Source organism: Nocardia sp. NPDC004711, assembly GCF_053601595.1.
Genome location: NZ_JBSGCB010000016.1, coordinates 1 through 57671, shown reverse-complemented (window position 1 = coordinate 57671; position 57671 = coordinate 1). Strand labels below are relative to the sequence as shown.

Annotated in this window: 54 protein-coding genes and 1 pseudogene (1 of these 55 running past the window's edge); 25 read left to right on the top strand and 30 right to left on the bottom strand. The window is 68.5% G+C overall.

From position 1 onward, the window contains the following. The 4 genes in view from ACWEKS_RS17960 to hypF are tightly spaced (at most 9 nt apart) and all read left to right on the top strand, a layout consistent with a single transcriptional unit that may run on beyond the window. Positions 1 to 286 carry the 3' end of a hypothetical protein gene (locus tag ACWEKS_RS17960; protein ID WP_452341229.1) on the top strand. The gene continues 467 nt to the left of window position 1, outside the view, so only the last 286 of its 753 coding nucleotides appear in the window; the start codon falls outside the window, past its left edge; the stop codon is at positions 284 to 286. Next, on the top strand, positions 229 to 888 hold the full coding sequence (locus ACWEKS_RS17955; protein ID WP_452341121.1) for a cysteine hydrolase: 660 nt from the start codon (positions 229 to 231) through the stop codon (positions 886 to 888). Before ACWEKS_RS17960 ends, ACWEKS_RS17955 begins: the two co-directional genes overlap by 58 nt. After that, the gene (gene hypE / locus ACWEKS_RS17950) at positions 885 to 1901 is read left to right on the top strand and encodes a hydrogenase expression/formation protein HypE (RefSeq protein ID WP_452341120.1); all 1017 of its coding nucleotides are present in this window, start codon (positions 885 to 887) and stop codon (positions 1899 to 1901) included. Before ACWEKS_RS17955 ends, hypE begins: the two co-directional genes overlap by 4 nt. A gap of 9 nt (positions 1902 to 1910) precedes the next feature. Beyond that, a complete protein-coding gene (gene hypF / locus ACWEKS_RS17945; protein ID WP_452341119.1) occupies positions 1911 to 4220 on the top strand; it encodes a carbamoyltransferase HypF in 2310 nt (769 codons plus the stop codon). Between the two features lie 33 nt (positions 4221 to 4253). On the opposite strand, the gene ACWEKS_RS17940 is transcribed toward hypF, so the two are convergent. Further along, positions 4254 to 4748, bottom strand: coding sequence for a protein-tyrosine phosphatase family protein (locus tag ACWEKS_RS17940; RefSeq protein WP_452341118.1), 495 nt, complete (start codon positions 4746 to 4748; stop codon positions 4254 to 4256). A 145-nt stretch (positions 4749 to 4893) separates the two neighbouring features. On the opposite strand from ACWEKS_RS17940, the pseudogene ACWEKS_RS17935 reads away from it, so the two are divergent. Both ACWEKS_RS17935 and ACWEKS_RS17930 read left to right on the top strand, forming a co-directional pair. Continuing rightward, positions 4894 to 5050, top strand: a pseudogene (locus ACWEKS_RS17935) (IS982 family transposase); the annotation flags it as partial. A gap of 228 nt (positions 5051 to 5278) precedes the next feature. Further along, positions 5279 to 5638, top strand: a complete 360-nt coding sequence (locus tag ACWEKS_RS17930) for a nucleotidyltransferase domain-containing protein (protein WP_452341117.1) — start codon at positions 5279 to 5281, stop codon at positions 5636 to 5638. Between the two features lie 135 nt (positions 5639 to 5773). Here ACWEKS_RS17930 and ACWEKS_RS17925 read toward each other — a convergent pair whose 3' ends face one another. The 3 genes from ACWEKS_RS17925 to ACWEKS_RS17915 all read right to left on the bottom strand — a co-directional run bounded on the left by ACWEKS_RS17925 (position 5774) and on the right by ACWEKS_RS17915 (position 8267). Further along, positions 5774 to 6295, bottom strand: a complete 522-nt coding sequence (locus ACWEKS_RS17925) for a hypothetical protein (RefSeq protein WP_452341116.1) — start codon at positions 6293 to 6295, stop codon at positions 5774 to 5776. A gap of 7 nt (positions 6296 to 6302) precedes the next feature. Continuing rightward, positions 6303 to 7304, bottom strand: coding sequence for a methyltransferase (locus tag ACWEKS_RS17920; RefSeq protein WP_452341115.1), 1002 nt, complete (start codon positions 7302 to 7304; stop codon positions 6303 to 6305). 96 nt (positions 7305 to 7400) lie between these two features. Then, entirely contained in the window at positions 7401 to 8267 is an 867-nt protein-coding gene (locus ACWEKS_RS17915; RefSeq protein ID WP_452341114.1) for a helix-turn-helix domain-containing protein, read from the bottom strand. 198 nt (positions 8268 to 8465) lie between these two features. Between ACWEKS_RS17915 and ACWEKS_RS17910 the strand changes: the two genes are divergently transcribed. From ACWEKS_RS17910 to ACWEKS_RS17900, 3 genes are all read left to right on the top strand, one after another. After that, positions 8466 to 9365 carry an alpha/beta fold hydrolase gene (locus ACWEKS_RS17910; protein ID WP_452341113.1) on the top strand — a complete coding sequence of 300 codons (900 nt, stop codon included), beginning with the start codon at positions 8466 to 8468 and terminating at the stop codon, positions 9363 to 9365. Between the two features lie 103 nt (positions 9366 to 9468). Then, positions 9469 to 9786, top strand: a complete 318-nt coding sequence (locus tag ACWEKS_RS17905; RefSeq protein ID WP_452341112.1) for a hypothetical protein — start codon at positions 9469 to 9471, stop codon at positions 9784 to 9786. Then, positions 9786 to 10367, top strand: a complete 582-nt coding sequence (locus ACWEKS_RS17900; protein ID WP_452341111.1) for a carboxymuconolactone decarboxylase family protein — start codon at positions 9786 to 9788, stop codon at positions 10365 to 10367. Before ACWEKS_RS17905 ends, ACWEKS_RS17900 begins: the two co-directional genes overlap by 1 nt. A gap of 263 nt (positions 10368 to 10630) precedes the next feature. Here the strand turns inward: ACWEKS_RS17900 and ACWEKS_RS17895 are convergent, their stop codons facing one another. From ACWEKS_RS17895 to bioB, 3 genes are all read right to left on the bottom strand, one after another. Next, on the bottom strand, positions 10631 to 11347 hold the full coding sequence (locus ACWEKS_RS17895) for a DUF2567 domain-containing protein (protein ID WP_452341110.1): 717 nt from the start codon (positions 11345 to 11347) through the stop codon (positions 10631 to 10633). Next, the gene (gene bsaP, locus ACWEKS_RS17890; protein ID WP_354843205.1) at positions 11347 to 11562 is read right to left on the bottom strand and encodes a biotin synthase auxiliary protein BsaP; all 216 of its coding nucleotides are present in this window, start codon (positions 11560 to 11562) and stop codon (positions 11347 to 11349) included. Before bsaP ends, ACWEKS_RS17895 begins: the two co-directional genes overlap by 1 nt. A 101-nt stretch (positions 11563 to 11663) precedes the next feature. Further along, a complete protein-coding gene (gene bioB, locus ACWEKS_RS17885) occupies positions 11664 to 12701 on the bottom strand; it encodes a biotin synthase BioB (RefSeq protein WP_354842846.1) in 1038 nt (345 codons plus the stop codon). A gap of 111 nt (positions 12702 to 12812) precedes the next feature. On the opposite strand from bioB, the gene ACWEKS_RS17880 reads away from it, so the two are divergent. After that, the gene (locus tag ACWEKS_RS17880; protein WP_354842849.1) at positions 12813 to 13397 is read left to right on the top strand and encodes a TetR/AcrR family transcriptional regulator C-terminal domain-containing protein; all 585 of its coding nucleotides are present in this window, start codon (positions 12813 to 12815) and stop codon (positions 13395 to 13397) included. 45 nt (positions 13398 to 13442) lie between these two features. On the opposite strand, the gene ACWEKS_RS17875 is transcribed toward ACWEKS_RS17880, so the two are convergent. The 8 genes from ACWEKS_RS17875 to ACWEKS_RS17840 all read right to left on the bottom strand — a co-directional run bounded on the left by ACWEKS_RS17875 (position 13443) and on the right by ACWEKS_RS17840 (position 21827). Then, complete coding sequence (locus ACWEKS_RS17875; protein ID WP_452341109.1) at positions 13443 to 14591, bottom strand: alpha/beta fold hydrolase; 1149 nt, start codon at positions 14589 to 14591, stop codon at positions 13443 to 13445. A 162-nt stretch (positions 14592 to 14753) separates the two neighbouring features. Then, positions 14754 to 15221 (bottom strand): SRPBCC domain-containing protein, encoded by a 468-nt coding sequence (locus ACWEKS_RS17870; protein ID WP_452341108.1) that lies wholly within the window; start codon positions 15219 to 15221, stop codon positions 14754 to 14756. Positions 15222 to 15251: 30 nt separating this feature from the next. After that, positions 15252 to 16649 (bottom strand): sensor histidine kinase, encoded by a 1398-nt coding sequence (locus ACWEKS_RS17865; RefSeq protein WP_452341107.1) that lies wholly within the window; start codon positions 16647 to 16649, stop codon positions 15252 to 15254. Beyond that, on the bottom strand, positions 16646 to 17305 hold the full coding sequence (locus ACWEKS_RS17860; RefSeq protein WP_452341106.1) for a response regulator transcription factor: 660 nt from the start codon (positions 17303 to 17305) through the stop codon (positions 16646 to 16648). The genes ACWEKS_RS17865 and ACWEKS_RS17860 overlap by 4 nt, the downstream gene beginning before the upstream one ends. A 26-nt stretch (positions 17306 to 17331) precedes the next feature. Beyond that, on the bottom strand, positions 17332 to 18588 hold the full coding sequence (locus tag ACWEKS_RS17855; protein ID WP_452341105.1) for a DUF1501 domain-containing protein: 1257 nt from the start codon (positions 18586 to 18588) through the stop codon (positions 17332 to 17334). 16 nt (positions 18589 to 18604) lie between these two features. Beyond that, entirely contained in the window at positions 18605 to 19828 is a 1224-nt protein-coding gene (locus tag ACWEKS_RS17850; protein WP_452341104.1) for a DUF1800 domain-containing protein, read from the bottom strand. A gap of 155 nt (positions 19829 to 19983) precedes the next feature. Next, the gene (gene bioD, locus ACWEKS_RS17845; protein ID WP_452341103.1) at positions 19984 to 20676 is read right to left on the bottom strand and encodes a dethiobiotin synthase; all 693 of its coding nucleotides are present in this window, start codon (positions 20674 to 20676) and stop codon (positions 19984 to 19986) included. Continuing rightward, a complete protein-coding gene (locus ACWEKS_RS17840; protein WP_452341102.1) occupies positions 20673 to 21827 on the bottom strand; it encodes an 8-amino-7-oxononanoate synthase in 1155 nt (384 codons plus the stop codon). The genes bioD and ACWEKS_RS17840 overlap by 4 nt, the downstream gene beginning before the upstream one ends. 105 nt (positions 21828 to 21932) lie before the next feature. On the opposite strand from ACWEKS_RS17840, the gene ACWEKS_RS17835 reads away from it, so the two are divergent. Further along, on the top strand, positions 21933 to 22226 hold the full coding sequence (locus ACWEKS_RS17835) for a hypothetical protein (protein WP_452341101.1): 294 nt from the start codon (positions 21933 to 21935) through the stop codon (positions 22224 to 22226). Positions 22227 to 22283: 57 nt separating this feature from the next. On the opposite strand, the gene ACWEKS_RS17830 is transcribed toward ACWEKS_RS17835, so the two are convergent. The 4 genes from ACWEKS_RS17830 to ACWEKS_RS17815 form a co-directional block, all read right to left on the bottom strand. Continuing rightward, positions 22284 to 23024 (bottom strand): ABC transporter permease, encoded by a 741-nt coding sequence (locus ACWEKS_RS17830; RefSeq protein WP_364616535.1) that lies wholly within the window; start codon positions 23022 to 23024, stop codon positions 22284 to 22286. 64 nt (positions 23025 to 23088) lie between these two features. Continuing rightward, complete coding sequence (locus tag ACWEKS_RS17825; protein ID WP_452341100.1) at positions 23089 to 23898, bottom strand: ABC transporter ATP-binding protein; 810 nt, start codon at positions 23896 to 23898, stop codon at positions 23089 to 23091. Beyond that, the gene (locus ACWEKS_RS17820; protein ID WP_452341099.1) at positions 23895 to 24395 is read right to left on the bottom strand and encodes a MarR family winged helix-turn-helix transcriptional regulator; all 501 of its coding nucleotides are present in this window, start codon (positions 24393 to 24395) and stop codon (positions 23895 to 23897) included. Before ACWEKS_RS17820 ends, ACWEKS_RS17825 begins: the two co-directional genes overlap by 4 nt. A gap of 55 nt (positions 24396 to 24450) precedes the next feature. Then, positions 24451 to 25698 carry an adenosylmethionine--8-amino-7-oxononanoate transaminase gene (locus ACWEKS_RS17815; protein ID WP_452341219.1) on the bottom strand — a complete coding sequence of 416 codons (1248 nt, stop codon included), beginning with the start codon at positions 25696 to 25698 and terminating at the stop codon, positions 24451 to 24453. 193 nt (positions 25699 to 25891) lie between these two features. Here ACWEKS_RS17815 and ACWEKS_RS17810 point away from each other — a divergent pair, with 193 nt between their 5' ends. The 3 genes from ACWEKS_RS17810 to treY are packed head-to-tail and all read left to right on the top strand — an operon-like array spanning position 25892 to position 31405. After that, the gene (locus ACWEKS_RS17810; protein WP_452341098.1) at positions 25892 to 26863 is read left to right on the top strand and encodes a bifunctional helix-turn-helix transcriptional regulator/GNAT family N-acetyltransferase; all 972 of its coding nucleotides are present in this window, start codon (positions 25892 to 25894) and stop codon (positions 26861 to 26863) included. 10 nt (positions 26864 to 26873) lie between these two features. Next, positions 26874 to 28985 (top strand): glycogen debranching protein GlgX, encoded by a 2112-nt coding sequence (glgX, locus tag ACWEKS_RS17805; protein WP_452341097.1) that lies wholly within the window; start codon positions 26874 to 26876, stop codon positions 28983 to 28985. 11 nt (positions 28986 to 28996) lie between these two features. Beyond that, complete coding sequence (gene treY, locus ACWEKS_RS17800; RefSeq protein ID WP_452341096.1) at positions 28997 to 31405, top strand: malto-oligosyltrehalose synthase; 2409 nt, start codon at positions 28997 to 28999, stop codon at positions 31403 to 31405. 12 nt (positions 31406 to 31417) lie between these two features. On the opposite strand, the gene ACWEKS_RS17795 is transcribed toward treY, so the two are convergent. Then, positions 31418 to 32590: a DUF2235 domain-containing protein gene (locus tag ACWEKS_RS17795; RefSeq protein ID WP_452341095.1), complete on the bottom strand. Its 1173-nt coding sequence runs from the start codon at positions 32588 to 32590 to the stop codon at positions 31418 to 31420. 189 nt (positions 32591 to 32779) lie between these two features. On the opposite strand from ACWEKS_RS17795, the gene ACWEKS_RS17790 reads away from it, so the two are divergent. Then, positions 32780 to 33457: a response regulator transcription factor gene (locus tag ACWEKS_RS17790; RefSeq protein WP_452341094.1), complete on the top strand. Its 678-nt coding sequence runs from the start codon at positions 32780 to 32782 to the stop codon at positions 33455 to 33457. Between the two features lie 66 nt (positions 33458 to 33523). Here ACWEKS_RS17790 and ilvA read toward each other — a convergent pair whose 3' ends face one another. Continuing rightward, complete coding sequence (gene ilvA, locus ACWEKS_RS17785) at positions 33524 to 34861, bottom strand: threonine ammonia-lyase IlvA (RefSeq protein WP_452341218.1); 1338 nt, start codon at positions 34859 to 34861, stop codon at positions 33524 to 33526. Between the two features lie 142 nt (positions 34862 to 35003). Further along, positions 35004 to 35441 (bottom strand): nitroreductase family deazaflavin-dependent oxidoreductase, encoded by a 438-nt coding sequence (locus tag ACWEKS_RS17780; protein WP_452341093.1) that lies wholly within the window; start codon positions 35439 to 35441, stop codon positions 35004 to 35006. Between the two features lie 86 nt (positions 35442 to 35527). Here ACWEKS_RS17780 and ACWEKS_RS17775 point away from each other — a divergent pair, with 86 nt between their 5' ends. After that, entirely contained in the window at positions 35528 to 35752 is a 225-nt protein-coding gene (locus tag ACWEKS_RS17775) for a hypothetical protein (protein ID WP_452341092.1), read from the top strand. A 167-nt stretch (positions 35753 to 35919) separates the two neighbouring features. On the opposite strand, the gene dnaE is transcribed toward ACWEKS_RS17775, so the two are convergent. After that, on the bottom strand, positions 35920 to 39474 hold the full coding sequence (gene dnaE, locus ACWEKS_RS17770; protein WP_452341091.1) for a DNA polymerase III subunit alpha: 3555 nt from the start codon (positions 39472 to 39474) through the stop codon (positions 35920 to 35922). A gap of 115 nt (positions 39475 to 39589) precedes the next feature. Then, positions 39590 to 40849 carry a serine hydrolase domain-containing protein gene (locus tag ACWEKS_RS17765; protein WP_452341090.1) on the bottom strand — a complete coding sequence of 420 codons (1260 nt, stop codon included), beginning with the start codon at positions 40847 to 40849 and terminating at the stop codon, positions 39590 to 39592. 179 nt (positions 40850 to 41028) lie between these two features. Here ACWEKS_RS17765 and ACWEKS_RS17760 point away from each other — a divergent pair, with 179 nt between their 5' ends. After that, positions 41029 to 42420 (top strand): alpha/beta hydrolase family protein, encoded by a 1392-nt coding sequence (locus ACWEKS_RS17760; RefSeq protein ID WP_452341089.1) that lies wholly within the window; start codon positions 41029 to 41031, stop codon positions 42418 to 42420. Positions 42421 to 42482: 62 nt separating this feature from the next. After that, positions 42483 to 43097 (top strand): class I SAM-dependent methyltransferase, encoded by a 615-nt coding sequence (locus ACWEKS_RS17755; protein ID WP_452341088.1) that lies wholly within the window; start codon positions 42483 to 42485, stop codon positions 43095 to 43097. 37 nt (positions 43098 to 43134) lie between these two features. Here the strand turns inward: ACWEKS_RS17755 and ACWEKS_RS17750 are convergent, their stop codons facing one another. From ACWEKS_RS17750 to ACWEKS_RS17740, 3 genes are all read right to left on the bottom strand, one after another. Next, a complete protein-coding gene (locus ACWEKS_RS17750) occupies positions 43135 to 43524 on the bottom strand; it encodes a VOC family protein (protein WP_452341217.1) in 390 nt (129 codons plus the stop codon). 161 nt (positions 43525 to 43685) lie between these two features. After that, positions 43686 to 44369: a response regulator gene (locus tag ACWEKS_RS17745; RefSeq protein WP_452341087.1), complete on the bottom strand. Its 684-nt coding sequence runs from the start codon at positions 44367 to 44369 to the stop codon at positions 43686 to 43688. After that, a complete protein-coding gene (locus ACWEKS_RS17740) occupies positions 44351 to 46339 on the bottom strand; it encodes an ATP-binding protein (protein WP_452341086.1) in 1989 nt (662 codons plus the stop codon). Before ACWEKS_RS17740 ends, ACWEKS_RS17745 begins: the two co-directional genes overlap by 19 nt. Before the next feature lie 161 nt (positions 46340 to 46500). Between ACWEKS_RS17740 and ACWEKS_RS17735 the strand changes: the two genes are divergently transcribed. The 3 genes from ACWEKS_RS17735 to ACWEKS_RS17725 are packed head-to-tail and all read left to right on the top strand — an operon-like array spanning position 46501 to position 49294. Then, positions 46501 to 47361 (top strand): ABC transporter ATP-binding protein, encoded by an 861-nt coding sequence (locus ACWEKS_RS17735; protein WP_452341085.1) that lies wholly within the window; start codon positions 46501 to 46503, stop codon positions 47359 to 47361. After that, a complete protein-coding gene (locus tag ACWEKS_RS17730; RefSeq protein WP_452341084.1) occupies positions 47351 to 48238 on the top strand; it encodes an ABC transporter permease in 888 nt (295 codons plus the stop codon). The genes ACWEKS_RS17735 and ACWEKS_RS17730 overlap by 11 nt, the downstream gene beginning before the upstream one ends. Positions 48239 to 48241: 3 nt before the next feature. Continuing rightward, positions 48242 to 49294: an ABC transporter substrate-binding protein gene (locus ACWEKS_RS17725; RefSeq protein WP_452341083.1), complete on the top strand. Its 1053-nt coding sequence runs from the start codon at positions 48242 to 48244 to the stop codon at positions 49292 to 49294. Positions 49295 to 49342: 48 nt separating this feature from the next. Here the strand turns inward: ACWEKS_RS17725 and rarD are convergent, their stop codons facing one another. After that, positions 49343 to 50209 carry an EamA family transporter RarD gene (gene rarD, locus ACWEKS_RS17720; protein WP_452341216.1) on the bottom strand — a complete coding sequence of 289 codons (867 nt, stop codon included), beginning with the start codon at positions 50207 to 50209 and terminating at the stop codon, positions 49343 to 49345. Between the two features lie 217 nt (positions 50210 to 50426). Between rarD and ACWEKS_RS17715 the strand changes: the two genes are divergently transcribed. Further along, positions 50427 to 52862, top strand: a complete 2436-nt coding sequence (locus tag ACWEKS_RS17715; protein WP_452341082.1) for an HAD-IC family P-type ATPase — start codon at positions 50427 to 50429, stop codon at positions 52860 to 52862. 184 nt (positions 52863 to 53046) lie between these two features. Further along, positions 53047 to 53874: a PhzF family phenazine biosynthesis protein gene (locus ACWEKS_RS17710; protein WP_452341081.1), complete on the top strand. Its 828-nt coding sequence runs from the start codon at positions 53047 to 53049 to the stop codon at positions 53872 to 53874. Positions 53875 to 53879: 5 nt separating this feature from the next. On the opposite strand, the gene ACWEKS_RS17705 is transcribed toward ACWEKS_RS17710, so the two are convergent. Next, a complete protein-coding gene (locus ACWEKS_RS17705) occupies positions 53880 to 54791 on the bottom strand; it encodes an ADP-ribosylglycohydrolase family protein (protein WP_452341080.1) in 912 nt (303 codons plus the stop codon). 201 nt (positions 54792 to 54992) lie between these two features. On the opposite strand from ACWEKS_RS17705, the gene ACWEKS_RS17700 reads away from it, so the two are divergent. Next, complete coding sequence (locus ACWEKS_RS17700) at positions 54993 to 55778, top strand: acyl-[acyl-carrier-protein] thioesterase (protein ID WP_452341079.1); 786 nt, start codon at positions 54993 to 54995, stop codon at positions 55776 to 55778. A gap of 69 nt (positions 55779 to 55847) precedes the next feature. Continuing rightward, the gene (locus ACWEKS_RS17695) at positions 55848 to 56369 is read left to right on the top strand and encodes a pyridoxamine 5'-phosphate oxidase family protein (protein WP_452341078.1); all 522 of its coding nucleotides are present in this window, start codon (positions 55848 to 55850) and stop codon (positions 56367 to 56369) included. Positions 56370 to 57355: 986 nt separating this feature from the next. Here the strand turns inward: ACWEKS_RS17695 and ACWEKS_RS17690 are convergent. Beyond that, positions 57356 to 57671: HNH endonuclease signature motif containing protein (locus tag ACWEKS_RS17690; RefSeq protein ID WP_452341077.1), on the bottom strand; the 316-nt coding region annotated here is incomplete at its 5' end.

The window sequence follows — 57671 nt, the reverse complement described above, 5'->3', positions numbered from 1 at the left end:
CGATCGGCCGGCACCCGCTTCGCCGCCCGAGAAGCCGGCGGATCTCGGCGCCCTGCTGGCCCTGCTGGCCCGGGACCCGGCGCTGCGCATGAGCGCCAGCGGCCGCGACCTCCTGCGCTGGATGCATCAGCACGCGGTGAAGACCACCGATATCGAGAAAATAACCGACGCCATGCTCCCGCACACCCGGGACCACATCATCGAATTCGCGTATCAATGCGCGGTCAATTGGTCGAATATCGCCCAGGATCTGCAAAATCGCTCGGGCACGGCGCAGAACAACTAATTACTGGAGTAGTCGACATGTCAAAGATTGCAGTCCTCACGAGCGGCTTGCAGTACGATATCGTCGGAAAGAATCCGGAACGTCGGGCGGCGATCGCCGCGGCGACCGCACATGTGGCGGGATTCTTGTCCGATCTGCGGAAACGCGGCTATCCCGTCTTTCACCTGCAGCTCATCAACGAACCCGACGATCCCCTCGCCGAGCGGTACGACGGCCGCGTCCCCGCGCTGCGCGGCACGGCGGGCGCCGAGGTGATCCGGGACTTCCTCGAGCCGGAGGATATCGTTCAGGAGCGGAGCAAGGACAGCGGATTCTACGAGACCGATCTGCACGAGCGGCTCCAGGCAATCGGGGTCGAGACCCTGATTCTCATCGGTCTGCAAACCCAGATCTGCATTCAGACGACGGCGGCCGACGCATTCTTCCGCGGATACATTGTCGGCGTGCCGAGCGACTGCGTATTCTCCGCCGTCGAAGCCGACCGGCAGCGCGCACTCGAATGGCTCGAGGGCTACTGCGCCACGGTCGCCGATTCCGCGGAGATGCTGCGGACGATCGATGAGAACGGCGGTCTCCCCCGGAAGGAGACCAAGACACCGTGACTCTCGCAACCCAGCAGATCCAACTCGACCACGGCACCGGCGCGACACTGTCGGGCGAACTCGTGGCATTCATCGCGGAGACCTTGGGCGACGTCTATGTGGGCGAGATGGAGGACAGCGCCGTCCTCGCGGTGGAGGGCAGCCGGATCGCGATGACCACGGACAGTTTCGTGGTCGACCCGCCGTTCTTCGGCAATGGCGACATCGGAAAGATCGCGGTGTGCGGGACCGTCAACGATCTCGCGGTGTCGGGAGCGGCTCCGCGGTATCTCACGCTCGGAATGATCCTCGAGACGGGACTGCCGTTCGACCGCCTGTCCCGTGTGCTGACCTCGATCAGGGACACTGCTCGCGAAGCCGGCGTGCAGATCGTGTGCGGCGATACCAAGGTCGTGCGCGCCGGGGAAGCGGATCAGTTGTACCTCAACACAAGTGGGGTCGGTTTCTTCGCCCGGGAGCCGCTGCGGATGGACGCCGTGCGCCCCGGGGATGCGGTCATCCTGTCCGGTCCCCTCGGTAATCACACCGTGCATCTGCTGTCGATCCGGGAGGGTCTCGGCTTCGAAAGCCGGGTCCTCAGCGATTGCGCGCCCCTCAACACCATGATCGACGGCGTGTTCGCCGCGGTGCCGACCGGATCGATTCGCTCGATGCGCGATGTCACCCGCGGCGGACTCGCGGCGGTGCTGCACGAGTACGCGGGCAAGCTGGACAAGACAATCCGGATCGAGGCTCCGGCATTGCCCATTCAGCACGAGACCGCGATGGCGGCGGACATGCTGGGGATCAATCCACTGCACTGTGCCAACGAGGGCTGCGTGGCGATCTTCATCGACCCCGAGGCGACCGATCGGGTGCTCGCCGCGCTCCACGCGCACGAGTACGGCCGGCACGCCGTGGCGATCGGCGAGGTGACCGCCCTCGATGGCGCGGCGGTCGTTCTCCGGGATTCCGCCGGCCGCGAATCCACGCTGCAACCTCTCCGCGGCGCCGAGCTGCCCCGGCTGTGTTGAACCGGTGTCATGACCGAGTATGCGACCTGGAAAATCAGGGTTACCGGCGTTGTTCAGGGCGTGGGCTATCGCCCGTTCGTCTACAAGCTCGCCCGTGAGCTGGACTTGGCCGGATGGGTTCGCAACGATCCCGAGGGCGTGCTCATCGAGGCGAGCGGCCACGAGTCCGTGCTGCGACGCTTCAGCGAGGAATTGGCGAGCAAGGCTCCGGAGTTGGCCCGCGTCGATGGGGTGGTAGCTCTCGGCCGATCGTCGGGGCGGTCGGCGGCCACCGATTTCGAGATCGTGCACAGTGTGCACAGCGGAGCGAAAGTCGCTCTGGTGCCCGCGGATACGCATGTGTGTGCCGACTGTCTGGCCGAGTTGCGCGATCCGGCCGATCGCCGTTACCGGTACCCGTTCATCAACTGCACGAACTGCGGTCCACGGTATTCGATCATTCGCGCACTTCCGTACGACCGGTCGCAGACCACGATGCGCTCGTTCACCATGTGCGAGAGGTGCGACCGGGAGTATCGGGATCCGATGAGCCGGCGCTTTCACGCGCAGCCCAATGCCTGTGCCGACTGCGGACCTCGTCTGTTCCTCGCCGACCGGCAGGGAGCGGTTCTCGAAGGCGAGGACGCATTGCGCCGGTGCGCACGGGAATTGGCAGCGGGGCGGGTCGCGGCCGTCAAGAGTGTCGGGGGCTTCCATCTTGCCGTGGATGCGCGCCGCGCCGAGTCGGTGGCCTTGCTCCGCGAGCGCAAACGCCGGGATTCGAAACCCTTCGCCGTCATGGTTCGGGATCTGGCCGCCGCCCATCGGATCGTGGAACTGTCCGCGGCGGAGGAAGCACTGCTGCGGTCGCCCGCGCGGCCGATCCTCTTGGCGCGCAAGCGTTCCGGTGCGCTCCCGGAGAACATCGCCCCGAGGAATCCGAATCTGGGCCTGATGCTGCCCTCGGCACCGCATCATCACCTGCTATTGGACGAATCCGGCCTGGACACGGTGATCATGACGAGTGGAAACATCTCCGGCTATCCGATAGTCCATCGCAACGAGGATGCGCTCCAGCAGCTTTTCGAGATCGCCGACGTGATCCTCTACCACGACCGCGAAATCGAGATCAGGGTCGACGATTCCGTGGTCCGGTTGTCCGCCCACCCCGAGTTGGACGGGCCCCTGATGACGTTCCTCCGCAGAGCGCGCGGGTATGCGCCGTACCCGGTGGACGTCGGCCGTCCGCTGGCTCCGCTCGTCGCCTATGGCGCCGAACTCAAGACGACGGTGGCCCTCTCCGCCGGATCCCGGGTCTTCCTCAGCCAGCACGTCGGCGACCTGAAGAACGACGAAACCTTTGCCGCTCATCGCAAGACGGCGGCACACCTGGCGTCGCTCTATGATCTGGAGCCCGCTGCGGGTGTCTACGATATGCACCCGCAGTTCCGCTCCAGCAGTGTGCACGAGGGCATCGGCGAACCGGGCGATCCCGTGTTCGTCCAGCATCATCACGCTCATATGGCCGCGTGCATGGCGGAGAATCGGCTCAGCGGACCAGCCATCGGTGTGGTGTTCGACGGAGCCGGCTACGGCACCGACGGCACCATCTGGGGCGGGGAATTCCTGGTGGGCGACTTCGAAAGATTCGAGCGGGCAACGCATTTGCGGCGCTTGGCACTGATCGGCGGTGACCGAGCGGTGCACGAACCGATTCGAACCGGGGTATCGGTCGCCCTGGACGCATTCGGCGATATCGACACGGTCGTCAAGGCGTTCCCGGCGATCGGCCGGCTCGAGCCGGATCGCTGGCACGTGTATTCGACGATGCGAGCGCAAGGAATCAATTCGCCCCAGGTATCGAGCATGGGCCGGCTCTTCGACGGAGTCGCCGCCCTCCTGGGTATCTGCTGCTACGCCGAGTACGAGGCGCAGGGACCGATCGAGCTGGAGGGCCTGCTCGAGCGCGACCTCGCCATGGTTGACGGATACGAGTTCGACTACACCACAACCGAAGTCGACTTCGGACCGGTGATCCGCTCGATCGCCGGGGACCTCGCCGCCGGCCTACCGCTCCCGCAGATCAGCCGGCGGTTCCATTCCGGCGTGGTCACCATGGTCCGACGGCAATGCCGCGAGATCTCCCGTGCCACCGGCATCCGGCAGGTCGTCCTCTCCGGCGGCGTATTCCTCAACGAATTCCTCCTGGTCAACTCCCTCACGATCCTCGAGCGCGACGGATTCGACGTCTACAGCCACCGCCACGTCCCCCCGAACGACGGAGGCATAGCCCTCGGCCAGCTGCTTGTCGCGGACCACCGGCGCACCCTGGATGAGTGATTCGAAGGGGTGTGGTGGATCTCCAGCTGCTGGTCAGGACAGCGGCCGTTGAGGCAGTTTGTCGGTCCATTCGCGTTGCTCGGGGGTGTCGGGGACGGTGAGTCCACGAGCTTGTTCGAGTCGATTCCATGCTGTGTCGGGGTCGGTGCCGTTGATGACGAGGAGCGCGGCGGCCAGCAGCGATGCGCGGCCGATGCCGAAGCGACAGTGGGTGAGGACGTGTGCGCCGTCGTTCAATTCCGCCGCGAGGTGCTGGAGAGTCGGCAGCACGCTGGCCCGGTCGGGGACGCCGCGGTCGACGATCGGGATGGAAACGAACCTCAGGCCCGCCTCGCGTGCCGTACGCTCTTCGGCTCCAAGGTCGCACTCGTAGAGTTCAGCGGCGGTGAGCGCGCAGACCAAGTGGTCGACGCCGGACGCCTTCAGAGCAGTCATCTCGTCTTCGAGCCACTCTCCGCCGCGTGGCTTGGCCATGATGCTCAGCCGTCCGGGACCCCGATGGTCAACGGTGTAGAAGTTGGGGTGCATGCGCATGTTCATTGCCTCAGGTTGTGGTGGTTGCTTGCAGACGTCGGCGGCGCGAAGCCAGGCTGATCATGAGAGATGTTGCCGGGCAAGGGTTTTGCGCACCTTCCGGCGTGATTGCGGGGCGAGGGTGCCCAAGATCAAGGGTGTGAGCAATGACATCGGCACCCTCGCCACTGCACTGTATGTCACCACCGGCGACCTGTTGACCCGCCCGCCCGGATCTGCGGCCGTAGCGACCGCCGATCGGGTTCACCCCACGGTTGACCGACGCCGAGCTGGTGACTCTGGCGGTGATGCAGGCTCACCGCCGCGATCTGGCACAACGACAAAACCGGCGCACCGCACACCGGTCGCTGACCGCTTACGACCACTAGCAAAGTCAGGTAAGCCGCACCACGGCCCACCCGACCTTGGAATCACTCGTCTAGGGAACGGGCCGGTCGGGTGAAGGCCGATGCGTCGGTGGCGGACTCGCGCCCGCCGCGCTGATCGCCGCCCTGCACCGACCGCGCTGCCCTACGCTGACCCGCATGGAAGCAGCCGACGTCCTCGACCTGCACCGGGCCTGCGCCCGGGCCGGCATCACCATCTGGATCGACGGCGGCTGGTGTGTGGACGCGCTACTGGGCGAGGAGACCCGCCCGCACAGCGACCTGGATATCGCGGTGCGCCGCTGCCAGGCCGATCGGGTGCGCGAAATCCTCACGGGGATGGGCTATCTCGCCGACCCCGGGCCGGACCACACGGCGTGGAACTACGTCATGGCCAAGGGCCCGGACACCTCGGTCGACATTCACGTGTTCGACCACGACGCCGATGGTCGTGTCACCTACGGCATCGAATATCCCGCCGATTCCCTGACCGGCACCGGCACCATCGACGGTGAATAGGTCGACTGCATCGCCGCCCCATGGATGTTCACCTTCAAAACCGCCTACCCGCCCGCCCCCAAGGACCGCGCCGATGTCCAGGCACTCGCCGCCAAATTCGGCTTCGCCATCCCCGACTCGCACCGATAGCCGGAACTACCAGCGGACCATGGGCATCGGGCGCGTCGGATGGGTCAGCGCATAGCGAGCGGCTTGCCGGGCCAGGAATGCGTGGAAGCCGACATAGGGCAACTGTGCGACAACAGCTTTCACCTCGGCCCGGGCCACTGGTCGATGAAGCAGCCCGTGCGTCACATCGATCCGATCAGCGACGCGGAAGGTCTCGGCCAACCGATCGTCGACGCCGCGAAGCCGATGATGCTCGAGCACCATCCGACGTACAGCCTCGACATCGTCGATCCCGAATTCAGCAGCGTGACAGCCCACCAGATCCGCCGACGCATCCACATAGTCCCAGCTTCCCGCCGTCCAGATCCCCAGATCGTGCACCGCCCACGCCAGCGCCGCGACATCCGGCACCGCCTCCCCCAGCAACAACCGCTGATAGTTCAAACAGCGCAACACATGATTCCGATACACCGGCAACGAATCACCGATCTCCCGCCGGTGCCGATCGAGCACGGCATCCACAACCGGATGAGAACCCAGGATCTGCATCCGATCATCATGTCGCATCGACCCTGAATTCGAGGAGGCAGCGCTGGTCGGTCAGGTCGGTGATCGCGTCCAGCGCGAGGCCGTGGGGCGTGCACAGTGCGCGGAACTCGTCGACCCGACGCTCCCGGCCGCCATACATCACCAGCATGGCGAGGTTGTATTCGCTACCTGCCCAACGATCTCCGACCGGTTCCACGATCAGTAGCCGCCCGTCCGGACCGGCGGCTTCGACGCACCGGCCCACAATGCGGTGGGCGTGCTCGTCATCCCAGTCGTGCAGGATGTCGACGAGCAGGTATGCCTCCGATCCGGCGGGGAGTGGATCGAAGAAGCTACCGGCCGTAACCTCGGTGCGCCCTGCGAGGCCGTGAGCCTGGAAGGTGCGATCGGCTTCGGCGGCCGTCGGTGCCAGGTCGACCAGATGGCCGCGCATCTGGGGGTTCGCGGCCAGGATCGCCGCGAGCACACTTCCCCGGCCGCCACCGACATCGACAAGGGTGCCGAACCGGGACCAGTCGAACCCCGCGACCAGTCGCGGAATCTGCTCGCGCATCCGCTGCGTCATCTGGCGGTCGAACGACTGGCGCAGCCTGGGATGGTCGGCCAGGTCGGCCCAGAAGTCCTGCCCGTATCGGCGGGAGTAGCCCGCTCCACCGTCGCGGATACTGTGTGCGAGTTCAACGAACGCCAATTCGGCCCGTCCACCTGCGTTATTCAGATGCAGCAGCTCGGTCAGTCCATTGCCCGCGTCAGCGCGGAGGTTGGCTCCGAAATCCGTTGTCCGGTAACCAGTGTCGGTCTGTTCGACGACTCCGAGCGTCACCAGATGGTCGAGCAGCAGTCCGAGAGCGACGGGATCGGCACCGACCGCCAGCGCCACCTCCTCGACCGAACTACCTTCCCCGGCAAGCCGATCCGGCAATTCCAGGGTCACCGCTACTCGGAGCGCCATCGGCGTGGCCAGCCCGGCCATCCGGCGGATCGATTCGACATCGTCAGTACCTCCCATGAGATCAACTGTGCCGTGGCCTGTTCCCGGTCGGGCGGGCGGGAGGTCCGACGGCTCCCCGAGCCGGTGATGAACAAGTACGCGAAGGCGGCTCCGCTAGATCTGAACCGCGGTCCGGAGGTCCATGGCCTGTTGGTGGAGCGCGGTGGTCGGCCAGGCGATGTCGTCGACGGCGAGCCAGGAGGTTACGGCGACGGCGGTGGGGGTGATGCCGGAGAAGGCGACTATGTCGCGGTGGAGGTGGGATTGGTCGGCGTAGCCGGATTCGGCGGCGACGCGGGCCGGGTCGGTGCCGGCGGCGAGGCGGTGGACGGCATGGTCGAAGCGAATCAGGGTGGCGGCTCGTTTGGGGGGCAGGCCGAGTTGGGTCTGGAATCGGGACCACAGGCGTTTGCGGGTCCAGCCGAGTTCGTCGGCGAGGGCGTCGACCCGGACCAGGCCGTGACCGGAGCGGATCCGGCGCCAGGCCCAGACCACCTCCGGGTCGGCCGATGGCGCGTCCGCGTAGCGGCGGGCGAGCAGGGCCTCGATCAGTGCGAAACGTTGGTCCCACGACGGGGTTTCGGCCAGTTGTTCGCGGATCAGCGCGGACTCGCGACCCCACAGGGCGTCCAAAGGCACCAGGGCGTCGGACAATTCGGCGAGGGAGACGCCCAGGAGCGGACCCGCGATCAGGGGAGACAGGCGCACCTGCACGCATTCGATCTGCGCGCCGCGCACACGCCGGGTGCCGGTCCCGAGCCCGCCGACCAGGCTGCCCCCGCAGCGGCCCGCGGCGTCCTCGACGGTGACCGCGCCGGGGCCGAACTCCAGCAGCAGGGTGATGTCGGGATGCGGCAGCGCCAGCTGATCAACAGGATTCACCCCGTGATCGCGGAAGCCGGCCATGCGGATACCGGGGAGCCGGCCGGGCCGCGAGGGGCAGACGACATCCCAGACAGGTTCGGCTGCGGTGACGCGCACGCCTTCATGGTGGAGGCCGCGGAACATTTGTTCAAGCCGGAGGGGTGCGGCGACGGCGACAGTTGGTGCGTGAATTCCTCAGCCTCATGCCCCGACCATTCGCAAGAAACTCCGACCCGACTCCCCGGCCACGAGCAAAGAAAGCAGCCCCGCCACCGGCGGGAACAACGTGGCCGCAGGTACGGCCCGCGACGCCCGGTGGCCGCGGCCGTCGTCAGCGTGCTTCTGGTGCTGGGCTGCGCCGCGGTGGCGACACCACAGAGCGCCGCTGCCACAGGCGATTCGACGCTGACCGTCGACGGCCAGGACATCCACATCAGCCAGGACGGCCCGGCCGATGATCCCGCTCTGGTGCTGATCCACGGCCTCGGCGCGTCCGCGCACTGGTGGGACCAGGTGGTGCCACTGCTGCCCGGCTATCACGTCATTCGCGTCGACCTGCTCGGCCACGGCGGATCCGCGAAACCCGCCGGTGACGAGTATTCGATTCCGCAGCAAGGACATCGGGTCGCCGGTGTGCTGGACCAGCTCGGCATCCGGCACGCGCTCGTCGTCGGCCACTCCACCGGCGGCGCGGTCGCCACCTCGGTCGCCGAACAACGCCCCGACCTGGTGACCGGCCTGGCCCTGATCGACGCCGGCCCCGCCATGAGCGACGACACCTCCGAAAGCCCGGCCTCCCAGCTGCTCACCACCCCCGGCGTCGGCGACCTGCTCTGGCAGGTTCGCACCGACGACCTCCTGCGTCAGGCCCTGCACAGCGCCTTCGCCACCGACACCTACCCGATACCCCAGCAGTTCGTCGACGACCTGCGCGGCATGACCTACCACGCTCTCATCGCGACCGACGCCGCCAGCACCGACTACATCACCCGGCGCACCCTCCCGGACCGCCTCACCGACCTCGGCAAACCCCTCCTGGTGATCTTCGGTGACCAGGACCGCCGCTGGCGCCCCGACACCGCCACGGACGAATACCGCAGCGTCCCCGGTGCGACAGTGTTGACCATCCCCGACGCAGGACACTCCCCCTTCGTCGAAAACCCCTCACGCACCGCCGAAATCCTGTTGCCCTTCACCAGGATTCACACCTCGTGACCGGCCCCGAACCCGGCACGGGAGGAGCACGCGACGCCGGGATCGAGCGCGGTCCTATGGTGGTCACAGGGAAACGCAGGTAGCTGAGCCGACGGAGGCGGTCGTGGCAACCGAGGACAGGAAACGAGCAGCACACCGCGCACTGGTGGACCGGGTGCTGAGCGGGACGGGCACGGCGCCGGAAGACCTCCGCGCCCGCGCCTTTCACAACGCCGATCTTCCGCCCCCGTTACGCGAGCTCATCGACAAGGTCGCCACCAGGCCGACACAGACCGCCGACGCGGACTTCGCCGCCGCCGAGGCCGCGGGCTACAGCCAGGATCAGCTCTTCGAGCTGGTTGTCTGCGCGGCGGTCGGCCAGTCGGCCCGGCTGTACGAGGCCGGTCTCGCCGCCCTGGCAGCCGCAGCGGAGGACGCCTGATGCGCCCGGATGTTCTCAACGGCGGCTACCGCCCGGCGACCAAGCTCCTGTTCGGCCTCATCAGACTGTTCTCCCGCCAACCCGTGCCGGATGCCGCCAAGCTGGTCTTCTACCGCCCCGACTTCTATGGCGCGCAGGCGAAAACCTTCACGCATGAGGCCATGCGTGGCCCCTCGGCCTGGTCGATCGCCGACCGGGAACTGATGGCCGCGTATGTCTCCAAGGTCAATGAATGCGACTTCTGCATCGGCGCGCACACCGCCACCGCCGCCCAGGCCTACGCGGATGACGAGCGTGTCCGATCGGTGCTGACCGATGTGGATTCGGCGCCCATCGAGGACGGTCTGCGGGCAACCCTCCGGATGCTCGGCACACTCACTCGCAAGGGCACGGTGACCAGCGCGGACATGCGCAACGTGCTGTCGGCCGGCGTCACACCGCAACAGATCGAGGACGCCCTGGCGGTCTGCGTGGCATTCAATACGACCAACCGTCTCGCCGATGCCTTCGACTTCGCACTCCTCACCCCGGCTGCATTCCAAGCGGGTGCCGAGTACCTGCTCAAACGTGGATACCGCTAGGCGATCACCGGTCCTGGGAACGATCGCGGTGTTTTTCGGTGCGCTTGTAGCGGCGGCCGCTCGGGATCGGTTGGGACGCATTGGATCTGCGGAGTTCGTGGCGCTGACGCCACGCGGTGAGGTCGGGGCGTTCCGCCGGTGCCGAGCCGGCATGATCGGCAGGTGCGGGCTTCATGGGGTCCCCCTGGGTGATTCGGATCCGTGGACGCGAACACGGTAGGGGGTACAACGCCCGGGCTCCAGCGAATATTGCCGGAGCCGGGTCAGCGGGTAGCGCCGGAATCCGGCAGCGAACCGGGAGCGTCGAAGGGCACCACGGGTTCTCGCACGCCCATGGCCTGTTGCGCGCTGCCGGGGTACGGACCGTAGCTGATGGCGGAACCGTACTGGGGCCCGGCGAGCACGGCCGGATCGGGGCGGCTGCCGCCGAACGGGAGGAATTGGCCGCTACCGAGATCGTCGGAGGTGCTGAGGGCGGTCAGCAGGAGCGCCACCACGGCCGCGGCCAGCGGCTGGGCGATCAGCGCGGCCCAACCCTCCACGGCGGGAGCGAAATCCACGATGGAGTGGAGGGCAGGATGCTGGGGGCGGGTGTGCAACTGCTCGGCGACGACCTCCCCCACCACCTTCATCAGGAAGGCGCCGCCCAGCGAGCCGAGCAGAATGCCCGACAGCAGCACGGGGCCCCGCGCCCGGCGCCAGCGCCAGGCCGCGGCCGTGCCGAGGACACCGAGCACGATGCCGATCAGCACGAAAATGGCGAGGGCATCGAAACGATGCATGCTCTCGCCGGTGAGGGCGGTGCCGCGGTCGGGTTCGACCACCAGCAGCTGCTCGGCGGGAGCGAGGAACGCCCACACCACCCCGGCCAGGGCGCTCACCGCGACGAGGACGGTGCACACCACCGCCGCCGCGCGCACTTCCCGCATCAGTACGTCGACGCGAAGTCCGCCCGGCCCGGCGGTGAGTGTGGTTGCCACTAGCGGTGTTCCAGGCTCGTGGAGTCGAGAACACCGTGGCGGGAGCATTTCGCCCACCAGCCGTCGGGGCTGACCTGCACGATCATGCGGCGGCCGCACTGTTCGCAGAAGCGCGGGGGCTCGAGGCCCAGAGCGGCGGCCGCGGGAACCGGATCATCCAGACCCGGCACGATCCGCTTACCCGTGAAAGGGTTGTAGCGCTCCTCGATGTCCACGATCACCTCGATGGATCCTTCGTGTCTCAATAGCAGTGCACGGTAAAGCGGGCCGGAGAGACCGTACCGCCACGGTACCGGTTTTCCATAGCCCGCTCGTCTCAGAGAGTTTCGTTGAGCGCCTTGATCGGCATCTTGAGCTCACCGAGCAGATCGATGTCGGCCTCGGCGGGACGGCCCAGGGTGGTCAGGTAGTTGCCGACGATGACGGCGTTGATGCCACCGAGGATGCCCTGCTTGGCGCCCAGGTCGCCGAGGGTGATCTCACGGCCGCCCGCGAAACGCAGGATGGTGCGCGGGAGGGCCAGGCGGAAGGCGGCGACAGCGCGCAGGGCGTCGGCGGCGGGCAGCACCTCGAGGTCACCGAAGGGAGTGCCCGGGCGCGGGTTGAGGAAGTTCAGCGGGACCTCGTCGGGCTCCAATTCGGCCAGCTGCGCGGCGAATTCGGCGCGCTGCTCCAGGGATTCACCCATGCCGAGGATGCCGCCGGAGCAGACCTCCATGCCCGCCTCGCGCACCATGCGCAGGGTGTCCCAGCGCTCGTCGTAGGTGTGGGTGGTGACCACGTTCGGGAAGTGCGAGCGCGCGGTCTCGAGGTTGTGGTTGTAGCGGTGCACGCCCATGGCGGCCAGCTGATCCACCTGCTCCTGGTTGAGCATGCCGAGCGAGCAGGCGACCTGGATGTCGACCTCGTTGCGAATGGCCTCGACGCCCGCGGCGACCTGCGCCATCAGCCGCTCGTCCGGACCGCGTACCGCGGCCACGATGCAGAACTCGGTGGCGCCGGTCTTGGCGGTCTGCTTGGCCGCCTCCACCAGCGACGGGATGTCCAGCCACGCCGCGCGCACCGGGGACTGGAAAAGTCCTGACTGCGAACAGAAGTGGCAGTCCTCCGGGCAGCCGCCGGTCTTGAGCGAGATGATGCCCTCGACCTCGACCTCGGGACCGCACCACTTCATGCGCACGTCGTGCGCCAGGCCGAGCAGCTCCTCGAGCCGGTCGTCGCCGAGGCGCAGCACCTCGAGGGTCTGGTCCTGGGTCAGGCCGACGCCGCGCTCGAGCACCTGCTCGCGGGCGATGGCGAGAATGTCATCGCCTGCTGTGGTCACAGCATCGGTGGTGACGGCTGCCTGAGTCATGTCCGCGCGAATCCCTTCGTCCGACCGGTGTGGCCGAGCAACTTGAACGGTGTTCAGGGTAGGCTAGCAGTCCGGTACGTGAGCCGGAACACGAGAGGGTCGGGTTTTTCAGTGCAACTCCATCGCACGGACGTGGTCGACGGGGCCATCGCCATTCTCGACCAGTACGGTCTGGCGGATCTGACCATGCGCCGGCTGGCAAGCTCGCTGCACGTCCAGCCCGGTGCGCTGTACTGGCACTTCCCCAACAAGCAGGCGCTGCTCGGTGCGATCGCCGACCGGATTCTCGCGCCCATGGACGAACCGGTCCGGGCCGACGAATGGTCCAAGCAGATGACCGAATTGGCGCACCGGCTGCGCGAATGCCTGCTGGCCTATCGCGACGGCGCCGAATTGGTCTCGGCCACATACGCTTCCCGCCTCACCACCAGCAAGGGCCGGGAACGCCTGGCCAGCGCCGCGATTCGCGCGGGGATGACGCGCGAGGAAGCCGAGCTCGCCGCCTACACGCTGCTGTACTACGTGCTCGGCCAGACGGTGGACGAGCAGTCGCGCATCCAGATGGATTCCGCGGGCGCGCTGACCGAGGAGAACTCGCCGCTCTACGACATGCCCGACGCCACCGCCCGTTTCGACTTCGGGCTGCAGCTGTTCGTCAGCGGCGTCCGCCACCTGCTGGGCAGCCGCATCCGCTGATCCGCCCGGCCGCTGACGACGCGGTGCGCTGACTCGCCGATCGGGTCAGCGCCCGAGCGAGACCACCGCCGCCTCGTCGGCCTGCACCTGCCGCACGAACGGCACCACCTGCTGCTCGATGACCATGTTGTACTCCTGCGGCCGCTCGATCGGGTTGGCGTGCCCGGTGGTTCGCGTGGTCACCACCAGCAGCGTCCCGTTCACGCCGCCGACCTGGTCGATCAGCACCTTGTGCGAGTACTCCACATCCACGATCGGATCGTCGTACGGGTTGTGCGGCCGGATGAACACGATGGCCGGACGGGGTTTGCCCGCAACGGGTTTGGACAGCGCCCGCAGATCGTCGACCGCGCCGCCGGCCACGATGGCCTTGAACTGGGCCTCGATCAGGCCGTTGCTGGCGGCATCGGTGTTCAGGATCTTGTCGCGCAGCACGTTCCGCACCGCTTCGCGGAACTCGTCGCCACGGATCACATAGCGTCCGCCGACGAAACTCTCATGGCGCGCATACGTTTCCACGATCAGCCGCAGCAGCCGGCTCTCCCGCGCGCCGGGCACCCAGCCCATCCAGCGCAGCATTTCCTCGCCCTGGTCGCGGCTCTCGGGGCGGACCGCGTTCAGATCCACCGGAGTGCAGTCCAGGATCACCGCCCGCACCCGCTTCCTGCTGTCCTGGTGCAGGTGCTTGGCGATCTCCAGCGCGATGACCCCGCCCATGCTGTGCCCGGTCAGCACCACATTCGGCACCTTGGCCGCGTCGGTGACCTTCACGATCAGATCCGAGATGACCTTGGTGTCGATACCGGCATTGTCGTAGCGCACCGCCCACACCGATCCCAGCCGCCGCAGCGACGGCAACGCCCGGGCGGTGTCACTGGCGTCGAGGACACCCAGCCCGACCAGATCGAAGACGGCGGTGTCGCCGGCCTGCGCATCCGACGGGCCCGCGATGGGCAGCACCGCGGGTTCGGTGCGCGCCAGCCGCGCCTGCTCCGGCAGCACGTCCAGACCCATGTATTCGGCGAAGGCGCCCAGCGCCACCAGCGGCACCAGGCTCAGCCGCAGGACCAGCAGCCGGGCCCGCCGCCAGCGGACCCAGCCGACGCCCGAACGGGTCGCGCGCAGGCGCGCGCGACGCCGCCGGTCGTCGTAGTCGGCGACGCCGGACGGATTCGGAAAACCCGGCAGCGCCATACCAATCAACTGTACGAATTTCCGGCTGGTCATCCAGGCTTGTTCTGCCGGTCATCTCCTGGTAGCGCACAGGTCATCTCGGTGGGCAGCGGTCGTCGCCGCGCAATGCCGAGGGATCGACGGCGATTTCGCGGGCGGTGCCAGTGGATTTCGCGGGCGGTGTCAGTCCTCGGCGGCCTGCTCGGCGTGCTCGGCGAGTTTGGCCAGGGCCGCGCGGAAGCCGATCTCGTTCTCGTCGGGCGAGAGTCCCGGCGGCAGGTTCTCGTGGCACGCGGTCACGCGGGTCCCGCCCGGGACGTCGTCGAGGGTGTAGGTCACCGTCATCTCGCCACGCAGATCCGGGTCGTCCGTTTCGAATTCGAGGGTCTGCACCACCTCGCGATCGGGCACGACCCGGGCGAACACACCGTGGAAGGTGTCGGTGTGCGGGGCCGTCTTCCCCGCCCGGGTGTGCAGGTCGTAGGTCAGCGAGATCCGGATCCGCCCGCCGACGCGGGGATCGAACTCATGGATGCGACTGGTCATGCCGTCGGGAACCATCCACGTGCGCACCGAATGCGCATCCAGGAGCGCCCGGAAGACATTCGGACGCGGGGCACCGACGAACTTCTCGACTCGAGTGGAAGGCACCGCGCCACCCTACGCCCGATGTGATGAAGATCACGACAACTCCGCCGAGCTGCCCGGCACATCCTCGGGCGCGACCGGCAGCGCGAGCGTGGCGAGGGTGCCGCCGCCCGGCGCGGGAGCGAGGGTCACCGAACCGGAATGGACGGTCGCCACCCATCGCACCAGTGACAGGCCGATGCCGTGGTGTCCGCGCGCTCCGACCGCGCCATGCCGGAAGGGATCGGTGAGCGCGGGATCCAGGCCGGGCCCGTGATCGCGCACCAGCACCTGCCCCGCCGCCACCCGCACCTCCACGGGCGTGCCGCCGTGCACCAGGGCATTGTCGATGAGATTGCGGACCGCCAGCGCCAGCAGATCCGGATCCGCCCGCACCGCAGTGGGTTCCGCGGTCAGGGTGACGTCGCCGCCGCATTCCGCGACCACGCCCTCCACCAGCTGGTCCAGGTGCAGGCGCTGCCGATCCAGTTCGCCCACACCGGTTTCGGCGCGGGTACGGGCCAGCAGCCCGGCCACCATGCGGCCCATGCGGTCGGTGAGCGCGCGGGCATCGGTGACCGCGCGCCGGGTGTCGGCCGGATCACGCAGCGCGGCATCCAGATAGAGCCGCAAAGTGGCCAAGGGCGTGCGTAATTCGTGCGAGGCCTCGGACAGGAAGCGCTCCTGCTGGTCGAGCATGCGCACCGCCGGGCGCATGCTCACCCCGGACAGCAGGTGCCCGGCCAGGGCGGCCAGCGCCACCAGGGTCAGCCCGCCGCCCCACAGGGCCACGACCAGGCTGCGGTGGTCGCCCTCCCCCGGCGCCGGGTCGCCGCCCGCGAAAACGACGGCGCCGACGGTGGAGTCGTTGTCCCAGGCCGGGGCCGCCGCCAGCCGTACCGGATTGCCGTCGCGGTCGGTGCGGCTGTGCCACTGGGTGTCCTCGGCATCGGCGGCCTGCTGCGCGAGCCCGGTCAGGTCCGCGGGCAGCCCGGATCGCCTGTGCACGAACAGTTCCTGCCAGTGGCCGTTCTGGTCGCGGACCAGAATCGCGACGGCGCTGGGGCCGCTCGCCAGATCGTCGTCACCGCGCACGGTCTCCAGGTCGATGCCGCCGTCCTCGTTCCAGTACACCTCGCGCGCCAGCCCGGTCACCACCCGGTCGACGCCCGCGTCCAGGGCCTTCTCCCGCGAATGCGCATCGATGGAGGCCGCGAGGGACGCGAGCACGATCAGGCAGACGGCGGTCAGCGCGGTGAACAGCCCGGTCAGCAGCCACCGCGTGCGCCGCAGCCGGCCCGGAGTGGTGGGTTGCGACGTAGGCCTGCTTCGCCGCCAGCGCGCGAGCCGGCCGCGCGAATCATGGTCGGCCGCACCAGGATCGGCGTTCGCCGGTCGCGCGCCCGCATCACCGGGGCGACCGTGGGATGTCGTGCGCCGCCGGAACTTCACGGCGTGATGGTGAAACCGGCGCCGCGGACGGTTTCGATGAGGGGCGGGGCGCCGAGCTTGCGGCGCAGCTGGGCTACTACAACGTCGACCACGTTCGACGCGGGTTCGGCCATTTCGTCCCAGCAGCATTCGATGAGTTCGGCGCGGGTCACGACGGTTCCGGCGCGGACCGCGAGGAGCTCCAGGACACCGAACTCCTTGGGGGTCAAGGTGAGCAGCGTGCCCGCGCGGTGGACGCGGCGACGCGGCCGGTCCACCACGAGGGTGCCGACGACCGTGCGGGTGGGTGCGGGCAGCTCCCGGCGGCGGCACAGCGCGCCCACACGGGCGGCGAGCTCGTCCATCGCGAACGGTTTCACGAGGTAGTCGTCGGCGCCGTGGGCGAAGCCGTCGAGCCGGTCGGCGAGGGCGTCGCGGGCGGTGAGCATGACGACCGGGGTGCGCTGCCCGGAGTCCCGATGGGCGCGCACCAGGTCGAGGCCGTCGCCGTCGGGCAGGCCGCGGTCGACGACCAGGCAGTCGTAGGTGTTGACGGTGATCTTCAGGTCGGCGTCGGCGCAATCGCGGGCCAGGTCCACCGCGAAACCGGCCGCGCGCAGCCCGGCCGCGACCTCGTCGCCCAGATTCCTGTCGTCCTCACACACGAGTACCCGCACCTGCGCAATTACAGCATCCGTACCGGTCACGCGGCCACGACCCCGGGCAGCGGGCGCGGGGAGCCGGGCAGGACGTCCCCGGCCGGGACGCCGAACCAGCTCTCGGCGAGGGTGGCGTAGAACTCGGTCATATCGACCGTCGCGCGCAGATTGCCGTCCGCGTCGAGGTCGCGCAGTGACGGCGTTTCCCCGAAGACGCCGGGATTCGTCGGCCCGAGCAGCAGGGCCGTCCCGGCCGCGCCGTGGTCGAGACCGTCCGAGTCGTTCACCGGGACGCGGCGGCCGAATTCGCTGTACGCGGCCACGAGCACGCGATCGGCGATGCCGCGGGCGGCCAGGTCCCGGCGGAAGGCGGCCAGCGCCGTGTCGAGCTCCCGCATCAGGGTCTCATAGCGGCGCGGGTGCTTCGCATGGGTGTCGAAGTCCGCGCCCATGGGGACGTGCACGATGCGCAAGCCATGGTTGTCGTCGGCGAGCAGCCGTGCGGCCAAACGCAATTGGACACCCAGGTCACTGCCCGGATAGCCGTCCGCGGCCGCCGGGAGGGTGGCCGCCACATCCGAGAATCTCAGTGCGGCCGCGCTGCCCGCCCGGGCGGTGGCGAAGAGCGGTGCGTCGGAGCGGTCGGGGTGCGCCATGGCCCGCTGGGCTGCCAGCCAGGCGGCGCGGACGTTCTCGTCCTCGAAAACCGGGAACAGGCCGTCGTTTCCGGCATCCACGGACAGTGTGGTGACCCGTTCGCAGGCGAGCGCGAGTGTGGCGCCGACGCCCAGCGACACGCCCACCGCGGGTGCGGCCGGGTCGCCGAGGTGGTCGCAGAGCCGCCCGAGGAATCCGGTGTCCGGGCGGGCAGTGCCCTCGGGATCGCCGGTCTGCCAGCGGTGCAGCATCTCGAAGTGCGACAGATCGGGCTTGGCGGTGCCCACGCCCGGAATCACCGAGACGCCTATGGCTGCCAGTTCTCTCAGCTGCGGATGCAAGCCGAGCGCGCCGTCGATGGCGTGCACGTGCTCGGCGGCGATGGCGGCGCCGCGCCGCAGGTCGCGGTAGCGGGAGTCGGCATAGGGTACGGCCATCGACAATCCGTCACTGCCCCCGGCCATTTCGATCACCACCAGCCGCCGCTGGCCGAGCGCCGCCGCCCGTACCGGCGCGGGCGGATGCCAGACCTCCGGCGCACCCGACGAGCCGAGCAGCCGATGGCTCGCCACCCCGCCGACCGCGGCCACCGCCCCGGCGCCGATACCCGCTCGCAGCACGGTGCGCCGATTCAACGAGACCATGGGAAGTCCTTCCGGTTCATGCCAGCGTGAATTCCGGCGAGGTGATGACCAGGGCCAGCAGAGCCGTCGCGGCCTGTTCCGGGTACCGGCGCAGTTCGAACGCCAGATCGCGGGCGGCGGTGCGGGTTCCGGGGCTCGGGTCGAAGATCGAGGCGCGGGTGAACGCCGCCGCGACCTGGTCGCCGGCCCCCGCGATCTCGGTCAGTGCGGGCGCGTTCACCGCCAGCGCCGCTCGCGCGACGGCCGTACCCGGCGCGACCCACCGATTCCCCGGCGGCCAGCCCGCCACATTCGGCGGATAGAACGGCGATTGACCGAGCGCGGTCATCGTCTCGAAAGCGGTTGCCGCATTGTCGATCCCGCACACGGCGAGGGCGGCGGTGACCCATTCGACCGGATAGCGCGGGCGCGTGTACCTCGCCTCCGCGAACGACGGATCGTGCAGGATCGCCGCCACCAGGGGCCGAATCTCCAAGCGCGCCTGCGTGAATACCGCGGCCAGCTCGGCCACCCGCTGCTCCGAGGCGACCCGGCCGACCAGGAATTGGTGCAGTTTCGCGGCGATGAACCGCGCGCTCTCGGGCCGATCGCACAGCACGTCGACGGCATCGCGGACGGTGGTCACCTGGCGTCCCAGCAGCTCCACGGCCCGCTGATTCCCGGATTCCGGATCGAATGCCACCGACCCGTGGTCGTCGACACTCCACCCGGACAACGCGACCGCCGCAGCCTCCACATCACGCTGCGCGTAATTCCCCCGCCCGAGGGTGAACAACTCCATGAGCTCTCGCCCATGATTCTCATTGGGCGCCTGCGCCACCGACCCGGCACCGTCCAGCCACTGCAGCATGGCCCCGTCCACTGTCACCGCCTGCGCCAGCTCCCGGAAATTCCCCAGCGCGAATTTCCGGAGCAGCAGCTGCTGTCGCCACATCAGGTCCCAGGTGTCGACCTTGTCATGACTCGACGTGAAATGCCCGTGCCAGAACCACACCATCTTCTCGTGCACCCCGGCCGCCGGATCCGCCATCGCCCGCAGCCACGAACCAACCGGCCCATTCGAAGCGGCATCCGACTCCTCGTCGAACACCGGCGTCGCCGGCACCACCGGAGCGGCGGCCAGCACGCTGTCGATGACACCCCCGGCACCACCCCGGTCCACGAGGGCCGCCACCCGCCCCGGAAACGGCCCGAAGGTGGTGCGCCGCAACACATGCGCGACCGCCGCCAACTCATCCATGCCCCCAGCATGGGGAACCACCCGTTAGAAATTCATGAGGCAACTCACCCGCCAGTCGTCATCAGCAACGGGCTCGCGGTACTTCGAGTCGCCGGCGCGGCTAGCAGACGGCGAGGATTGCGGCTCTGCGAGGCACCGGCCCACCCCACCGATCGCTAGGCGCGGGTGAGGAGGTGGCCCGCGGTCCAGGTCGGGTCGAACCAGGTGGGGGCGGCGGTGGTGAAATCGGGGGCGGGCCAGGAGCCGGCGCCGGAGGGGATGGAGCCGATGAGGTCGACGCCGGTTACGGCGGGGAGGTCGCTGCGGTTGCACTCGGAGGCGAGATCGGGGGTGGCGGGCCAGGATCCGATGACGAGTCCTGCGCAGGGGACGCCGGCGGCGGTCAGGGCTCTGGTGGTCAGTTCGCTGTGGTTGAGGGTGCCGAGGCCGGGGGCCGCTACCAGTAGCACCGGGGCGCCGAGTTTTTGGGCCAGGTCGAGGAGGGTGAAGTCGCCGATGCGGACGAGCAGGCCGCCGGCGCCCTCGACCAGGACGAGATCCGCGTCCGCGCAGGACTCGATGCCGGCGATGGTCTCGGACAGGGTCAGCAACGGTTGGCCGCAGCGCCGGGCCGCGGTGTCGGGAGCCAGGGGCTCCGGGTAGCGGGCCAGTTCCAGGGTGCGGGTGACCCCGCTCAACCGGGTGATTTCGGCGAGGTCGCCGGGTTCGCCGGGGGCTACGCCGGTTTGGGCGGGTTTGCAGACGGCGACGTCCAGACCCGCGGCGCGGGCGGTTGCCGCCAGGGCCGCGGTGACGATGGTCTTGCCGACATCGGTGGAGGTGCCGGTGATGAACAGGAAGCGGCTCATGCCGGGACCACCTGCCGCCCACGGGCTTCGGCGAGGACCTCGCCGAGAACGGTTGCGATGGTGGCCAACTCGGCCTCGGTGAGGTCGGCGCGGGCGGTCAGGCGCAGGCGGGAGGTGCCCTCGGGGACCGACGGCGGGCGGAAGCAGCCCACGCTGAGACCGCGGGCGCGGCAAGCCTGGGCGGCGTCGTAGGCGACCTGGGCATCGCCGAGGATGACCGGGACGACGGCCGAATCTGGTTGGCCGACACCGGCGATGCGGGCCAGATCGGCGGCGCGGTCGAGCACCCGCTGGGCCATCTCGGGATCGCGGCGCAGCAGCCGCAGGGCCGCGCGGGCCGCGCCGACGGCGGCGGGCGCCAGGCCGGTGTCGAAGATGAAGGTGCGGGCAGCGTCGATGAGGTGGGCGCGCACCCGTTCGCTGGCCAGCACCGCGCCGCCCTGGGCGGCAAAGGCTTTCGAGAGAGTGGCGGTGATCACCAGGTCGGGCTCGCCGGCCAGCCCGCACTCCTGCACCAGGCCGCGGCCGCCGTCGCCGCGCACCCCCAGGCCGTGCGCCTCGTCCACGATGAGCACCGCGCCATTGGCCCGGGTCACCCGGTGCAGTTCGGTCAGCGGCGCGAGATCCCCGTCGGCGCTGAACACCGAGTCCGTCAAGACCAGTGCACGTTCCTCGGTGCGCTCGGACAGCAGACGGTCCACGGCCGCCGGGTCGCAGTGCGGTGCGATCTCCACCCGCGCCCGCGACAGCCGGCAGGCGTCGACCAGCGAGGCGTGGCTGCCGGCGTCCGAAACCACCAGTGCGCCACGGCCGGCCAGCGCGGTGACCGCGCCCAGGTTCGCGGCGTAGCCGGAGGCGAACACCAATCCGGCCTCCGCGCCGACGAATTCGGCGAGTTCGGTCTCGAGCTGTTCGTGCTCGGCGGTGGTCCCGGTGACCAGGCGCGAGCCGGTCGCGCCGGCGCCCCAGTACCGCACCGAGGCAACAGCGCCCTCGATCACCTCGGGGTGGCGGACCAGCCCGAGGTAGTCGTTGGAGGCCAGGTCGATGCTCACCGTGTCGGAGGTGCGGGGGCGCAGTTCACGGCGCAGCCCGGCGTCCACGCGCTCGGCGGCGCGCGTGTCGAGCCAGCTCAGGGGATCGGCAGTCACAGCTCGGAAGCATACTTGAACACCGTTCAGGGGGCCATGGGTGTCGGTACACGGCGCTATGCTGGGAAGTCGTAAGGAGGCTGCGCGATGCCACGATGGGCAATAGTGGTCGAGCAGACGACCGGCTTCGGCGACAGCAAAACCTGGAGTCCGAAGATCCTCATAGAGGTGGTGGGAACCCGCGAACAAGCCCTCGCGAAAGTCCCGGACCTCGTCTCGAAATTCCAACCCGATCATCCGAAGTTGATCAGCCGCCGCACCATCCTGCGCGACGGCGACACCTTCATGTTGATCGCCCGTGGCTGGTCCGACGACTATCACTGCGTATTCAAGGTCTGGGAAGTCCTGTCAGACAGTGACAATTCAGACAAGGTGCGCGAAAGACGGGCCAACCGTTGACGGCTCGCACCGCGCGAGCCGGCACGGCACCACACCGGTAGCCGAGACCGCGTCGGCCTACCGGACCAACCGGCCCAGCAGGGCCGAGGCGGTGGCGACGCCGAGGGTGGCGGCCCCGGCCAGTACACCGAAGTCCAGCCAGAGGTCGGCCTGTGTGCCGATCAGCAGGCCGCGCAGTGCGTCCACCTCGTAACTGAGCGGGTTGACGTGGCCGACGACCCGCAGCCACGTCGGCATGAGGTCCACGGGGTAGAGCGCGTTGGAGGCGAAGAACAGCGGCATGGTGATGGCCTGGCCGATGCCCATCAGCCGATCCCGGGCGCGCACCAGCCCGGCGATGGTCATGGACAGGCAGGCGAAGAAGGCCGTGCCGAGGAAGACCACGGGAACGGTGGCGAGCACGCGCAGCGGGTTGCCGGTGAGGGCCACACCCATGAGCAGCGCCACGATCACGATCACCAGGATCTGGGCGATGGCGCGAACGCCTGCGGCGAAGCACTTTCCGGCGATCAGCGCGGCCCGCGGGGTCGGGGTGACGAGCAATTTGGTGAGAATGCCCGCATCCCGGTCCCAGATGATCTGGATGCCATAGAAAATCGCGATGAACAGCGCCGACTGGGCGATCACGCCGGGGGCGAGGAAGTCCAGGTACGGCACCGAACCGGTGGGCAGGGCGTGCAGGCGGGAGAAGGTGGTCCCGAAGATCACCATCCACAGCACGGGCTGGATTGCGCGGGTGAGGACTTCGCTCTGGTCGTGGCGCAGCTTCTGGATCTCCACCAGCGCGAAGGTGCCCATGCGGGAGGCCAGCCGGGGCAGGCGCGCCCAGCCGCGCGGGGCCAGGACCGGCGTGAACGCCGTATCAGCCCGCGCGCCGGGCGGTCCGGCGAGTGCTTCGGACATTGCGCATGTTCCCTTCGGTCACATCGTCGAGGCCCTCCCCCGCGTGATGCCGGAAGACATCCTCGAGGGTCGCCCCGGGGCCGATCCCGGCCTTCAGGTCGGCGGGCGAACCGGTCGCGCGCAGCACGCCCTTGTGCAGCAGTGCGATTCGATCGCAGAGCGCGTCGGCCTCGGCCATGTAGTGGGTGGTGAGCAGCACGGTGGTGCCGTAGCCGGCGCGCATCTCGGCGACCCGCTCCCAGACGCTGTCGCGCGCAATGGGATCCAGCCCCACCGTCGGCTCGTCCAGCACCAGCAGAGCGGGGCGGTTCACCAGGGCCTGGGCCAGTTCGAGGCGGCGGATCATGCCGCCCGAGTAGCCGCCGGCCAGCCGGTCGGCCACGTCCAGCAGGTTCATGGCGTCGAGCACCTCGTCCACCCGCTCGGCCCGCTCGGCACGCGGCACGTCGAACAGCCGGGCGAACCAGGCCACATTCTGCCGCCCGGTCAGCCCGGCCTCGATCGAGAGTTGTTGCGGCACATAGCCGAGGTTGTAGCGGACATCGGCGGCGCGGGTCGTGACATCGAGCCCGAACACCCGGACTGTGCCGGACTGGATGGGCATGAGCGTGGTGAGCAGCTGAATTGTGGTGGACTTGCCCGCGCCATTGGGGCCGAGCAGGCCGAACACCTCACCGCGCTCGATGGTGAGGGCGAGATCGTCGACCACGGTGCTGGTTCCGTAGCGGTGGGTCAGGCCGACGCATTCGACGGCGGGCACGCTGGTCATCGGTCGCCTCCGCGGGAGTGCTCGCGTTCGTGCAGCAGATCGGTGAGGCGCGTCATGGCCGCCAGACCGTTGCGCAGTTGCGCGCGTTCGGTTTCGGTGAGCTGGTCGAGCGCCTCGGCAACCACGGCGTGCCGCTGCCGCCGTGTCTCGTCGGCGATCCGCTGCGCGTCCGGGGTCAGCGACAGTCGCATCGTCCGCCGGTCCCGCGGATCCGGCTCACGCACCACGAGCCCCGCCTTGACCAACTCGGTCACCAGCGTCGACACACTGTTCGCCGCCGAACCCAGTTCTCCGGCAGCCTCTTTCACCGAGATCCCCGGCCGCCGCCCCACCAGCCGTAGAAACTCCGACTGCGCCCCGGACAGCCCCGGCTCATCGAACGACCGCCCGGCCAGCCGACCGACCTGCCGCCGCAGCCGACCCATAGAGCCGAACAGCAGCGTCATCAGCTCGGCATAGCCGTCGCTGTCGGTGTTCTCCCGGGGAGTCTCGGACACGCTCCCACAATAGCTCTGTTCCAGAGGTATTTCGACAGGAGCGCGAATCCGGTGGTCAGACGGCTGCGGCGGCGTACATGGCGGCGGCTATGCGTCGGACGTCGTCGGGGGTGCTGATGAAGGGCGGCATGCAGTAGATGAGGTTGCGGAAGGGGCGTAGCCAGACGCCGGATTCGACTGCGGCGTGGGTGGTTTTGCGCATGTCCACTGGGCGGTTCAGTTCGATGACTCCGATTGCGCCGAGGGTGCGGACATCGGTGACGGCGGGGAGGTCACGGGCGGGGGCCAGGCCCTCGGCGAGGCCGGCGTGGATGTCGCGGACCTCGCGCTGCCAGTCGCGCGAGAGCAGCAGTTCGATCGAGGCCACCGCGACCGCGCAGGCGAGGGGGTTGCCCATGAAGGTCGGGCCGTGCATGAGGCCGCCGTGCGAGCGGCTGATGGTTTCGGCGATCTCGGTGGTGCACAGCGCGGCGGCCAGGCTCATGTAGCCGCCGGTGATGGCCTTGCCCACACACATGACGTCGGGCCGGACACCCGCATGCTCGGCGGCGAAAAGTGTTCCGGTGCGTCCGAATCCGGTGGCGATCTCGTCGAACACCAGCAGGACGTCGTGCTCGTCGCACAGCCGGCGCAGATCGGCCAGGTAGCGCGGATCGTGGAAGCGCATGCCGCCCGCGCCCTGCACCACGGGTTCCACGATGACCGCGGCCAATTCGTGCGCGTGCGCGGCGAGGGTCCGCTCCAGCTCCGAGACATACTGCGGCTCATAGGCTTCCGGCGGCGGGCCCGCGAAGATCTGCGGGACCAGGACATCGGTCCACAGCGAGTGCATGCCGCCCTCGGGATCGCAGACGCTCATGGGGGTGAAGGTGTCGCCGTGGTAGCCGCCGCGCCAGGTCATCAGCCGGTGCTTCTCCGGCCGCCCCAGCGCCCGCTGGTACTGCAGGCACATCTTCACCGCGACCTCCACCGACACCGAGCCGGAGTCGCAGAGGAAGACCTTGTCCAGGCCCTCGGGCGTGAGCTCGACCAGCAGCTGCGACAGCCGCACCGCCGGCTCGTGGGTGAGCCCGCCGAACATGACGTGGCTCATCTTCCGCGACTGGGCGAGCAGGGCGGCGTCCAGCACCGGGTGCTGATACCCGTGCACGGCGGCCCACCAGGAGCTCATGCCGTCCACCAGTTCCCGGCCGTCGGCCAGGGTGAGCCGGGTGCCGGACGCGGAGGCGACCACCAGCGGCGCGGTGGTGGCCGGGAAACCACCGTAGGGATGCCACACGTGGGCGGCGTCGATCGCGGTGATCTCGCCGGAGGGCTGCGCCCCGACAGGCTCGGTCGGTGCCGCAACAGTTTCGGCGAGTGCCGCAACAGGCTCGGTCGATGCCACGAGAAGTCCTTCGAGGAGCGGGCTTGAACGGCGTTCAAGTTACCACGAACCCGGACACCCACCGGCACCCCGGCGTATTCTTTGACTCGGTCAAAGGATTGGAGCCGGCATGGCCGTCGAGACGACCGATCGCCCGGTCGAGGCACGGCACATCGCCGCCGTCCGCGCCTTCAACCGGCGCTACACCCGCATCATCGGCGTCCTGCAGGGCGAGATGCTCGGCACCGAGTACTCGCTCACCGAGGGCAGAATCCTGTTCGAGCTGGCCCATTTCGGGGCCACCGAGGTGGTGGACCTGCGGCTGGCCCTGGATCTGGACCCGGGATACCTGAGCCGCATCCTGGCCCGGTTCGAAGAGCGCGGCCTGGTCGCCCGCCGCCGATCCGACGCCGACGGCCGGCGGCAGGTGGTGGAGCTGACCGAGGCGGGCCGGGCGGCCTTCACGGTGCTGGACCAGCGCACCCAGGACCAGATCGGGGATCTGCTGGTCCCGCACTCCCCGGTGGTGCGCACCCGGTTGGTCGGGGCCATGCGGACCATCGAGCAGATCCTCGACACCGACTCCGAGCCCGACCCCGCCGGTGTGATCCTGCGCGAACCCCGGCCCGGCGACCACGGCTGGGTGATCGCCCGCAATGCCGTGCTCTACGCCGAGGAGTACGGCTGGAACGCCGAATACGAGGCGCTGGCCGCCTCCATCGTCGCGAACTGGCTGAGTTCCCATGACCCGCAACGGGAACGGGCCTGGATCGCCGAATACGAGGGCAGCCCGGTCGGCTGCGTCTACTGCATGCGCGAGGACGACACCACCGCCCGGCTGCGACTGCTGCTGGTGGAACCGTCCGCCCGCGGGATCGGCGTGGGCAGCGCACTGGTCGGCGAATGCCTGCGCTTCGCCACCGCGGCGGGATACACCGAGATGGTGCTCTGGACCAACAGCGTGCTGGACTCCGCGCGCCACATCTACCAGCGCGCCGGATTCGAACTGGTGGAATCGAATCCGCACCACAGCTTCGGCGTCGATCTGGTCGGGCAGACCTGGCGACGGGGACTCGGCGGGGAGGACGATCCGGCCCGCTAGGGTCTGGATCATGCCTCCCGCGACTCCCGGCACCACCGCACTCGGTGTCTGGCCGGGGACCGCCTATCCGCTGGGCGCGACCTACGACGGCGCCGGAACGAACTTCTCGGTGTTCTCCGAGGTGGCCCGGCGGGTGGAACTGTGCCTGATCGACGCGGACCACCGCGAGACCCGGGTACCGCTCGACGAGGTGGACGGCTATGTCTGGCACGCCTATCTGCCCGGCGTCGGGCCCGGGCAGCGATACGGTTTCCGGGTGCACGGCGGCTTCGATCCGGAGCGGGGGCTGCGCTGCGATCCCAGCAAGCTGCTGCTGGACCCGTACGGCAAGGCGTTCGAGGGCGATTTCGGGACCGCCACCGCGCCCTACAACTTCGGGCAGAACTCGCTCGGGCACACCATGACCGGGGTGGTCATCAACCCGTACTTCGACTGGGCCCACGATCGCGCGCCGAAACGGCCGTACCACGAGACCGTCATCTACGAGGCGCACGTGAAGGGCATGACCGTCACGCATCCGGACGTGCCGCCGGAACTGCGCGGCACCTTCGCGGGCATGGCGCATCCGGCGATTCTCGAACACCTGCGGGGGCTGGGCGTGACGGCCGTGGAACTCATGCCGGTACACCAGTACCTCGACGACCGCATTCTGCTGGACCGGGGACTGCGGAATTACTGGGGCTACAACAGCTTCGGCTATTTCGCGCCGCATCGCGGCTATGCCGCGGGCTCCTCCCCCGCCGCCGCGGTCACCGAATTCAAGACCATGGTGCGCGCCTTCCACGCCGCCGGTATCGAGGTGATCCTCGACGTGGTCTACAACCACACCGCCGAGGGCAATGAATTCGGGCCGACCATCAGCTTCCGCGGCATCGACAATGCCGCGTATTACCGCCTGGTGGACGATGATCCGCAGCATTACATGGATTACACGGGCACCGGCAACAGCTTCAACATGCGCCACCCGCACGCCCTGCAACTGATCATGGATTCGCTGCGCTACTGGATCCTCGACATGCGCGTGGACGGATTCCGCTTCGACCTGGCGGCCACCCTGGCCCGCGAATTGCACGATGTGGACCGGCTTTCCACCTTCTTCGACCTGGTGCACCAGGATCCGGTGGTGAGCCAGGTGAAGCTCATCGCCGAACCCTGGGATGTCGGCGAGGGCGGCTATCAGGTCGGGAATTTCCCGGTGGCCTGGACCGAATGGAACGGCAAATACCGTGACACCGTGCGGGATTACTGGCGCGGGCAGCCGGCGACACTGGGCGAGTTCGCCTCCCGGCTCACCGGGTCCTCGGATCTGTACGAGGCCACCGGCCGCCGGCCCAGCGCCAGCATCAATTTCGTGACCGCGCACGACGGATTCACGCTGGCGGATCTGGTGTCCTACAACGAGAAACACAACGACGCCAATGGCGAGGGCAATCACGACGGCGAGAACTACAACCGCTCCTGGAACTGCGGCGTCGAGGGCCCGACCGAGGATCCGGAGATCCTGGCCCTGCGCGCGCGGCAATCCCGTAATCTGCTCGCCACCCTGATGCTCTCCCAGGGCACCCCGATGCTGTTGCACGGCGACGAATTCGGCCGCACCCAGCGCGGCAACAACAATGTCTACTGTCAGGATTCACCGCTGTCGTGGATGGACTGGACGTTCATGGACACCAATGCCGATCTGCTCGAATTCACCAGGCGCGCGGTCGCGCTGCGCGCCGCGCACCCGGTGTTCCGGCGGCGCCGCTTCTTCGATCTGGCGCCCGATCCCGATGATCTGGGCGATATCGCCTGGTTCACCCCCGGCGGCGCGGCCATGACCGACACCGACTGGGAGACCGGCTTCGCCCGCTCGCTGGCGGTGTTCCTCAATGGCGACGGCATCAACGAGCCGGGCCCGCGCGGGCAACGCATCGCCGACGACTCGTTCCTGCTGTGCTTCAACGCGCACGACCAAGCCCTGGATTTCGCCCTCCCCGACGCCCGGCACGGTAATGCCTGGTCGGTCGCCCTGGACTGCGCCACGCCCACCGGCCGCCCCGCCGCCGACACCGTCCTCCCCGCTGCGGCAACGGTGCAAGTGCCCGCACGCTGTCTACTCGTGCTGCGCCGTACGGCATGATCGATACCGCCATGACCAGCTCGCCCGAACACCTCACCGGACCCATCGCCCGGCAGACGCCCGTGCGCAGCACCTACCGCCTGCAGCTGCGGCCCGACGCGCTCACCTTCACCGACGCGCGCGCCATTGCCGAATACCTGCAGCAACTGGGCATTTCGCATCTGTACCTGTCGCCCGTCATGACCGCGACGCGCGGCTCCACCCACGGCTACGACGTCACCGACCCGACCACGGTGTCGGCCGCGCTGGGCGGACCGACCGGGCTCAAGGCCCTGGCCGACGAGGTGCGCAGCCGCGGTATGGGACTCATCGTCGATCTGGTGCCCAACCATGTGGCGGTGGCCGATCCGCGGCAGAACCAGTGGTGGTGGGATGTGCTGCGGCAGGGCAAGAAGTCCAAGTACGCCACCTGGTTCGATATCGACTGGACGCCGGGCAATGGCGCGGGCGGGCGCATCGCGCTGCCGGTGCTGGCCGGGGAGAACGATCCGGCGGCGCTGACCGTGGACCGCTCCGGGCCCGAACCGATGCTGGCACTGCACGATCTGCGCTTCCCCATCGCGCCCGGCACCGACGGCGAGAACGCGCTGCGCATTCACGACAAGCAGCACTACCGCCTGGTCAACTGGAAGTCGGGGCTGTGCGGATACCGCCGCTACTTCACCGTGGGCGGGCTGGCCGCCATCCGACAGGAGGAGCCGGCGGTCTTCGAGGCCACCCATCGGGAGCTGGCCGCCTGGTGCGAGCACGACCTCATCGACGGTGTGCGCGTGGATCATCCCGACGGACTGGCCCAGCCCGCCGAGTACCTGCGGCGGCTGCGCCAGCTCATCGGTCCGCAGCGGCTGCTGCTGGTGGAGAAGGTGCTCTCCAATCGTGAACCGCTCGACGCCACCCTGCCCATCGACGGCACCACCGGCTACGACTCCCTCGCCGACATCGGCGGCGTGCTCATCGACCCGGACGGCGAGAAACAGCTCACCGACCTGTCGCGGCAGTTCACCGGGCACGGCAGCGACCGGGCCTGGTTCACCGAGCAGGAACACCGGATTCGCCGCGCCGTCGCCGAGACCATGCTGGTGCCCGAGGTGCGGCGGCTGGTGGCCGCGGTCAAGCGGGACGCCCGCGCCGACGCCTTCGACACCATGGCGCTCACCAATGCCGCCATCGAGGTGCTGTCGTTCATGCCGGTCTACCGCACCGACTACGCGCCGCTGGCGGGCATGGTCGGGGCCGTCGTCGCCGAGGTGGCACGGCGCAACGCCGAGCTGACCGCGCCGCTGCAGGTACTGGTGACCGCGCTGGCCACCGGCGGCGAGGCCGCCACCCGCTTCCACCAGGTGGGCGGGGCGATGAGCGCGAAAGCCGTGGAGGACACCATGTTCTACCGCGCCGCGCGGCTGGTGTCGCTGCAGGAGATGGGCGCGGACCCGGCCCGCTTCGGCTGCTCGCCCATCGAGTTCCACCTCGCCAATGCCGAACGCGCGCAACGCTGGCCGGCCGGCATGACCGCGCTGTCCACCCACGACACCAAGCGCGGCGAGGACGTGCGCGCCCGCATCGGCATGCTCTCGCAAGTGCCCGACATCTGGGCGCGCTCCGTCAGCACCTGGGAGGAGATCGCACCCGGACCCGACGGCGCGACCACACTGTTCCTGCTGCAGAACATGTTCGGGGTGTGGCCCGCCGACGGCCGCCCCGCCGCGACCGTGCGCGGGCTGCGCGAGCGGCTACATCAGTTCGCGGAGAAGGCCGTTCGCGAGGCCGGCACCCAATCCTCCTGGGAGGAACCGGATGTCGAGTTCGAGACGGCGGTGCACCGCTGGATCGACACCGTCATCGACGGACCGGTCGGCGCCGAACTGGGTGAGTTCGTGGCCGATCTGGCCGGCCACGCCTGGACCGACGCGCTGGCGCAGAAGCTGCTGCAACTGTGCGGCCCCGGCATCCCGGACATCTACCAGGGCTGCGAGCTGTGGGAGGACTCGCTCGTCGATCCCGACAACCGCCGCCCGGTGGACTTCACCCACCGTTCCCTGCTGCTGCAATCCCTCACCGGCACACCGGATCTCGACCCGACCGGTGCGGTCAAGATGTGGATCGTGGCGTACGCGCTGTGGCTGCGCCGCGAACGCCCCGACTGCTTCGTCGGCGGCGCCTACATCCCGCTGTTCGCGGCGGGCGACCGCGCCCAGCACCTGCTCTCCTACGCCCGCGGCCGCACCGGGGAGACCCCCGAGGTGATCGTGGCCGTCACCCGGCACAGCATCCGGCTGGACGAGGCGGGCGGCTGGGCCGACACGGTGCTGGATCTGCCGCAGGGACACTGGACCGACCGGCTCACCGGCCACACCTTCTCCGGGCGCGCGCGGCTGGAGAAGCTGTTCGCCCGGCTGCCGGTGGCCCTGCTGGTGCGCTGAGCGGCCGGCCGATCAGGCGGCGGATGCTTCCGGACCGCCGCCCGCGCCGTCACCGGCGGCGCGCGGCACCTGGTCGACGGGCTCGATGAGATCCGGCGGCACCGGACCGCCCCGATGCTCGCACCAGCGGTGAATATTGGCCGGGCGGTAGCCCTTCCGGTCCGGGACGCTGGCGGCCAGGAAACTGTCCTGGTCCTCGGGCTGCAGCAGCTTGCGCCAGGAATCCCAGTAGAAGCGCGGGCTGCGCCAGCCGGTCGCCAGGCGGGCGTAGTTCAGCACCCGGAAACCCAGGCTCAGCGAATCGTGCAGATGCGTGGCGTCGAACGGGCAGCTGCTGAGCAGGGTGTCGAGGCGGTCGTGATCGAAGGCCAGTCCCTCGGCCTCGGCCTCGGCGATCATCCAGCGCAGGGTGATGTCGGACAGCCCGCAGTCGGCGTAGCCGCCGCCGATGTCGCTGTGCACGCCCTCGAACCAAACCTGCTTCACCCGGTCGGGACGGTTGTAGAGCTCGCGCTGATCGGCGGGAATCTCCCACAGGCAGGGCGCGAAGGCGCGCCGCCGCTCGTCGATGGCCAGCGCCTGACGCGCGCACAGCACGATGCGCGAGAGCCGCACATCGTGGAAGCTGTGCAGCCACGAGGTGATACCCGGGACGCCCATCGCGCCCACGGTGTCGAAGACGCCGAGGAAGTTGATGACCGGCCTCTCGGGGTGGCAGTTCGCGGCGCGGAAGGCCGCCCACTCCGGCGGATCCGGATCGTCGGGGTTCTTCTTGCGGGTCTTGTAGATCTCCAGCGCCTTCGGGTACTTACCCCCGATGATGGCCTCGTAGGTCAGGATTCCGAGCCGGTTGATCATCCCCGCGAGGCTGCGGGCGGTGTACGCGCCGCGGCTGAAGCCGAAGATGTAGATCTCGTCCCCGGGCTCCCAGTTCAGGGCCAGCTGCCAGTAGGCGGCCGACAGATTGGCCTCCAGGCCCAGACCGAACGCGCCGCCCAGCACCTTGTCGGACATGAAGCCGCGCGAGCCCGGACCCGAGACATAGTTGATGCGCTGACCGACGGACTTCCCCTCCTTGTCCGTCCCGGTCAGCTTGACCGCTTCCGCGATCTTCACGATGTTCGACACCGTCGAGCTCGACTCGGCCTTCCAGGTGCCGTCACAACACACGACCAGCCTTTTCATGAACGTCAGCCTCCCTCCCTGACCGTTCGGTTTCACGCGTAGTGAACTACCCGATCATCGCGCCCGGGCCATGCGGTCGTTAACCCCGGCGCGTGCCCCCACAAGTACCCCGCCCCGCGGCGTTAACGTCCCGCGCTCGCCCGGCGATCGCTCACGATTCGTTCACGATCCCTGTGGCACGGTGGCGGCATGTCCGACGATGGAGTGAGCGCCCGCAGCGTATGTGTCCTGGTGTGCGAGGACGATGAGCGGCTGGGCGAGCGGGTCGCGGACGGACTGCGGGCGGCCGGATTCATCGTCGATCTGACCCGCAACCTCACCGACGCCGCCGAGCAGTGCGGGGTGCGGATCTACGACTGCCTCATCGTGGACCGCGGGCTACCCGACGGCGACGGACTGGAACTGGTACGGCGGCAACGGGAATCGGGTGATCGCACCCCGGCATTGCTGATCACCGCGCGCGACAGCCCGGCCGATCGCCGCGAGGGCTACGCGGGCGGCGCGGACGACTATCTGGCCAAACCGTTCTCGCTGGGCGAGCTCGCAGCGCGGGTGCGGGCGCTGTGCTCGCACCGGCGCTCGCCGCACTCGCCCGTGCTCACCATCGGGGATCTGGTGGTGGACCGAATACGCCGGCGGGTGCGCCGCAGCGGAATCCTGCTGACCATGACCACCCGCGAATTCTGTGCGCTGGAACTGCTGGCCGCGCGCGCCGGAACCCTCGTCACCCCGGCCGAGATCGCCGCCTTCTGCAGCGATTCCACCTCGACCGCGGGCGTGGACGAGGTGATCACCCGGCTGGACCGCAAGCTCGGCCGGCCGCGGATCATTCACAGCTCGGCGGCGGGATACCTCCTGCACGCCTGAAAGCCCCACCGGGGCAACCGGACCCGTGTGATCCGAGCGAGGGGTCGGATCACACGGGGTCACCGGTCAGGTCAGGTACCGGTAGGCGGGCGAGTTCGGATCCAGCCGCTCACACTGGATCGGCGACTTGTCCATCCGCTCGAGCAACGGTTCCAGGCCCGCCGGGGTGCCCAGTTCGATACCGACCAGGGCGGCGCCGGTTTCGCGGTTGTTGCGCTTGACGTACTCGAACACGGTGATGTCGTCATCGGGGCCCAGGACCTCGTCCAGGAAGCGGCGCAGCGCGCCGGGCTCCTGCGGGAAGTCCACCAGGAAATAGTGCTTCAGGCCCTGATGCACCAGCGAACGCTCGATGACCTCGCCGTACCGGGAGACATCGTTGTTGCCGCCCGAGAGCAGCACCACCACCGTCGCACCCGGCTCGATCTCGACCTCGCGCAGCACCGCCGTCGCGAGCGCGCCCGCCGGCTCGGCGACGATGCCCTCGTTCTGGTACAGCTCCAGCATGGCGGTGCAGATGGCGCCCTCGTCCACGTGCATCATGCGGAAAGATCCTGCGCCCGAACCGGTTTCGGTGCTCGTCAGCAGGGGCAGCGAGGCGTGCGAGCGGACCTGGCCGCCGAAGCGCACCACCGCCTGGTAGCCGACCCCGCCGACCCGGCGCACGGCGGCGCCGTCCACGAACGGGTCGATCTCGGGCAGCGTCACCGGGCCGCCGGCCACCAGCGCGGCCGTCATGGACGCCGCGCCCGTCGGCTCCACCGCGAGAATCGCGGAGTGCGGCGACCGTTCCCGCAGATAGGTGGCGATACCCGCCAGGCAGCCACCGCCACCCACCGGAACCACCACCAGATCGGGCTCGCGGCCGAGCTGTTCGAGGAATTCGGCGGCGATGGTGCCCTGACCGGCCGCGGTGCGCGGATCGTCGAAGGGCGGGACCATGGTCGCCCCGGTGCGCTTCACATCGTCGGCGGCGGCCGCGGCGGCCGCGTCGAAGGTGTCGCCGACCGCGATGAGTTCCACGAATTCGCCGCCGTGGACGCGGATTCGGTCGCGCTTCTGCTTCGGGGTGGTGGTGGGCACGTAGATGCGGCCCGTGACGCCCATGGCCTTACACGCGAAAGCCACGCCCTGCGCGTGGTTCCCGGCGCTGGCGGTGACCACGCCGGCGGCCTTCTCGGCGTCGGTCAGCTGCACCATGAGGTTGTAGGCGCCGCGCAGCTTGTAGGAGCGGACGGCGGTGAGGTCCTCCCGCTTGAGGTAGACCTCGGCCCCGGTCAGCGCCGACAGCCGCGGAATCCGTTGCAGCGGCGTCGGCTCGATAATGTCCGAAATTCGCTTCGCGGCCGCATCGATCTCGTCCGCTGTCAACTCGGGCAGCGAACCGGACACTCTCTCGGCGATAACAAGCGGATCAGACACCCGAACATGCTAGCTGGGAGCATGCGGCGGGCCTGCGGCAGCGCCACGAAAAGGTCCCGGTCACCTCGGACCGGGACCTTCTCTCACCGACCGCCGCGCTTCCCGGTGATACGGCGGGCGGCGCTCAGGGGCGCGGGGTGAGGACGAACAGCGGGATCTGACGGTCGGTCTTCTTCTGGTATTCGGCGTAGTCGGGCCACACCTCGACCGCCCGCTTCCACCAGAGAGCCTTCTCGTCGCCGGTGACCTCGCGGGCGTCGTAGTCCTTGACCGCGTCCCGGTCGCGCAGTTCCACATGCGGATCGGCCTTGACGTTCCAGTACCAGACCGGATGCTTGGGCGCGCCGCCCAGAGAGGCGACCACCGCGTACTCGCCATCGTGCTCGACCCGCATGAGCGGGGTCTTGCGGAGCTTGCCGGACTTGTTGCCGCGGGTGGTCAGCAGGATGATCGGCACACCTTGCAGGAGGTTGGCCTCCGCGCCCCCGGAGTTCTCGTACTGCTCGGCCTGTTCTCGCGACCAGTCGGACGGGCTGGGTTCGTACTCTCCGATAAGTGGCATGAACTGGGTAACCATCCACAATCATGTGTTGTTCCCGACAGAGGTTTCGGTTGCCCGAACTTTGGATCACCGTCTACCCTTACCGTATGGCAGTGGTTCACCCTACGGACACCGAGCAGCCCGGCTCGCACGCTTCCGTGGACATCGCCGGGACGGCATGGCCGGTCTACAAGCTGGAAGCCTTGTTCGCCGGTGTGGTGGTCTGCCTGACACTCACCCTGATCACCGGATCGGTGCAGGCCGCGGTGCTCGGCGCGACAGTGATCGCCGCGTTGCGCTGGATCATCGGCGGGGCGCGCAGCCTCCGCTGATCCGGACCTTCCGGTTCCCGGACCCAGCAGTCCACGTTCGGCAGCTTCACCCTCGGTAATCGCGACGAGTCCGTCAGTCGCATCGTCAGCGATCCCACCCGGCTGTGACACCACGTGTGCCCCCTCGGTGAGACGAGGGGGCACACGGTGCGACGGGGGCACCGGGATCAGGCCGCGCCCAGGCAGCCCGGGCCGAGCAGGGCCTTCAGGTCGCCCATGAGGGCCGAGGAAGGCGAGACCCGCAGGTTGTCGGCCACCTTCAGCATGGTGGTGCGATCCCGGGAGCCGACGTGCTTGATGTGCACGTTCGCGGTGCCCGGATGCCGGGACAGCACCCGCTTGAGCTCACCGATCTTGTCGGGGGTGCACAGGCGGGTGGGGATGACCACCGACAGCGGCTTGTCCACGCCGATGGACGAAAGGTCCGGCACCACAAGGTCGTTGGCGATCAGGGAGACGCGATCGTCGCGGGCGCTGACGCGGGCCTTGACCAGGACGATGGCGTCCTCGGTGACGTCCATGCCGTAGACGGAGTAGGACTGCGGGAAGAACAGCACCTCGATGCCACCGGTGAGGTCCTCGAGCTGGGCCGAGGCCCAGGGCAGGCCGTTCTTGTTCACGCGGCGGGTGACATTGGCGAAGATGCCGCCGATGGTGACCTGCGCGCCGTCCTTGATATCGCCCTCGAGAATGGCGGGGATCTGGGTGTCGGACTGCGCCGCGAGGACGTGCTCGACGCCGTTGAGCGGGTGCCCGGACACGTAGAGGCCCAGCATCTCCCGCTCCAGGGCGAGCTTGTGCTTGGTCTCCCACTCCTCGTCGGGGACCTTCACATTGAAGACGCTGGCAATGGACTCGTCGGCGTCGTCGAGGCCGCCGAAGAGGTCGAACTGGCCGATGGCCTCGGCCTTCTTGGTCGACATGACCGCGTCGATGGCATCGGAGTGCACCAGCAGCAGGCCCTTGCGCGGATGCCCGAGCGAGTCGAAAGCGCCTGCCTTGATGAGGGATTCGGTGACCTTCTTGGTACAGGCGATGGCGTCGATCTTGTTCAGGTAGTCGGAGAAGTCGGTGAACTTCGACTTCTCCTTGCGCGCGGCGATGATCGAGGCCACCACGTTCGCGCCGACATTGCGCACCGCGCCCATGCCGAAGCGAATGTCGTTGCCCACGGAGGCGAATTCGAGCTCGGACTCGTTGACGTCGGGCGGCAGCACCTGGATGCCCAGGCGGCGGCAGTCGGCCAGATAGACGGCGGCCTTGTCCTTGTCGTCACCGACGGAGGTGAGCAGACCGGCCATGTACTCGGCGGGATAGTTGGCCTTCAGGTACGCGGTCCAGAACGACACCAGGCCGTAGCCGGCGGCGTGCGACTTGTTGAACGCGTAACCGGCGAACGGGAGAATCGTGTCCCACAGCGCCTTGATGGCCGGCTTGGTGAAACCGTTCTCCAGCATGCCCTTTTCGAAACCCTCGAATTCGGCCTCGAGGACTTCGGCCTTCTTCTTACCCATGGCGCGGCGCAGAATGTCGGCTCGGCCGAGGGAGTACCCGGCCACCTTCTGCGCGATCTGCATGATCTGCTCCTGATACACGATCAGGCCGTAGGTATCGCGCAGGATCTCCTTCAGGGGCTCTTCGAGCTCCGGATGGATGGGCTTGACTTCTTGCCGCCCGTTCTTGCGGTCGGCGTAGTCGTTGTGCGCGTTCATGCCCATGGGGCCGGGGCGGTACAGCGCGAGCACGGCGACGATGTCCTCGAAGCCGGTGGGGATCATGCGGCGCAGCAGATCTCGCATGGCGCCACCGTCGAGCTGGAACACGCCGAGGGTGTCGCCGCGCGCGAGCAGTTCGTAGGTGGCCGGGTCTTCCAGGGGCAGGGTGTCGAGGTCGAGTTCGATGCCGCGGTTGGCCTTGATATTGACCAGCGCGTCACCGATGACGGTGAGGTTGCGCAGACCCAGGAAGTCCATCTTCAGCAGGCCGATGGCCTCACACGACGGGTAGTCCCAGCCGGTGATGATGGCGCCGTCCTGCGCGCGCTTCCACACCGGGATCGCGTCGGTCAGCGGTTCACTGGACATGATCACGGCGCAGGCGTGCACGCCGGCGTTGCGGATCAGGCCCTCGAGACCACGTGCGGTCTCGTAGATCTTGTTGACGTCCGGGTTGGTGTTGATGAGCTCGCGGACCTCGGCGGCCTCTTTGTACCGCTCGTGCTCGGGATCCATGATGCCCGAGAGCGGAATGTCCTTGGCCATGATCGGCGGCGGCAGCGCCTTGGAGATCTGGTCGGCGATGGCGAAGCCCGGCTGGCCGAACTGCACGCGGGCCGAGTCCTTCAGCGCCGCTTTGGTTTTAATCGTACCGAAGGTGATCACCTGGGCGACCCGGTCGCTGCCCCACTTGTCGGTGGCGTAGCGGACCATTTCACCGCGGCGGCGATCGTCGAAGTCGATATCGATATCGGGCATCGAGACGCGCTCGGGGTTGAGGAAGCGCTCGAACAGCAGACCGTGCGGAATCGGGTCGATGTTCGTGATGCCCATGGCGTAGGCGACCAGCGAGCCGGCCGCCGAGCCACGGCCCGGGCCGACATTGATGCCGACCGAGCGGGCGTAGGTGATGAGGTCACCGACGACGAGGAAGTAAGCGGGGAAGCCCATTTCGTTGATGACGCCGAGCTCGTACTTGGCGCGCGAGATGTACTCCTCCGGCGGCCCGCTCGGGAAGCGCCGGTCCAGGCCGACCATGACCTCGTGCTCGAGCCAGGTGGCCTGGGTGTGGCCCTCGGGCACCGGGAAGATCGGCATCCGGTCGCGGTGGGCCCAGACGTCGTCGTAGGACTGGACGCGCTCGCCGATCAGCACCGTGTTGTCGCACGCGCCGGGGACTTCCGCGTCCCAGATGGCGCGCATCTCCGCGGCGGACTTCAGGTAGTAGCCGGAGCCGTCGAACTTGAAGCGGGTCGGGTCCGAGAGCGTCTTGCCGGTCTGAATACACAGCAGCGCTTCGTGATTGGACGCGTCGTGCTCGTGCACGTAATGGCAGTCGTTGGTGGCCAGCGGCGGAATGCCCAGCTTCTTGCCGACCTCGAGCAGGCCCTCGCGCACCCGGCGTTCGATGGACAACCCGTGGTCCATGATCTCCAGGAAGAAGTTCTCCGGCCCGAAGATCTCCTGCCACTTGGCGGCGGCTTCGAGGGCCTCGCGTTCGTGGCCCAGGCGCAACCGGGTCTGCACCTCGCCCGAGGGGCAGCCGGTGGTGGCGATGATGCCCTCGGCGTGCTCGGCGATGATGTCGGCGTCCATGCGCGCCCACTTGCCGAGCTGACCTTCGATGGAGGCCAGACTCGACAGCTTGAACAGGTTGCGCAGACCCGTCGCGTTCTCGGCGACCATGGTCATGTGGGTGTAGGAACCCGAACCCGAGACGTCATCGCTCTTCTGAGACGGGTCGCCCCACAGCACACGCTTGGTGTTGAACCGGGACTCCGGCGCGATGTACGCCTCGATGCCGATGATCGGCTTGATGCCCTGCTTCTTGGCGGAGTTGTAGAACTCCGACGCGCCGTACATATTGCCGTGGTCGGACATGCCGACGGCGGTCATCCCGAGCCGTGTCGCCTCTTTGAACAAGGGCGTGATCTTCGCCGCGCCGTCGAGCATCGAGTACTCGGTGTGGTTGTGGAGATGGACGAATGATCCCGACGAGGCTGACACCCGGACATCCTATGCGGCCCCACCGACGAGTTCCGAAGGCACGCGGTGGCGCTCACTCGAATCGGCGTGGCGGACTCCGCGTGTCGTGTGCGACGTCACGCGGCGCGGCCCGCGGCTATGCGACCGAAGCGGCAGCGGGCAGGGCGGGGGTTGTGGTGCGGTGCGCCGCATTGGCGCCCCGCACCACCAGCGGCAGCACCCATGCCGACGCGAGTTGGTCCAGGCTCATCGACCCGATGCCGAGCCGATTGTGGACGAAGCCGACCGACAGTCCCAGGCGGGGTTCGGCCCAGCCGAACGATCCGCCCAGACCGATGTGCCCGAAGCCCGCGTGGGCTCCCGGAACGGGCAGCGAGTGATAGCCCATGTGCCACATCATCGGGATGTAGAACAGCGCACGGTCGAGCCGGTAGCTCTGCACCTGCCGCATGGCCCTGATGGTTTCGGGCGAGAGGAAGCGGCGACCCTGGTGCATGCCCTTGTTGGCGAGCGGGTCGTACACGGTGGCCAGGCCGGTCGCCGTGCAGACGCCGTTGCCCGCACCCAGTTCGGTGCGCAGGATGGGCGGATCGTCGCCTTCCAGCAGCTGGTCCAGGCCGGGTAGGAACAGCGCGCGAGCGACCGCGCCGAGTGGACCGGGCAGCGAGTAGGCCCGGCCCAGCACCAGCGAGGCATAGTTGGTGCCGACCGCCGACAGCTTGTTGCCGTGCAGCAGGGCGGCGCTGGTGCGCGACCCGGCCGGCGGGTTGCCCAGGTGGATGCCCTCGGTGCCCAGCGGTTCGGCGACCTCGGTACGGAACAGCTCGGCCATGCCGCGACCGGTGACCGCGCGGGCCAGCCCCGCCAGCAGCCAGCCGAAGGTGAGGGCGTGATAGGTCGGGATGCCCAGCAGATGATCGGGTTTGGCGGCGGCCAGGTGGTCTTCCATCATGCGGTGGTCGAGCACGTCGTCCAGGCCGCGGGCGATCTCGGGCAGCCCGTACAGCCCGGCCCGGTGGGACAGCACCTGCCGTACCGTGATCCGCCCCTTGCCGTTGGCGGCGAATTCCGGCCAGTAGTGGGCGACCGGGGCGTCGTAGTCGATGAGACCGCGATCGGCGAGCCGGTGGATGACCGTGGCCGCAATGCCTTTGGTGGCGGAGAAGACGATGGCGCCGGTGTCGGCATCCCAGGGCCGGCGCGGCCCGGCCTCCCCGATCCAGATCTCGACCAGCGGTTCCCCGCGCAGGTGCACCGTGAGCGCGCCCCCGGCGCCCGGGCGACCGCCGACCATCCGCGCGAAAGTGCGCACCAACGGACCGAATTCAGCGGCCGCGTAGCCGCCAACCGTGGCCGGCAGGTCCATGAGACCCGGCGGGGAAGCGTCATTGCTCACGAATTCCACGGTACGAGCGCCGGGTGACACCGGCAATGAAGAAACGGAGAGAGTTACTCCCGTTGGCCCAGTGGTTATTCCGGGTGCCCGGGTAGTGACACCGGCGTTATCGGAGCGAGCCTTTCCGAGATCAGGGCGAGTTCCCGGGAGTGCCGGCGACGGCTGCGTAGGCTGTCGCCATGCGAAGGGCGTGGTCGTTGGTTCCTGCGGTACTGCTCGTGATCGTCCTGGCGCTGACCGGGTGTTCGTCGTCCAAGCAGGAGGCCGCGCCCGCCGGCCTGACCGGGGACTGGCACGGGAGCATCGAGATTCCCGGCCATCCGCTGGCCGTCGGGGTCAGCTTCACCGGCGGGCACCAGGCCACCATCGACATTCCCGCCCAGGATGCCGAGGCCGCGCCGCTGAGCGGGGTGAAGAACGATGCCGACGGCGTGGCGTGGACCATCACCGGGATTCCGGGCAATCCGTCGTTCCAGGGCAAGTACGACAAGGGCTCCGACAGCATCCAGGGGCAGTTCAGCCAATCCGGCCAGACGTTTCCGCTGAACCTGACGCGCGGCAAGGTCGAGGGCCGGCCGCGCCCACAGGAGCCGAAGCCGCCGTTCCCGTACAAGTCCGAGGATGTCAGCTTCCCCAGCGGGGACATCACCATCGCCGGGACGCTGACCGAGCCGAGCACCGGCGGGCCGTTCCCGACGGTCGTGCTGATCAATGGCAGCGGCGCCAACGATCGCAATGAGGAGCTGCTGGGTCACAAGCCGTTCCTGCTGCTGGCCGACACCCTGACCCGCGCGGGTTACGCGGTCCTGCGCACCGACAAGCGCGGCGTCGGCAAGACCGGCGGGCACCTGGACACCTCGAGCTATCAGGATCTGACCGACGACATCGGCGCCGGAATGGCCTTCCTGCACGGGCGGCCGGAGATCGACGCCAAGCGGATCGGCCTGCTCGGGCACAGCGAGGGCGGGTATCTCGCGCCGCTGTACACCATGCGGCCGGACAGCGGAGTGGCGTTCGTGATCATGATGGCGGGGCCGGCGGTGCCGGGCTCGGATGTGCTGGTGGAACAGAATCGGCTGATCCTCACCGCGCAGGGGGCCACCGCGGAGCAGATCGATCAGCAGGTGGCGTTCAACTCCACCCTGTCGACCCTGCTGCGCTCCGGGGATCTGGAGGCCGCCAAAACCTATGTGCGACAGCACAATGACAGCCTGCCCGCCGACAAGAAGCTGTCCGACGCGCAGATCGGCGAACTGGTGACGCCGTACATGGCGGCGCTGGTCGGCTACGACCCGGCCCCGGCGCTGTCGGCGCTGCGGGTGCCGGTGCTGGCCTTCTACGGCAGCAAGGATCTCCAGGTGCCCGCGGCCCAGAACGCGGGCCCGGCGCGCACGCTGCTGGCCGCCGATCCGGATGCGACCGTACACGTCTTCGACGGGCTCGATCACCTGATGCAGCCCGCCGACAAGGGCACACCCGACGAGTACGCCAAGATCGAGACGACCATCGATCCGCAGGTGCTGACCTTCGTCACGGATTGGCTGACGCAGCGATTCCCCACTGCGCACTGACCGACTCGCGCACATTGCCGGAAGTAGTGGCGTGCATGCGATCCGGTTGCCAGAGTGGTGTCGTGGGAATCTACGAAGACCGGATACTTCCCAGGCTGGTCGACATGTGCTGTGGCTCGAAGCAGATGAACTCCGAGCGGCAGCGGGTCTGCGCCGGGCTGCACGGGCGCGTAGTCGAGATCGGGTTCGGGTCCGGGCGCAATGTGCCGTTCTATCCCGATTCGGTGCAGTCGGTGAGCGCGGTCGAACCCGCCGACCTCGGATGGCGAATGGCCGCCGGGCGGCTGGCCGCGGCGACGGTTCCGGTGGAACGGGCCGGCCTGGACGGGCAGGCCCTGCCGTTCGAGGACGACAGCTTCGATTCCGCGCTGTCGACGTGGACGCTGTGCACCATCCCGGATGTCGAGGCCGCGCTCGCCGAGGTGCGCCGAGTGCTGGCCCCCGGCGGCACTTTTCATTTCGTCGAGCACGGTCTCGCACCGGATGCCGGTGTCCAGAAGTGGCAGCACCGGTTCAACCCGGTGCAGAAGGCATTGGCCGGTGGCTGCCACCTCGACCGCGATATTCGCGGGTTGATCGAGGCCGCGGGATTCGAGATCCGCGATATCGATCGGTATTACCAGCAAGGGCCGAAGCCCTGGGTTGCCTTCTCGTTGGGCACCGCGGTAGCCGTGTGAGGAGTTACCGCGGTGACCCGCGTGAGAACTATTGCGGTTAGCCGCCGTACGGGACGGTGATCAACTCCATGTAATGGCCGACGGGGTCGAGGAAATAGATCCCCCGGCCGCCGTCATTGTGGTTGATCTCGTTGACGCCCTGCTGACGCGGGTCGGCCCAGTAGGTCATGCCGTACCGCTTGATCTTGTCGTAGGCGGCGTCGAATTCTTCTTCGGAGACCAGGAAGGCGTAATGCTGCGGTTGCGGCTCGCCCTCGAAACCCGGTGGCAGATTGGCGAAGTCGAAGGTGACGCCATTATCGACGGTAATCGGAATGAACGGACCGTACGGCTTGCCCACCTCCACCCCGAGGATGTCCGCCCAGAATTCGGCGGAGACCCGATTGTCCGTGCACGCGACAATGGTGTGGTTGAACTGGATAGTGATAGGAATTCTCCTGTGTTCGTGACGATCCCGACCCTGGACCGGTACAAGTCGGCCGACAGGAGCATCGCCACACCCACGACGGTAACCACCCGCCGCCGATTCCGCCAAGCGCCCTGTGCGAACCGTCACAGCCCGCAGCGGCCCCGGAAAATGGGGGCGGCTCAGGGCCGGCGGGGGGCGGAGTACTCCTGCTCCGGGCGGCCGGTGCTGCCGTAGCGGAGTTGCATGCGCAGGTCGCCGACGCCGACCAGGCTCGCGAGGTAGCGCTGGGCGGTGGCACGGGAGATGCCGATGGCGGCCGAGACCTGGGCTGCCGACATCGGAGCGTCCGCATTGCGGACCGCTTGCAGGACAAGGTCTTTCGTGGGTGAGGCGACGGCCGGCGCGCCGACCGCGACACCGGCCGGGACGGCGACCGGGCGCAGCGCCGCCAGGGCGGCGTCCACGTCGCCCGCGGTGACCTCCAGGGCGGCGAGCAGCCGCCGATATCGCGCGTACCCCGCCAGCCGGGCCGCGAGCACGGCGTGGTCGAACGGCTTCACCAGGTAGCCGAGCGCCCCGGCCGACAGCGCGGCGCGCACGGTCTCCGATTCCGTTGCGGCGGTGAGCATCATGGCGTCGGACGGCATCTCGCGGACCAGGTCGATGCCGGAACCGTCGGGCAGGTAGACGTCCACCAGGGCCAGATCGACGGGAGTCTCGGCCATGGCGGTGCGTGCGGCGGCGAGCGTGTTCACGGTAGCCGCCACCGTGAATCCCGGTAGCGCCGAGACGATTCCGGCATGCAGATTGGCCACCCGGAAGTCGTCGTCGACCACCAGCACGGTCAGTTCTCCTCGGCCCACGCCGGCTCCTCGTCCGTCAGCACGCCCGGCATCCGGGCAATGAACTCCGCTCCGCCCAACGGACTCCCACCGGCGTCCGAACGGCCCCCGGTTACACCCACGCCGCCCGGGTCGGCCAATCGCACCTCCCCGCCCTGAGCCCGTGCCACCTGTCGCGACAGCGCCAAGCCCAGCCCCCGCCCACCCGGGCCACCGCCCGGCTTCGTCGAAACCCCCTCGGCGAAGACCGAATCCATCAACCCGGGCGCGATGCCCGCACCATTGTCGGCGACCGCGATATGCAGTGTCCCACCCTCCTGCACCAACTCCACCTCGACCACGGGCCCCTCCCCCTCGCCGACCACGCTGTCTCGAAACTCCACAGCATCATCCGGATTCACGTCACCATCGACCCGAGCGCCGGCGGCGTTGATCGAGCCGGAATTCGCCGCACGACGAAGGCCGCCGCCCACGCTGCCACCACCGGAATCCACGTCAGCAGCCGAGGCCACGGCCCCAGCAGAATCCGCCGACATGCCGCCGGCCGGGCGATCGGTACGCCAGCCGTCCGGATTCGGCTCGGACACAGCCGAACCCGCACCACCACCGGCCGCGGCGGCGTCGATGGCGTTGTCGAGAAGATTTCCGAGGACGGTGGTGACATCGACGGGGGCGGCGAGGTTCGCGTCGACCCAGGTGTTGGGCCCGAGGCGGAGGTGGACGCCCTGTTCGCGGGCGTGAGCGGCCTTGGCGGAGAGGAAGGCCTGTAGGTAGGGGTCGCGGATGGTGTCGATGCCGGGGAGGGCCGCGCCGAGGGGGCCGGAGCCGAGGAGTTCTTCGATGTAGTGGGTGGCCTCGTCGGGGCGGCCGGTGTGGAGCAGGCCGCTGAGCAGGTGGAGGCGGTTGGCGAATTCGTGGCGTTGGGCGCGCAGGACGGTGCTCATGGTGGAGACGGCATCCAGTTGGCGGGTCAGGGATTCCACGTCGGTGCGGTCGCGGACGGAGAGGACCGCGCCGAGGGGGCGGGAGTCGCGGGTGACGGCGCGGGCGGTGACGACCACGATGCGGTCGCCGACCGCGGCCTGGACGGGTTGGCCGTCGGCGGCGCGGAAGGCTTGCAGGACACGAGGTGTCAGGCCGATGGCGCCGATATCGCTGCCCGGTTCGGGGTCGATGCCGAGCAGGCGGCGGGCCTCGTCGTTGACGACGGTGATCCGCCAGCCGGCGTCGGCGGCGACCACGCCCTCGCCGATGCCGTGCAGGACCGCGTCCTGCTCACGCACCAGCTCCGCCAGATCAGAAGGTTCCAGCCCCAGAGTCAGACCGTGCCAGCGACGGGCCAGCAACACCGATCCCGCAATGCCCGCCAGCAGCGCGCCGCCGATCAGCAGTCCGGCTCGGCGCAAGTCCCGGAGCAGCTGATCGTGGACTGCGGCCGTGGAGATCCCGACGCTGACCTCCCCCACCACCCGGCCGCCTGCCGGGCTCGATGGCGGTGCGGTATCCGGTTGCAGGACGGGAACTTTCGCGCGCACGGATTCACCGAGCGTTCCGTGTTCGCGGATCACGACCTCCCCGCCGGCCAGCGCGCGCGAGGGGTCGGTGCTGACCATTTCGCCGAGCCGGTCGTGGTCGGGGTGGGCCAGCCGGATGCCCGCGTCATCGGTGATCACCACGAAGAGCGCGCCGGTGCGCAGGCAGGCGTTGTCGGAGATCTGCTCGAGCTCGCCACCCGCGAGCTCCGATTTCAGGGCGGGACCGGCCTGCAGCGGGCTGTCGGCGTACCGCGCGACGGCGGCACGGACCTGCGGGTCGGAGGCAACGGTGCGGGCGATGGCCAGGGCGCGCTGGCCGTACTCGCCGGAGAGGCGGTCGCCGCTGACGTAGGCGAAGACGCCGAAGGCCAGCCCGACGGTCAGGCCCACCACGGCGATCTGCAACAGCAGGATCTGGGTCCGGAGCCGGACGGAACGGGGGCCGAGCGAGAGCACGGGCGACAGTGTAGACAACCCCTCGCAACCGTCTGAGCAGAATGCACAAAACGACCGAATCGCCGCTTGTGTGACTTGCGCGCACAACCGGGTGGAGTGTGACCCGGCCCACGTAGCTTCTGTCCAATGCCGCAGCGGCGGCATCGGAAACAGGAGCACTGATGAGCACAACGACCACTGAGCCCGGGCCGGGTCCCGCGCCTTTGATCGAATTGCGGGGCGCGACCAAGCGGTTCCCCGGCAACAACGGCGGCATCCACACCGCGGTGCGCGACCTGAACTTCACCGTCGCGGCCGGCGAATTCGTCGCCGTCGTCGGCCCCACCGGCTGCGGCAAGTCCACCACGCTGTCGCTGGTGTCCGGCCTGGAACCGGCCTCGGCGGGCCGGACCCTGGTGCGCGGCAAGGATGTTCGCGGCATCCCGGACGGCGTCGGCTACATGTTCCAGCAGGACGCCGTGCTGCCGTGGAAGTCGGTCATCGACAATGTGGCGCTGGGCCCGAAGCTCCGGGGCGTGTCCAAGGCCGAAGCCCGTGAGCGCGCCGCCCGCTGGGTGCGCACGGTCGGACTGGCCGGGTTCGAGAACTACTACCCGCATCAGCTCTCCGGCGGCATGCGCAAGCGGGTGGCGCTGGCGCAGACGCTGGTCAACGATCCCGAGATCATCCTCATGGACGAGCCCTTCAGCGCGCTCGACGTGCAGACCCGCCAGCTCATGCAGGACGAACTACTGCGCGTATGGTCCGGCATCGACTCGGATGGCCGGGAAAAGGGCCGGGCGGCGGTCATCTTCGTGACCCACGATCTGGAAGAGGCCATCGCCCTGGCGGATCGGGTCGTCGTCATGACCGCGAGCCCGGCCACCGTGTGCGGCGACTTCAAGGTCACTCTGGACCGGCCGCGCAATGTCGAGGAGGTGCGCCTCACCGAGGAATTCCGCGACCTCTACAAGGAAATCTGGGAAACACTGCGCGATCAGGTCGAGGCGGCCCGCACGAAGGGAGCGGCCCGTGTCGCTTGATGTCATGCCGCAGACGGCTGTCACCCCAACGGAATTCGAGGTGGAGACCGAGGAGCAGATCCTGGCGCGGGTGCGGTCGCAGGCGCGCCGGAACAAGATCCGGACATGGGGGCTGCGCGCGCTCATCGTGGCCCTGTGGCTGGGCGCGTGGGAGCTCACCGCCACCTATTGGATCGACCCGTTCTTCTACTCCAAGCCCTCGCTGATCTGGGACCGACTGGTCGAATGGTTCACCGAGGGCACGCAATTCGGCTCCATCTGGCTGCAGTTGTACACGACGGTGCAGGAGGCGGTGCTGGGCTTCGCCATCGGCACCATCGCGGGCATCGTGCTGGGTGTGCTGCTGGGCCGCTCCCGCTACTGGGCGGACGTGCTGGCCCCGTTCATCAAGGCGCTCAACGCGGTGCCGCGCATCGTGCTGGCATCGCTGTTCATCATCTGGTTCGGCCTGGGCCTGCAGTCCAAGGTGGCGACTGTCGTGGTGCTGGTGTTCTTCGCGGTGTTCTTCAACGCCTTCACCGGTGCGCGTGAGGTGGACGGCAATGTCATCAACAATGCCCGCATCCTGGGCGCGAGCCGCCGTCAGGTGCTGAGCTCCATCGTGCTGCCCAGCGCGACCACCTGGATCCTGTCCTCGCTGCACACCGCCTTCGGTTTCGCGCTGATCGGCGCGGTGGTCGGTGAGTACGCCGGCGCCAGCAAGGGTCTGGGCCTGCTGATCAGCAATGCGCAGGGCACCTTCGACGCGGCGGGCATCTACGCGGGCATGATCATCATCACCGTCGTCGCGCTGGTCGCGGAGTGGCTGATCGGGCTGGCGGAGAACCGGCTGCTGAAATGGCGTCCCTCGCAGGCCGCCTCGGGCCACGGGATCTGAGCCATGAAGTACCGCAAGCACATTGCCGTGGTCCTGCTGGCGATCAGTGCGCTGCTGCTGGTGACCGGCTGCCGCGATTCGCGCCGCATTCCGACCGAGAACGGGCGGCCGCAGATCACCATCATGGTGGGCGGGCTGGAGAAGGTCATCTACCTGCCGGCCATGCTCACCGAGAAGCTGGGCTTCTTCGAGGCCAATGACATCGACGTGCACCTGCTGGGCGAGCAGTCCGGCGCGACCGCCGAGACCGCGCTGCTCACCGGCGACGTCCAGGCCGTGGTCGGTTTCTACGACCACACCATCGATCTGCAGGCCAAGGACCAGTGCCTGAAGACGGTCGTGCAGTTCGCCGACGTGCCCGGCGAGGTCGAGCTGGTGTCGAAGCAGGACGCCGAGGCCATCAAGTCCCCGGCGGACTTCAAGGGCCGCAATCTGGGCGTGACGTCGCTGGGCTCGTCCACCGACTTCCTCACCCAGGCGCTGGCCGGGCAGGCCGGTCTGCGGACCTCCGACTACACCCGGGTGAAAGTCGGTGCGGGACAGACCTTCATCGCGGGCATGAACCACAACGGCATCGACGCGGGCATGACCACCGACCCGACCGTCGCCAAGATGGTCACCTCCGGTGACGCCAGGGTGCTGATCGACATGCGCAACGAGCAGGGCACCCGCGCGGCGCTCGGCGGCCTCTACCCCGCCGCCTCGCTCTACATGCGCTGCGAGACCGTGGCCGGCCACCCGGACATCGTGCAGAAGCTGGCGAACTCGTTCGTCCAGACCCTGCAGTGGATCAAGACCCACTCCCCCGAGGAGATCGCCGCCAAGATGCCCGGCCAGTACGCGGGCGGCGATCCGAAACTCTACGTCAAGTCCATCGCCGATTCGATCAGCATGTTCAACGGCGACGGCCTGATGAAACCCGAAGGCGCGCAGAACGTCCTGCGCATTCTCGGCCAGTACTCGCGCAATGTCGCACCGGTGCAGGAGCGTATCGACCTCGACGCGACCTACACCAACGAGTTCGTGGCGAAGGCCCAGGGCGCTCGCAAACCCTGACCGGCCCACGTGGAACCGCACATCGAATGAGGGGTGTGCGGTTTCGCGCTATTCCGGGACGGCGACCACGGGGCGGCGGGAGCGGCGCAGGGCGTCGACGGTGAAGATGGCCAGCGCCAGCCAGATCAGCGCGAACCCCGCCCAGCGGGACGCGGGCATGGGCTCGTGCCCCACCGCCACACCCCAGGCCAGCTGCAGTCCGGGCGTGAGGTACTGCAGAATTCCCATGGTGGACAACGGCACTCGCCGGGCCGCCAGCGCGAACAACACCAGTGGCACGAGGGTGACCGGTCCGGTCAGCATGAGCAATCCCGTATGCGGAAGTGAGGAACCGAAGGTCGCGTTGCCGGTCGCCGCGATCACGATCACCGCGATCAGCGCGAACGGCGCGGCCGCCAATCCCTCTGCCGCCAAGCCGGGTAGCGCGTCGAGCCGAATCACCTTCTTGACCAGCCCATAGGTGGCGAAGGAACAGGCCAGGATCAACGCGATCCACGGCGGCCGGCCGTAATCGATGGTCAGCACGATCACCGCCGTGGCCCCCAGCCCCAGCGCGACCCACTGCGGAGCCCGCAGCCGCTCCCGGAAGATGATGACCCCGAATGCCACCGTCACCAGCGGATTGATGAAGTACCCCAGCGCACACTCCACCACGTGATGCGAGATCACGCCGTAGACGTACACGCCCCAGTTCATCGAGATCGCCGCCGACGCCACGGCCGCCAACCGCCAGGTCCGCGCGTCGATCCGCCGCAGCTCCCCCAGCCGCCCGGCGAGCGTCATCACCAGCAGCGAGACCACCAGCGTCCAGAGAATCCGCTCGACCAGGACCTCCCCTGCGCTCGCGAAGGACAGCAGTCCGAAGAAGGCCGGGAACAGTCCCCAGATGAAATACGCCCCGACGCCGAAGGTGATACCCGCGTCCCGGGTGCCCTCGTGTCCCGTCGGCTGATTCCGCCGCGTCGTATCGACCGCTGCGTCCGAGTTCCCAGGTCCTTCCGCCACCCAAATACGTTAGCCCGTGCAACGAACGTCACGACAGCGAATACATAGGATGATCCTCACACGCCTGTCCCGCGCGTGACGGGCAGCTACGGGCCAGTTTCTTTGGTCGCCCTTTACTGTGGAGGGCATGTCGATTACTGCGCAGGCAGCTAGTCCACCCAGCCCACCCACGCTGGGGCTCACCTCCGCCGAGGTGGAGCAGCGGCGGCGGGACGGGCTGACCAACGACGTGCCGGAGCGGGCCAGCCGGTCCGTCAAGGACATCGTCAAGGCGAACGTGTTCACCCGGATCAATGCGATCCTCGGTGTGCTGTTCATCCTGGTGCTGGCCACCGGTTCACTCATCGACGGCATGTTCGGGCTGCTGATCATCGCCAACAGCGCGGTCGGCATCATCCAGGAGCTTCGGGCCAAGAACACCCTCGACAAGCTGGCCATCGTCGGGCAGGCCAAGCCCGTGGTGCGCCGCGAGGGCATCGCCGCCGCCGTCGTGCCGCAGGAGATCGTGCTCGACGACATCATCGAGCTCGGGCCCGGCGACCAGATCGTCGTCGACGGCGAGGTGATCGAGACCGAACTGCTCGAGGTCGACGAGTCACTGCTCACCGGTGAGGCCGACCCCATCGACAAAACCCTTGGCGCGCAGATCATGTCGGGCAGCTTCGTGGTATCGGGCAGCGGCGCCTACCGGGCCACCAAGGTCGGCAAGGACGCCTACGCCGCCAAGCTCGCCGACGAGGCCAGCAAGTTCACGCTGGTCAAGTCGGAGCTGCGCAGCGGCATCGACACCATCCTGAAAGTCATTACCTACCTGCTGATTCCGGCGGGCCTGCTGTCCATCTACAACCAGCTGTTCTCCTCCAAGGAATCCTGGCGGCCCGCCGTCAACGGCATGGTGGCCGCGCTGGTGCCCATGGTGCCCGAGGGCCTGGTGCTGATGACCTCCATCGCCTTCGCGGTCGGCGTGGTCCGGCTCGGTGCGCGCAAGTGCCTGGTGCAGGAGCTGCCCGCCATCGAGGGGCTGGCCCGGGTGGATGTGGTGTGCGCGGACAAGACCGGCACCCTCACCGAGAACGGCATGCGGCTCGCGGAAGTCCGTCCGGTGAACGACATTCCGGAGGCGACACTGCGCGAGGCACTCGCCGCGCTGGCCGCCGACGACCCGCGGCCCAATGCCAGCGTGCTGGCCATCAAGGAGGCACTGCCGGGCGCACCCGGCTGGGACTCCACCGGGGTCGCGCCGTTCTCCTCCGCCAAGAAGTGGAGCGGCATGTCCTACGGCGAGCACGGCAACTGGCTGATGGGTGCGCCGGACGTGCTGCTGGACCCGGCTTCCGAGATCGCCGACACCGCACAGGACATCGGGGCCAAGGGGCTGCGCGTCCTGTTGCTGGCCCGCAGCGACCGGCCGGTGGACGCGCCCGACGCGCCCGGGCAGGTCACCCCGGCGGCGCTGGTGGTGCTCGAGCAGAAGGTGCGCCCCGACGCCAAGGGGACGCTGGAATACTTCGCCTCCCAGCATGTTTCGACCAAGGTCATCTCCGGCGACAATGCGGTGTCGGTCGGCGCGGTGGCGTCCTCGCTGGGGTTGCCCGGGGGCAACAACCCGGTCGATGCCCGCAAACTTCCGACCGATCAGAACGAGCTGGCGGACGTGCTGGAGCACAAGACCGTGTTCGGCCGCGTCCGACCGGATCAGAAGCGCGCCATGGTCGGTGCGCTGCAGTCGCGCGGCCACACCGTCGCCATGACCGGCGACGGCGTCAACGACGTCCTCGCCCTGAAGGACGCCGATATCGGCGTCGCCATGGGCTCGGGCAGCCCGGCCACCCGCGCGGTGGCGCAGATCGTGCTGCTGGACAACAAGTTCGCGACCCTGCCCTATGTCGTGGGCGAGGGCCGCCGGGTGATCGGCAATATCGAGCGGGTCTCCAACCTGTTTCTCACCAAGACCGTCTACTCGGTGGTGCTGGCGTTCCTGGTCGGCATCGCGGGCATCGGGTCGCAGATCTTCAGCTACAAGGCCATCGGCTACCCGTTCCTGCCCCGCCACGTGACGATCGCCGCCTGGTTCACCATCGGCATCCCCGCCTTCATCCTCTCGCTGGCCCCCAACAACGAGCGCGCCCGCGCCGGATTCGTCGGCCGCGTCATGCGATTGGCGATCCCGTCGGGTGTCGTGATCGGCGTGATGACCTTCATCTCGTACCTGATCGCCTACAAGGGGCCCGACGTCAGCGAGACCGCGAAGATCCAGGCCGGCACCACCGCCCTGATCACGTTGCTGATCATCGCGGTGTGGGTGCTGGCCATCGTCGCCCGCCCGTGGAACTGGTGGAAGATCCTGCTGGTGGCGGGTTCCATCGCCGGATACCTGATCCTGTTCGCGGTGCCCTTCACCCGCCACTTCTTCAAACTGGACCCGTCCAACATCGCGCTGACGACATTGGCCATCGTGTGCGGCGGAATCGGCATCGTCCTGGTCGAGGTTGCGTGGTGGCTCAGCGCCAAGTACCTCGGCGAATCGCCCCACACGCCGGTACCGGCGGACGAAGACGCCTGATCCAGAAGCCGTTTCGAGCCGGGGCCGTGCCGCGACCCCGGCTCGAAACATGTTCAGCGCGAGAGCATGTGGGGCGTCTCAGTGGCCTGGACCTGCGGTGACGGTCGAATTGGTCGCATGGTTTGGCTCGCCGGGGGTGGTGCCGTCCTGGGCAGTAATTGAATTCGCAGGTATTTTGAGCGCCATGGAGGTCTTGCTGCATCAGCTCGACGCATTCGCCGACGCGCCGTTCTCGGGCAATCCGGCCGCGGTCATGCCGCTGCTGTCCTGGCTGCCGGACGAACTGCTGCAGCGGCTGGCCGAGGAGAACAATCTCGCCGAGACGGCCTTCTATACCTCGGCGCTGCCGACGGAAGCGGGTGCGCCGCCGGACAACTCGCCCGCCTTCCATCTGCGGTGGTTCACGCCGACGGTGGAGGTGGACCTGTGCGGGCACGCCACCATGGCCGCGGCCGCGCAGATCCTGGACGACATGCATCCGGGGGCGGATCGGGTCCACTTCTATACGCGCAGCGGGTGGTTGCGGGTGGATCGGGACCGGGACGATCTGGTGCTCGACCTGCCGTCGGTGTCATCGGTGGAAATCGATGTGCACGAAGGACTTCCGCATCAGCTGGCGCAGGCGCTGGGGGTGCGGCCGCTGCGCGCGTTCGAGGGGACCGATGTGGTGCTGGTCGTCACCGCCGAACACGAAGTGCGCGAATCCCGTCCGAACTTCTCGGCCTTTCCCGAATTGAACCGCGCCGCCATTCTCACCGCGACCGGCGACGAGGTCGACTTCGTGTCCCGGGTCTTCGCACCCGGCCAGGGCATTCCCGAGGACCCGGTCACCGGGTCGGCGCACGCGCAGCTCACCCCGCTGTGGAGTCGCGAACTCGGGCGCACCAGCCTCACCGCCCGCCAGCTGTCCCGGCGCGGCGGGGCCCTGCGCTGCGCCCTCACCGGCGACCGGGTGCGGCTCACCGGCCGCTGCCGCCGCTACCTCGACGGCGTAGTCCGCCTGCCGGACTGAGCAATTCAGCGCTCGGTGACCTGCCGGGTGAGGGCGTTCAGATCCGTGGTGCCGTAGCCCGGGTAGCCGTGCAGCAGCTCCAGCCATTCGGCGGGGACGGCCGAGGCGCCCCAGCGAGCGCCGAGCAGGCCGCCCGCGATGGCCGCCGTGGTGTCGGTGTCGCCGCCCGCGCGCACCGCGAGTTCCAGTGCGGCGGGCAGGGTTTCGGCGTGGGTGATGGCCCACCAGGCCGTCTGCAGGGCGTGCACCACCCAGCCGTTCTTGGGGAAGTCGACGGGGCTGCCGGTTTCGGCCTTGTCCAGCAACGGTTCCCAGAAGCCGGTGTCCACCTGGGACAGCGCCTCACGCAGGCCGTCATAGGTGCCGAACAGGATGGCGTGGCGGATGGCCAGGGTCCAGAGCTTGCACGCCTGCATGGCCTGCATGTCGTAGTGGGTCAGTGAACTGATGAGTTTGGCTGCCTTGCCGCACTTCTCGGCATCGTCGAGATAGGCGAGCGCGACCGGGGCGGTGCGCATGAGCGAACCATTGCCCGCCGTCAGGCCGGTCAGACCGTGGGCGCGCATCTGCATGGCACGCCCGGTCTGGTCACGCCACTGCAGCACCTCACGGGTCTGGTTGCCGATGTCCTTGGGTCCGGAATCCCACCACGCCACGAATTCGGCCGCGACCGCGTCCAGCCCCTCCGGGCTGCAGAGGTCCCCCGCCCGCGCGGCCGCCCGCGCCACCGCGACCGCCATGGCCGTGTCGTCGGTCCACTCACCCGGCTCCCACCCGAACGCGCCACCGCCCAGCATTCGGATCTCGGCGTCCGGACCGGGCACGGTGAACTCGTAGTTCGCCCCCAGCGCGTCTCCGGCCGCGGTCCCCAGCAGTACCCCGGCGGCCCGGTCGGCCTGCTCCGGCGTCAATTCCATGTGCGCTCGCCTCTTCCGCTCCGATGCGTCCACATCGATCTATCACGACGTTACCCACCGTGCGGGCACGCCGAACCCCGCAGCCGCCGTCTTTACGGGTTCTGCACTACCCTCGAAGACACTCCCGTGCAGCGTCGCCACCGCAGTTGTTCCGTGCACTCCCGCTCCGTCACTCGGATGGAAGATCCGGAGGTTCTGCCGATGAACCAGGTCGCCGATCCCACCCTGACCACGGCACACCCGTCGGCCACGCCACTCACCCCCGTTCCCGACTCCGGCCACATCTTCGACGTCACCCGCCGCCTGGGCACTGTCGACATGGACGAGAACCAGTACTTGCGCATCGACGGCACCGCCCGCCACCTGCAGGACGCCGGCGTCGACCACCTCGCGCACATCGGCGCCCTCGAATCGCATCCGCACTGGATCGTGCGCCGCACCGTCATCGACGTACTGCGCCCCATCACCTGGCCCACCCAGCTGCGCATCCGCCGCTGGTGCTCGGGCATCTCCCCACGCTGGTGTTCCATGCGGGTCCGCATCGACTCCGACATCGGCGGCCTGATCGAGACCGAGGGCTTCTGGATCCACATGAACAAGGAGACGATGAGCCCGTCCCGGGTGGCCGACGAATTCTTCGAGCTCATGAGCACCACCACCGGCGAGCACCGGCTGCGCTGGCGGCAATGGCTCGACGAACCCCAGCCATCCACGCCCGCCACCCGTTTCCCCCTGCGCCGCACCGACACCGATCACTTCCAGCACATCACCAACACGGCCTACTGGCACGCGGTCCACGAATTCACTGCCGACGCAACGGATCTCGTCCAGGGACCGCACCGTTTCATCCTCGAGTACAACAAGCCCATCCGCTACGGCGAAACCTTGGACATCCATACCGCCCGCACGCCGGACGCCCTCACCCTCTGGTTCTCCGTCGACCACGGCACCCGGGCCATCGCCCAACTCCGCCCCGTCGCAACCTGATCGCCCCGGGCCGATGATTGCGACGGTCTCGGCCCGTCTCGACTCGTATCAGCCCACCGAGGAGGAACGATGCTCGCAGATCCGGTATCGGCAGAGGACCTGAACATCTACGGCAAGGCCGAACTGCCCTGGGGCCGCGTCCAGAAGGCGATCGACGCATGGATCGGGCTGCCCGAGACCCCCCAATTCCTCGGCACCGTCAGCCCATCCGGCAAGCCGAGCTCAGCAGGGATCGGCGGCATCGAAGCCGACGGCCACATCTACTTCACCAGCGGGCCCGCCAGCAAGAAGTCACGCAACCTGTCCACCAACCCGTTCTGCACACTGTCCATCCGATTCCCGGACGTCGACCTCGTACTGTCCGGGGCAGCGCACCGGATCATCGACCCCGCCGAACTCGATCGCGTCACCGCCGTCTACCGCGCCGGCGGTTGGCCCGCAGAACGATCCGGCGACGCGATCACCGCACCCTACAGCGCCCAGAGCGCCGGACCAGCCCCGTGGCACCTCTACCGCCTGACCATCCACACCGCTGTAGGCGTGGCCCTGACCGACCCCCACGGCGCCACCCGATGGCACTTCGCCCACTGACCGCCATCCACAGTTGCGTCCGGCTCCTCCGGACGTGACCGCATACGCAAACCCGAAAGATAAAGAGCCAAAAGATGCCTGGAGAAGGGAGGGGCCGGGCTTGGGGACGCGCCTTCACCTTTCAGCCCCCTCACCTTTGAAGCCGCATGTGGGGTTGCTGCAGGAGGTATTCCTTCAGATCACGGGGGTTGGGGTCAGATCACCGGGTTGGGGTCGCCACGTGATGGCTTGCGCCCGTTGGGATACTGCGGATCAGTAGTGAAGCCGGGGATCGACCTTCCGGCGGGCGGCCGTGTGGTGAGGACAGGGAACCGGCGGGCTGGATTGGTGCTCGAAACTCCGGCCCTGATATCCGATCGTCCGGATAGGCCGGAGCTACCGGTACCACGCGCACCGGTACCTGCGCGGTCATGCGCCGCGCCACCAGGCCGGCGCGTTCGAGGGTGCGCAGGGATGTGCTGCCCGGGATGGGGCACCAGCCTGATGGGCTCGAGCGTCGGCGACGGGCGTCGACCAGTTGTCCGGGCTCCGAGCTCTTGGGCGGTGAAGATGTGGTTGGTCGACGCACGCCAACAGCATTGAGCGCGCGTCCACCTGGTCCTGCATGAGCGCGATGAGTAGTGAGATGCCCACGCCCGGGCGCACGCCCGGGCGCACGAGCGCCGGAATCTGATCGCACAGCGATTTGCCGCCACCGATGGGCAAGAGCACCAGGGCGTCGCCGCCGATCACCTGGTCTTCGGTCGCGATCCCGGGCGGCGGTCGCCTGAAAAGCGGTGGAGGTGACGGCGACTGTTGCAGTGGTGGCCGTCGCCGGTGCCGATCAGCGCGCCACATCCTCTGCACCGGGGCCGAGATCCACGACCACCTGGTCCATCGCCTGCGGGGCGGCACACCGGAGCGAGAGCGCCGACCTCGGTCCCGATCCGTCGTTCACCCGCACCCCCGTGCACTGCGCACGCCGGCCCGATACGAGCAGCCGGGAATCACGCCGCCCGTGAACCCCACCTCCGGCAACTGGAATCGATCGCAGTGGCGACCCACTCACCGACGTGATGTCTATCGTTCACCCGAGGAATGCCAGTCGGGTCAAGACGTTTCGGTGCAATCCACCCGGTCCGCCCCCGATACGGGGAATCCTTGCCCATGACAACGGTTTTCCAACCCTCGGCACTGTCGTTGACCAGCGCGTGGCAGTGATCGCACACCAAGGTCAGGTTGGTCAGATCGGTGGGGCCGCCCTTGGCCCAGTCGGTGATGTGGTGCACCGCGCACATCGAGGCGGGTGCCTCGCATCCCGGT

Excerpts from the sequence above, each read along its gene's own strand:
- hypF (WP_452341119.1), top strand. The coding sequence starts at position 1,911 with ATGACCGAGTATGCGACCTGGAAAATCAGGGTTACCGGCGTTGTTCAG.
- ACWEKS_RS17940 (WP_452341118.1), bottom strand. The coding sequence starts at position 4,748 with ATGCACCCCAACTTCTACACCGTTGACCATCGGGGTCCCGGACGGCTG.
- ACWEKS_RS17930 (WP_452341117.1), top strand. The coding sequence starts at position 5,279 with ATGGAAGCAGCCGACGTCCTCGACCTGCACCGGGCCTGCGCCCGGGCC.
- ACWEKS_RS17925 (WP_452341116.1), bottom strand. The coding sequence starts at position 6,295 with ATGCAGATCCTGGGTTCTCATCCGGTTGTGGATGCCGTGCTCGATCGG.
- ACWEKS_RS17920 (WP_452341115.1), bottom strand. The coding sequence starts at position 7,304 with ATGGGAGGTACTGACGATGTCGAATCGATCCGCCGGATGGCCGGGCTG.
- ACWEKS_RS17900 (WP_452341111.1), top strand. The coding sequence starts at position 9,786 with ATGCGCCCGGATGTTCTCAACGGCGGCTACCGCCCGGCGACCAAGCTC.
- bioB (WP_354842846.1), bottom strand. The coding sequence starts at position 12,701 with ATGACTCAGGCAGCCGTCACCACCGATGCTGTGACCACAGCAGGCGAT.
- ACWEKS_RS17875 (WP_452341109.1), bottom strand. The coding sequence starts at position 14,591 with ATGGCGCTGCCGGGTTTTCCGAATCCGTCCGGCGTCGCCGACTACGAC.
- ACWEKS_RS17855 (WP_452341105.1), bottom strand. The coding sequence starts at position 18,588 with ATGGTCTCGTTGAATCGGCGCACCGTGCTGCGAGCGGGTATCGGCGCC.
- ACWEKS_RS17850 (WP_452341104.1), bottom strand. The coding sequence starts at position 19,828 with ATGGATGAGTTGGCGGCGGTCGCGCATGTGTTGCGGCGCACCACCTTC.
- bioD (WP_452341103.1), bottom strand. The coding sequence starts at position 20,676 with ATGAGCCGCTTCCTGTTCATCACCGGCACCTCCACCGATGTCGGCAAG.
- ACWEKS_RS17830 (WP_364616535.1), bottom strand. The coding sequence starts at position 23,024 with ATGGGCACCTTCGCGCTGGTGGAGATCCAGAAGCTGCGCCACGACCAG.
- ACWEKS_RS17825 (WP_452341100.1), bottom strand. The coding sequence starts at position 23,898 with ATGACCAGCGTGCCCGCCGTCGAATGCGTCGGCCTGACCCACCGCTAC.
- ACWEKS_RS17810 (WP_452341098.1), top strand. The coding sequence starts at position 25,892 with ATGGCCGTCGAGACGACCGATCGCCCGGTCGAGGCACGGCACATCGCC.
- glgX (WP_452341097.1), top strand. The coding sequence starts at position 26,874 with ATGCCTCCCGCGACTCCCGGCACCACCGCACTCGGTGTCTGGCCGGGG.
- treY (WP_452341096.1), top strand. The coding sequence starts at position 28,997 with ATGACCAGCTCGCCCGAACACCTCACCGGACCCATCGCCCGGCAGACG.
- ACWEKS_RS17795 (WP_452341095.1), bottom strand. The coding sequence starts at position 32,590 with ATGAAAAGGCTGGTCGTGTGTTGTGACGGCACCTGGAAGGCCGAGTCG.
- ACWEKS_RS17790 (WP_452341094.1), top strand. The coding sequence starts at position 32,780 with ATGTCCGACGATGGAGTGAGCGCCCGCAGCGTATGTGTCCTGGTGTGC.
- ACWEKS_RS17780 (WP_452341093.1), bottom strand. The coding sequence starts at position 35,441 with ATGCCACTTATCGGAGAGTACGAACCCAGCCCGTCCGACTGGTCGCGA.
- ACWEKS_RS17775 (WP_452341092.1), top strand. The coding sequence starts at position 35,528 with ATGGCAGTGGTTCACCCTACGGACACCGAGCAGCCCGGCTCGCACGCT.
- ACWEKS_RS17760 (WP_452341089.1), top strand. The coding sequence starts at position 41,029 with ATGCGAAGGGCGTGGTCGTTGGTTCCTGCGGTACTGCTCGTGATCGTC.
- ACWEKS_RS17735 (WP_452341085.1), top strand. The coding sequence starts at position 46,501 with ATGAGCACAACGACCACTGAGCCCGGGCCGGGTCCCGCGCCTTTGATC.
- ACWEKS_RS17725 (WP_452341083.1), top strand. The coding sequence starts at position 48,242 with ATGAAGTACCGCAAGCACATTGCCGTGGTCCTGCTGGCGATCAGTGCG.
- ACWEKS_RS17715 (WP_452341082.1), top strand. The coding sequence starts at position 50,427 with ATGTCGATTACTGCGCAGGCAGCTAGTCCACCCAGCCCACCCACGCTG.
- ACWEKS_RS17710 (WP_452341081.1), top strand. The coding sequence starts at position 53,047 with ATGGAGGTCTTGCTGCATCAGCTCGACGCATTCGCCGACGCGCCGTTC.
- ACWEKS_RS17705 (WP_452341080.1), bottom strand. The coding sequence starts at position 54,791 with ATGGAATTGACGCCGGAGCAGGCCGACCGGGCCGCCGGGGTACTGCTG.
- ACWEKS_RS17700 (WP_452341079.1), top strand. The coding sequence starts at position 54,993 with ATGAACCAGGTCGCCGATCCCACCCTGACCACGGCACACCCGTCGGCC.
- ACWEKS_RS17695 (WP_452341078.1), top strand. The coding sequence starts at position 55,848 with ATGCTCGCAGATCCGGTATCGGCAGAGGACCTGAACATCTACGGCAAG.